Origin of the sequence: Candidatus Magnetaquiglobus chichijimensis, from assembly GCF_045865675.1 — a bacterium.
GTDB lineage: Bacteria > Pseudomonadota > Magnetococcia > Magnetococcales > Magnetaquicoccaceae > Magnetaquiglobus > Magnetaquiglobus chichijimensis.
In genome coordinates this window covers 576,716-634,386 of sequence record NZ_BAAFGK010000005.1, presented here as the reverse complement: position 1 = coordinate 634,386, position 57,671 = coordinate 576,716, and the positions used below count along the sequence as shown (strand labels likewise).

42 protein-coding genes (2 of these 42 running past the window's edge) are annotated in these 57,671 nt (G+C 63.5%); 21 read left to right on the top strand and 21 right to left on the bottom strand.

The annotated features are described in order from the left end of the window. From ACOY6C_RS16465 to ACOY6C_RS16445, 5 genes are all read left to right on the top strand, one after another. Positions 1-195, top strand: the end of a protein-coding gene (locus ACOY6C_RS16465) for a PulJ/GspJ family protein (RefSeq protein WP_420906610.1). Its footprint begins 486 nt before the window's first position; the window shows 195 of its 681 coding nt (coding positions 487-681); its start codon lies beyond the left edge, outside the window; the stop codon is at positions 193-195. A 255-nt stretch (positions 196-450) separates the two neighbouring features. Next, positions 451-651 carry a hypothetical protein gene (locus tag ACOY6C_RS16460; protein ID WP_420906609.1) on the top strand — a complete coding sequence of 67 codons (201 nt, stop codon included), beginning with the start codon at positions 451-453 and terminating at the stop codon, positions 649-651. A gap of 33 nt (positions 652-684) precedes the next feature. After that, positions 685-1,071 (top strand): Hpt domain-containing protein, encoded by a 387-nt coding sequence (locus tag ACOY6C_RS16455; RefSeq protein ID WP_420906608.1) that lies wholly within the window; start codon positions 685-687, stop codon positions 1,069-1,071. 126 nt (positions 1,072-1,197) lie between these two features. Continuing rightward, the gene (locus ACOY6C_RS16450; RefSeq protein ID WP_420906607.1) at positions 1,198-4,992 is read left to right on the top strand and encodes a CHAT domain-containing tetratricopeptide repeat protein; all 3,795 of its coding nucleotides are present in this window, start codon (positions 1,198-1,200) and stop codon (positions 4,990-4,992) included. A 375-nt stretch (positions 4,993-5,367) separates the two neighbouring features. After that, on the top strand, positions 5,368-5,796 hold the full coding sequence (locus ACOY6C_RS16445; protein WP_420906606.1) for a rubredoxin: 429 nt from the start codon (positions 5,368-5,370) through the stop codon (positions 5,794-5,796). A gap of 298 nt (positions 5,797-6,094) precedes the next feature. On the opposite strand, the gene ACOY6C_RS16440 is transcribed toward ACOY6C_RS16445, so the two are convergent. The 4 genes from ACOY6C_RS16440 to cysS form a co-directional block, all read right to left on the bottom strand. Then, complete coding sequence (locus tag ACOY6C_RS16440) at positions 6,095-7,555, bottom strand: radical SAM protein (protein ID WP_420906605.1); 1,461 nt, start codon at positions 7,553-7,555, stop codon at positions 6,095-6,097. A 135-nt stretch (positions 7,556-7,690) separates the two neighbouring features. Continuing rightward, positions 7,691-8,389, bottom strand: a complete 699-nt coding sequence (locus ACOY6C_RS16435) for a protease inhibitor I42 family protein (RefSeq protein WP_420906604.1) — start codon at positions 8,387-8,389, stop codon at positions 7,691-7,693. Positions 8,390-9,154: 765 nt separating this feature from the next. Then, complete coding sequence (gene rlmB, locus ACOY6C_RS16430; RefSeq protein ID WP_420906603.1) at positions 9,155-9,916, bottom strand: 23S rRNA (guanosine(2251)-2'-O)-methyltransferase RlmB; 762 nt, start codon at positions 9,914-9,916, stop codon at positions 9,155-9,157. Beyond that, the gene (gene cysS, locus ACOY6C_RS16425; protein ID WP_420906602.1) at positions 9,913-11,379 is read right to left on the bottom strand and encodes a cysteine--tRNA ligase; all 1,467 of its coding nucleotides are present in this window, start codon (positions 11,377-11,379) and stop codon (positions 9,913-9,915) included. The genes rlmB and cysS overlap by 4 nt, the downstream gene beginning before the upstream one ends. A 99-nt stretch (positions 11,380-11,478) precedes the next feature. Between cysS and ACOY6C_RS16420 the strand changes: the two genes are divergently transcribed. Further along, positions 11,479-12,693 carry a pyridoxal phosphate-dependent aminotransferase gene (locus ACOY6C_RS16420; protein ID WP_420906601.1) on the top strand — a complete coding sequence of 405 codons (1,215 nt, stop codon included), beginning with the start codon at positions 11,479-11,481 and terminating at the stop codon, positions 12,691-12,693. Positions 12,694-12,906: 213 nt separating this feature from the next. On the opposite strand, the gene ACOY6C_RS16415 is transcribed toward ACOY6C_RS16420, so the two are convergent. The 4 genes from ACOY6C_RS16415 to aroB are packed head-to-tail and all read right to left on the bottom strand — an operon-like array spanning position 12,907 to position 20,102. Beyond that, positions 12,907-14,544: a response regulator gene (locus tag ACOY6C_RS16415; protein ID WP_420906600.1), complete on the bottom strand. Its 1,638-nt coding sequence runs from the start codon at positions 14,542-14,544 to the stop codon at positions 12,907-12,909. Further along, positions 14,541-15,410 (bottom strand): CheR family methyltransferase, encoded by an 870-nt coding sequence (locus tag ACOY6C_RS16410; protein ID WP_420906599.1) that lies wholly within the window; start codon positions 15,408-15,410, stop codon positions 14,541-14,543. The genes ACOY6C_RS16415 and ACOY6C_RS16410 overlap by 4 nt, the downstream gene beginning before the upstream one ends. Next, on the bottom strand, positions 15,407-18,952 hold the full coding sequence (locus tag ACOY6C_RS16405) for a response regulator (RefSeq protein ID WP_420906598.1): 3,546 nt from the start codon (positions 18,950-18,952) through the stop codon (positions 15,407-15,409). The genes ACOY6C_RS16410 and ACOY6C_RS16405 overlap by 4 nt, the downstream gene beginning before the upstream one ends. A gap of 40 nt (positions 18,953-18,992) precedes the next feature. Further along, complete coding sequence (aroB, locus tag ACOY6C_RS16400) at positions 18,993-20,102, bottom strand: 3-dehydroquinate synthase (RefSeq protein WP_420906597.1); 1,110 nt, start codon at positions 20,100-20,102, stop codon at positions 18,993-18,995. A 188-nt stretch (positions 20,103-20,290) separates the two neighbouring features. On the opposite strand from aroB, the gene ACOY6C_RS16395 reads away from it, so the two are divergent. Both ACOY6C_RS16395 and ACOY6C_RS16390 read left to right on the top strand, forming a co-directional pair. Next, positions 20,291-23,746 carry a PBP1A family penicillin-binding protein gene (locus ACOY6C_RS16395; RefSeq protein ID WP_420906596.1) on the top strand — a complete coding sequence of 1,152 codons (3,456 nt, stop codon included), beginning with the start codon at positions 20,291-20,293 and terminating at the stop codon, positions 23,744-23,746. A gap of 179 nt (positions 23,747-23,925) precedes the next feature. Beyond that, positions 23,926-24,948 (top strand): DUF4351 domain-containing protein, encoded by a 1,023-nt coding sequence (locus ACOY6C_RS16390; protein WP_420906595.1) that lies wholly within the window; start codon positions 23,926-23,928, stop codon positions 24,946-24,948. Between the two features lie 259 nt (positions 24,949-25,207). Here ACOY6C_RS16390 and ACOY6C_RS16385 read toward each other — a convergent pair whose 3' ends face one another. From ACOY6C_RS16385 to ACOY6C_RS16370, 4 genes are all read right to left on the bottom strand, one after another. Continuing rightward, positions 25,208-25,708: a rubrerythrin family protein gene (locus ACOY6C_RS16385; RefSeq protein WP_420906594.1), complete on the bottom strand. Its 501-nt coding sequence runs from the start codon at positions 25,706-25,708 to the stop codon at positions 25,208-25,210. Positions 25,709-25,775: 67 nt separating this feature from the next. Continuing rightward, complete coding sequence (locus ACOY6C_RS16380) at positions 25,776-26,909, bottom strand: cytochrome-c peroxidase (protein WP_420906593.1); 1,134 nt, start codon at positions 26,907-26,909, stop codon at positions 25,776-25,778. A gap of 113 nt (positions 26,910-27,022) precedes the next feature. Then, entirely contained in the window at positions 27,023-27,973 is a 951-nt protein-coding gene (locus tag ACOY6C_RS16375) for a hydrogen peroxide-inducible genes activator (RefSeq protein ID WP_420906592.1), read from the bottom strand. A 133-nt stretch (positions 27,974-28,106) separates the two neighbouring features. Beyond that, the gene (locus ACOY6C_RS16370) at positions 28,107-28,964 is read right to left on the bottom strand and encodes an RNA polymerase factor sigma-32 (protein WP_420906591.1); all 858 of its coding nucleotides are present in this window, start codon (positions 28,962-28,964) and stop codon (positions 28,107-28,109) included. A gap of 124 nt (positions 28,965-29,088) precedes the next feature. Here ACOY6C_RS16370 and ACOY6C_RS16365 point away from each other — a divergent pair, with 124 nt between their 5' ends. Together ACOY6C_RS16365 and ACOY6C_RS16360 are read left to right on the top strand one after the other, a co-directional pair. Then, entirely contained in the window at positions 29,089-29,841 is a 753-nt protein-coding gene (locus ACOY6C_RS16365; RefSeq protein ID WP_420906590.1) for a lysophospholipid acyltransferase family protein, read from the top strand. Positions 29,842-29,985: 144 nt separating this feature from the next. Then, a complete protein-coding gene (locus ACOY6C_RS16360) occupies positions 29,986-30,507 on the top strand; it encodes a hypothetical protein (protein WP_420906589.1) in 522 nt (173 codons plus the stop codon). A gap of 109 nt (positions 30,508-30,616) precedes the next feature. On the opposite strand, the gene ACOY6C_RS16355 is transcribed toward ACOY6C_RS16360, so the two are convergent. Genes ACOY6C_RS16355 through ACOY6C_RS16335 form a run of 5 tightly spaced genes read right to left on the bottom strand, consistent with a single transcriptional unit; the run spans position 30,617 to position 37,263 of the window. Next, a complete protein-coding gene (locus ACOY6C_RS16355) occupies positions 30,617-31,681 on the bottom strand; it encodes a nucleotidyltransferase family protein (RefSeq protein ID WP_420906588.1) in 1,065 nt (354 codons plus the stop codon). Then, complete coding sequence (locus ACOY6C_RS16350) at positions 31,678-32,334, bottom strand: NeuD/PglB/VioB family sugar acetyltransferase (RefSeq protein ID WP_420906587.1); 657 nt, start codon at positions 32,332-32,334, stop codon at positions 31,678-31,680. Before ACOY6C_RS16350 ends, ACOY6C_RS16355 begins: the two co-directional genes overlap by 4 nt. 59 nt (positions 32,335-32,393) lie before the next feature. After that, complete coding sequence (locus ACOY6C_RS16345) at positions 32,394-33,560, bottom strand: DegT/DnrJ/EryC1/StrS family aminotransferase (protein ID WP_420906586.1); 1,167 nt, start codon at positions 33,558-33,560, stop codon at positions 32,394-32,396. Between the two features lie 17 nt (positions 33,561-33,577). After that, positions 33,578-34,774, bottom strand: a complete 1,197-nt coding sequence (locus tag ACOY6C_RS16340) for a polysaccharide biosynthesis protein (protein ID WP_420906585.1) — start codon at positions 34,772-34,774, stop codon at positions 33,578-33,580. Beyond that, positions 34,771-37,263, bottom strand: a complete 2,493-nt coding sequence (locus ACOY6C_RS16335) for a 6-hydroxymethylpterin diphosphokinase MptE-like protein (RefSeq protein ID WP_420906584.1) — start codon at positions 37,261-37,263, stop codon at positions 34,771-34,773. The genes ACOY6C_RS16340 and ACOY6C_RS16335 overlap by 4 nt, the downstream gene beginning before the upstream one ends. A 528-nt stretch (positions 37,264-37,791) precedes the next feature. On the opposite strand from ACOY6C_RS16335, the gene ACOY6C_RS16330 reads away from it, so the two are divergent. Further along, a complete protein-coding gene (locus tag ACOY6C_RS16330) occupies positions 37,792-39,303 on the top strand; it encodes a tetratricopeptide repeat protein (RefSeq protein WP_420906583.1) in 1,512 nt (503 codons plus the stop codon). Beyond that, complete coding sequence (locus ACOY6C_RS16325; protein WP_420906582.1) at positions 39,276-40,745, top strand: tetratricopeptide repeat protein; 1,470 nt, start codon at positions 39,276-39,278, stop codon at positions 40,743-40,745. The genes ACOY6C_RS16330 and ACOY6C_RS16325 overlap by 28 nt, the downstream gene beginning before the upstream one ends. Positions 40,746-40,755: 10 nt before the next feature. On the opposite strand, the gene ACOY6C_RS16320 is transcribed toward ACOY6C_RS16325, so the two are convergent. Continuing rightward, positions 40,756-41,907: a glycosyltransferase family protein gene (locus ACOY6C_RS16320; protein ID WP_420906581.1), complete on the bottom strand. Its 1,152-nt coding sequence runs from the start codon at positions 41,905-41,907 to the stop codon at positions 40,756-40,758. A 75-nt stretch (positions 41,908-41,982) separates the two neighbouring features. After that, positions 41,983-44,106: an FxsA family protein gene (locus ACOY6C_RS16315; protein WP_420906580.1), complete on the bottom strand. Its 2,124-nt coding sequence runs from the start codon at positions 44,104-44,106 to the stop codon at positions 41,983-41,985. 229 nt (positions 44,107-44,335) lie between these two features. Between ACOY6C_RS16315 and atpH the strand changes: the two genes are divergently transcribed. From atpH to glmS, 7 genes are all read left to right on the top strand, one after another. Then, a complete protein-coding gene (gene atpH / locus ACOY6C_RS16310) occupies positions 44,336-44,875 on the top strand; it encodes an ATP synthase F1 subunit delta (RefSeq protein ID WP_420906579.1) in 540 nt (179 codons plus the stop codon). Positions 44,876-44,881: 6 nt separating this feature from the next. Further along, positions 44,882-46,417, top strand: coding sequence for a F0F1 ATP synthase subunit alpha (atpA, locus tag ACOY6C_RS16305; protein WP_420906578.1), 1,536 nt, complete (start codon positions 44,882-44,884; stop codon positions 46,415-46,417). Between the two features lie 21 nt (positions 46,418-46,438). Continuing rightward, positions 46,439-47,320, top strand: coding sequence for a F0F1 ATP synthase subunit gamma (locus ACOY6C_RS16300; protein ID WP_420906577.1), 882 nt, complete (start codon positions 46,439-46,441; stop codon positions 47,318-47,320). Positions 47,321-47,395: 75 nt separating this feature from the next. Beyond that, the gene (gene atpD, locus ACOY6C_RS16295; protein ID WP_420906576.1) at positions 47,396-48,814 is read left to right on the top strand and encodes a F0F1 ATP synthase subunit beta; all 1,419 of its coding nucleotides are present in this window, start codon (positions 47,396-47,398) and stop codon (positions 48,812-48,814) included. A 15-nt stretch (positions 48,815-48,829) separates the two neighbouring features. Next, positions 48,830-49,252 (top strand): ATP synthase F1 subunit epsilon, encoded by a 423-nt coding sequence (atpC, locus tag ACOY6C_RS16290; protein ID WP_420906575.1) that lies wholly within the window; start codon positions 48,830-48,832, stop codon positions 49,250-49,252. 142 nt (positions 49,253-49,394) lie between these two features. Then, the gene (gene glmU / locus ACOY6C_RS16285; RefSeq protein ID WP_420906574.1) at positions 49,395-50,774 is read left to right on the top strand and encodes a bifunctional UDP-N-acetylglucosamine diphosphorylase/glucosamine-1-phosphate N-acetyltransferase GlmU; all 1,380 of its coding nucleotides are present in this window, start codon (positions 49,395-49,397) and stop codon (positions 50,772-50,774) included. A 516-nt stretch (positions 50,775-51,290) separates the two neighbouring features. Further along, positions 51,291-53,123 (top strand): glutamine--fructose-6-phosphate transaminase (isomerizing), encoded by a 1,833-nt coding sequence (gene glmS / locus ACOY6C_RS16280; protein WP_420906573.1) that lies wholly within the window; start codon positions 51,291-51,293, stop codon positions 53,121-53,123. A gap of 126 nt (positions 53,124-53,249) precedes the next feature. On the opposite strand, the gene lpxK is transcribed toward glmS, so the two are convergent. Both lpxK and ACOY6C_RS16270 read right to left on the bottom strand, forming a co-directional pair. Then, positions 53,250-54,392, bottom strand: coding sequence for a tetraacyldisaccharide 4'-kinase (gene lpxK, locus ACOY6C_RS16275; RefSeq protein ID WP_420906572.1), 1,143 nt, complete (start codon positions 54,390-54,392; stop codon positions 53,250-53,252). Positions 54,393-54,395: 3 nt separating this feature from the next. Further along, on the bottom strand, positions 54,396-55,679 hold the full coding sequence (locus tag ACOY6C_RS16270) for a 3-deoxy-D-manno-octulosonic acid transferase (protein ID WP_420906571.1): 1,284 nt from the start codon (positions 55,677-55,679) through the stop codon (positions 54,396-54,398). 191 nt (positions 55,680-55,870) lie between these two features. On the opposite strand from ACOY6C_RS16270, the gene ACOY6C_RS16265 reads away from it, so the two are divergent. Both ACOY6C_RS16265 and ACOY6C_RS16260 read left to right on the top strand, forming a co-directional pair. Beyond that, the gene (locus ACOY6C_RS16265) at positions 55,871-57,538 is read left to right on the top strand and encodes a GspE/PulE family protein (protein ID WP_420906570.1); all 1,668 of its coding nucleotides are present in this window, start codon (positions 55,871-55,873) and stop codon (positions 57,536-57,538) included. A gap of 9 nt (positions 57,539-57,547) precedes the next feature. Then, on the top strand, positions 57,548-57,671 hold the 5' end (the start) of the coding sequence (locus tag ACOY6C_RS16260) for a type II secretion system F family protein (protein ID WP_420906569.1). It continues 1,097 nt past the right edge of the window; 124 of the gene's 1,221 nt are visible here — the first part of the coding sequence; its start codon is at positions 57,548-57,550; the stop codon falls past the right edge of the window.

Here is a 57,671-nt window from a genome sequence, read left to right as displayed (position 1 = left end):
CTGGAAACGATCCGCGTCACCGGCTACGTGGCCGGGCTCACCACCGACAACAGTCGGACCGTGAACAACAAAACCACCGAGATCCAATTCAATCTCGTGGTTCCGGGCGCCCTGCCGATCCTTGCGACCACCGTCCCGCGCTGGAGCTATCAAACCGGGTTCTGGACCACCCTGTCTCTGGGCGTGGATCCGTAATGGCAGAGGCCCCTTTCAGAGACTGTCAAGCGCGCCTCTGATTTTCATACCCTGGAACTCCCGCCAGGGAGTTCCAAGTCCGGGTTTAGGGCGTTCTCTCCCCATACCACCCCACCACGCACCGCCGACCCGACCAGACGATCGTTGATGCACGAATCACAAATTTTTGTGGCTTTCCCGCCTCCGGTCACGATAAACTTAAACGATCCGGTCAATCCAAATCCCAAACCGTCTCACCCAACCAAGGAATCCGCCATGACCTGCCGTGTCGATGAAATCCTCAACGACTCCCGTGACCTGATCCGGGATACCCTGCTCCGCTTCGCCGAGGATCTGACCACCGATTTCAATCTCGATCCGGCCCGGAGCCAGAACCTCCTCGACAGCGAGGCCGCCAAGACCCTGCGCGGCGCCATGGAGACCTTCGCGGTCTGGTATGTGGGCAAGAAAGGGTGATCCATCACACCCACCAGGGTTCCATACGACACCATGCATGACTTTGAGAATACACCCCTGCTCGACAACGGACTCAAGCTGCGTCTGCTGCATGACGAGGTTGGCGGGCAGGTTCGGGATATCGTCGAGAAATTCCTCGAAATTCTGCCTGAACGGCTGCGTCTGCTGGCCCACTCCCACGCCATGGGGGACACGGTTCACTTCTACATCGAGGCCCACCGGCTCAAGGGGGCCGCAGCCACCCTGGGCGCCGAACGGATGGCCGCCTTGTGCGCCCATCTGGAAGAGCGCGGCAAGGCCGGGATCCTCCCGGAACCCGCCCTGTTGCACACCCTGGACGATCTCTCCGTCCAGGTCCGGGAGATCATGACCCGCACGATCGCGCTCTATGCGGGCGATCCCCCCGTGTTTCTCCCCTGACGATCCCCACCAGACCAAAAAATCCACACCACCACGCGGATTAGAATGAAACGGGGCGCAAAATCGATTACCATGCCTCATTCTTCGACCACTCTTCCCGTGAAATCCCCGTCAAGGAGACGCGCCATGTCCCCATCTCACGGAACATTGCCTGCCCGGATCCGTTTCTTTCGGACTTTTCTGACCCTCTCCACGCTGTGCGGCCTGCTCACGCTCGTCACGCCCGACCTGACCGCTCAGCCCCTCCTGACGGCTCCCGCCATTCCAGTCGATGCCAAGGCCGAGGCGCTGCTGGCCACCGGCAAGCAGCAGCTCGAGGCGGGCAACGCCAACGAGGCGCTTTCGCACCTGCGACAGGCCGCCTCTCTGGCCGCCCGCGCCAAAGATGCCAAAAACGCCGGTCAGGCCAACGAAATCATCTCGCAGCTGGTCAACGCCATGCCCGCCTGGGTGGATGAGGCGTTGGAGAAGGCCGGAAGCATCCCCAAGGAGAAGGCCGGCGCCGCCAAGGCGTGGGCCAAGAGCCGCGAAAACGCACAGTCGCTTGCCGAAAAGGGGGATCTCCCCCAGGCGGTGCGCATGGCCAGACAGGCGTTGGATCTGGCGCGCGAGAATCTGGGGACCAGGCACTCGGCCACCTTCATGAGCGAACGGGAGCTGGGAACCCTGTTGGCCCTGGCCGGCAAGCCCGGCGAGGCCGAACCGCTGCTGCGCCAGGCCGCGACCCACGCCCGCGAGGCCCTGGGAGCCGAACACCCGGAGAGTCTCGCCTGCGACAGGGCGTTGGCGGATCTGCTCGAAAGCCAGGGCAAATCCGCAGACGCCCTCAAGATCCATCAGGCCGCGCGCGCCGCCTGGAAGGCCCGGATTGGCCTCGACCACCCGCTGGCCATCGACACGGAGCTGGCCATGGCCGGGGCGCTCCGGGAGCAGGGACGGCATGAGGAGGCCGCTGTCCTGTTGCGGGAGAGCTGTCCCCGGTCGATGGCCCTGCACGGCTATCACCATCCGGAGACCGCCCGCTGCCTGGAGGGGTTCGCGCGGGTCAACCTGGCCCGTGAGGCCTTCGCCGATGGGCGCGAGGCTCTCGAACAGGCGCTGGAAATCCTGGAGGGGGTGATGGCCGGAGATGATCCGACCCTGCCACCGGTACGGATCGCCGCCGCCGAGGCCAACCGTCGGATGGGGGATCTCAAGCGGGCCGACGAGCTGTTGAAACCGGTTCTTCCCAAGGAGCCGATCCAGGTGAACGATCCCCTGGCCATCGAGGCGCTGTCCGCCCGGCTGCATCTGCTGGCCGACCAGGGGGAGCTGCCCGTCGCCGAAACCCTGGCGCGCAAACTGGTCAAGCAGTTCGCAACCGAGCTGGGCCACGACCATCCCGCCACCCTCTCCATGAACGTGGAGCTGGCCGCGATCCTCGAGAAAATGGGCCGTTATCCGGAGGCGGAGATCGGACTGAAAAAGACCCTGGAGCGGATGACCACAACCCTGGGAGAGGATCATCCCACCACCCTGACCACCCTGAACAATCTGGGTCAACTGCTCGAGGAGGCCGGACTCTACGACGACGCCGAACCCCTGCTGCGTCAGGCGCTGGAGAAGACCCAGAGCAAATTGGGTCCGGATCGTCCCCTCACCCTGACCACCATGAACAATCTCGCCTTGCTGCACGAGAGCCAGGGCAACTTCGACAAGGCCGAACCTCTCTATCTCAATGCCCTCGACGCCTACCGCAAACGGTTCGGCGAGCGGCATGTCGATACCCAGGCCGTGGTGAACAATCTGGCCTATCTGCATCTGCTGAAACGCGATTACGCCAAGGCCAAACCGCTGTTCGACTCGGTGCTCGACACCTGGAACGCCACGCTGGGCGAACAGCATCCACGCACCCTCAAGGCGCTCAACAACTCCGCGCGGGTGCTGCACCAGCTGGGCGAACACGCCGAGGCGCACAAACGGTTCACCCGCGCCCTCGAACTGCGCAAGAAGGGACTCGGCGAACGTCATCCGGATGTGATCCGCTCGATGAACGATCTGGCCCGTCTGCTGCTCGACATGGGCCGCGCCAAAGAGGCCGAGGAGCTGGCCCGTCAGGCCCGCGCCCTGGCCGAGCAGGCCCTGGGACCGCTGCACCCTTACGTGTTCGAGACCATCGAAACCCTGGCGCGAATTCTGGAAAAGGGCAAGCATCCGGATGCCTTCAAGCTGCGCAAGGAGCTGTTCACCCGCCGTTCCGACTTCCTGGACCGCATGCTCTGGGCCACCTCCGACAACGCCCGCGAGGGGTATATCCGTCTCTACGCCCCGGAACTCAACACCCATCTGTCCCTGCTGGCCGGCATGGATCCGGCCATCGCCGGACGCGAAGCCCTCGAAGTCGGTCTGCGGCGCAAGGGTCAGCTGCTCAAGACCACCTCGGAGATCCGCCAGATCGTCCGGCTGGGCAACAACCCCAAGCTCAAGGCGACCAGCGACAAGCTCACCGAAACCCGCAAACAGCTCGCCTCCCTCACCCTCTCCGGACCCACCCCGGAGACCGCCGGCACCCATCTCAAGGTGATCCACGGCCTGGAAACCGAGGTGGAACGGTTGCAACTGGAACTCGGCCAGGCCAGCAAGCGGTTCCAGAAAGGGGTGGTGCCGGTGACCATCGACGATCTGATCAAACATCTGCCGGAAAAATCGGCCCTGGCCGAATTCTTCTTCTACAAGGACGAGGATCGCTCCGGTCTGCTGGCCGCCATCCTGCGCAAGGAGCAGGGCAGACCGCTCTTCGATCTGGTGGTCTACCCGGATCCCGAGGCGATTCAAAAACTGATCATCGACTACCGAGCCGCCATCCAGGACGAAGATGGGGACGAAGAGTCGGTCAAGAAGGTCGGACGTCAGGCCCACGATCGCATCTGGGCGCCGATCCGCCAGCGAATCGGCAAGCGCGAACTGGTCCATGTGGTCCCGGATGGTCTGCTCAACATCCTGCCGTTTCCAGCCATGGTGGATGCGGAGGGCGATTATCTGGCGCGCGGCACGGATCTGCATCTGCTCTCCTCGAGCCGCGATCTGGTGCCTGTCAACCTGCCCGAAGCCAAGGGGAACTATCTGATCCTGGCCGGACCCGACTACGACGCGGACACCCTGGGTGGCGCCGCGCACGCCAAGGCCGCCCTCGAGGATGGAAGCGGCAAACGCTCCAGCGACATGAAACAAAACCTGCGCGCCCTGGCCTCGGGCATGCGTGGCCTGCGCTTCGACACCCTGCCAGGCGCCGAGAAGGAGGGGCGCCTGATCGCGGCGCTGGCCACGGAGAAGAAAAAGAGCAACGACTTCCTGGTCAGACGCGAAGCCCAGGAGGCCACCCTCCTCACCTTGCAGCACGCCCCGGAGATTCTGCACATCGCCACCCACGGCTTCTTCCTGAAACCGGACGAGAATCTGCGCAAGCGACTCCTGAAACTGGTCCGAGGCGGCGAACAACACCTGCCCCCGCCAGGGGACAACCCGCTGCTGCGCGCCGGACTCGCCTTCGCGGGCATCAACGCCAACGCCAAGTTCCTGGGAGAGATGGATACCGACAACGACGGCGTGCTCACCGCGCTCGAGGTGCTCAACCTCGACCTGACCGGCACCCGACTGGCGGTGCTCTCCGCCTGCGAAACCGGACTGGGCGAGCTGCACGAGGGCGAAGGGGTGTATGGTCTGCGCCGCGCCTTCCAGGAGGCGGGAGTCAAATCGGTCATCTCCTCGCTCTGGGAGGTCAACGACGCCGGCACCCAGGCGCTCATGACCAGCCTCTACGCCCGACTCGGCGAGGGGATGAACGCCCACCGCGCCCTGCGGGAGTCGCAACTGGACCTGCTCGAATCCAGCGAATGGCGCCATCCCTACATCTGGGCCGCCTTCATGATGATCGGCGAATGAACGGATGTGCTATGACATCACCCTGAAGGATCTGTTCCAGGCCTGCCGCCAACCCTCTTGATGCCAGGGCCGACGCCCTGGAGAAGCTGGCGATGCTCTCCGGTTTGCGACACCTGGAGTCCCTGATCAAGGAGGCGGCGTTTTTCAGCGATCCCCCGCGCGACCTGAAAGGCGCCCTCTCCGCACCCTCCCTGCCCCTGCCTTCGGGCATCCCGGCCAACATGACTCATGCCATGGCCCGTCTTTTGCTACAACCCCATTTCAACTGGCGATTCACGACGCGCGCACCAGGCTGGTCGCGCCCATGCGCCACGATCCCACGCATCATACCAGAAACGGAACCCTCTCGCCCATTCACCGTGAGCTGCCGTCACCATGACCCCAACTCTCGAACCCCTCGTTGCCCGCGCCATCGAACTCGGGCTGCAATCCTCCCTGGCCACGCCTCGCGCCGCCGCGCTTCTGGCCAGCAAGAGCCACTCCCCGGAAGCCGACGCGATCATCCAGGAGTCGCAACGACTGACCATCGACTACAAGGCCTGTCTCAAGGAGATCGAGGCCGCCGCGCCGCACCAGTACACCGCGTTGCGCAATCAGATCGTCGATCAGGTGCGCAAGGCGATGAAAAAGCAGCCCGGCATGCGCAAATGGCGCTGTCCGGTGTGCAATTTCCTGTTCGATGAACGGATCGGGTTGCCGAGGATGAAAATTCCGGCCTCGACCAGTTTTCAGGATCTGCCGGATGGGTGGGAGTGTCCGGAGTGCGACGGAAGCAAGGAACGGTTCGTGCTCGACCGGGATTGATCGCATTCACGGTCACGCCTTGGCACTCTTGGAAACGGAGGGTGGGAAAGGGGATCCCCTCCCCTCCCCTTTCGTGACGACTGGACGCACCGATCCGGGCCCATCGGAGACCACTGACGCCGGTTCCGTGTCGCGTGGCCAGGTTCGACTGGCCGACGCGACACCCACGGCGTCTGGAGCGCCGCGCGCACGACGCGCCCGCACCGACTGAAACCGACGCGCACGCACCAATGCGCCCGCACCGACTGAAACCGACGCGCACGCACCAATGCGCCCGCACCGACTGAAACCGACGCGATCAGGCGACCTGACGGCTTTCGTGCAACACGACGGTCAGGTCATGCTCCAGATCCCGACGCGCCTCGTGGGCATCGGCGGGAAGCTCGGCCAGAACCTTGCGCAACAGCTCGATCCCCTCCTGGCTGCGTCCCTGTCGATGCAACGCCAATCCCAGCCCCTTGCTGGCGTAGGGGTCGCCGGGTTGCAGACCCAACGCCCGACGATTGGCCGCTTCGCACTCCGGCAGGTTGTTGAGCATGAAGTGGGCGAACCCCAGATATCGCCACCCCTCCAGGTGATCGGCTTCGAGTTCCAAAGCCCGATCCAGGGTCATGGCGCCCACCTGATAGGCCCCCTGTCGCACGAATCCCATCCCGACTTCGAGCAGTTCCGGAACCTGGGTGGACTCCATGAGCCGCTTGCGGGTTCGGGTCAACCGCAAACTGTAGGAACAGTAGGCGTTTCCGGCGTGCAGTCGTCCTTCGACGGTCAGGCGGGTGTTGGGGCACCCTCCCAGGCACTGATCGCCGTACTGGCAGATCCGGCAGTTGCCTTCCAGGTGATGTTTGGCCACATGACGATTCCACTTGAACGCCTGGTCGTCGCGCCAAATTTCCGCCAACGGTCGTTGCAGGATGTTGCCCTCGATGAAATGACGGTCGCGAATCGAGGTACACCCCAGGATATCCCCGTTGTGCAGGATCCCCAGACTGCGACGTCCGGCATTGCAGCCATCCCAGATCGGAAAGGCTTCGGTGCGGTAAACGATGCGCCGGGTTTCCAGCTCCTTGAGATGGTAGTACCCCACGCAATCGGCGGGAAACACCCGGATCCCCCCTTCCAGGGTGGTGTCGTGACAAAAATCGATAACCTCATCCACGCTTTCCGGATCCAGCATCAACTCGGGGGCGGACTGGAAGTTGCCCATCGGCAGACCGATCTGCAACTGCCAGCTTTCCAGATCCAGTTCGGTGAGCAGTCTCTTGAGACCGGGCAGATCGGCCCGGTTGGCCCGGCTGACCGTGGTGATGACGCCGGCGCGTTGTCCTTTTTCCTTCATCAGCCGCAGCCCTTCCACCACCTTCCGGAACGATCCCGGCTGGCGCATGTGGTCGTGATAGGCTTCCAGGCCGTCCAGACTCACCGCCAACACCCCGACCCCGCTTTCGATGGCCTTGTCGATCATGGCCGGGGTCAGATACCAACCGTTGGTGATGATGTTGGGTACCACGCCCGCTTTCCGCAATCTCTGGGCGATCTGCCACCAATCCTTGCGCATCAGCGGTTCGCCCCCGGACAGGGTGATCCAGCGCATGCCGAGTTGACCGATGTCGTCGGCCAGTTTGAGCGCCTGCTCGGTGGTGAGTTCATCGGGCAATGGGGATTCGCATCCGGAACCGCAATGCCGGCAACGCATATTGCAGCCCATGGTGATTTCCCACACGCCGGTAATGGGATGCTCCTCGAAAGAGTTGGCCATGCATGACTCCTGGCTGGGGGTTGACTACGGTGATGGTGGGCTTCGGGTTGGGGTGCGATGGAGACTTTGGGATTGACTCAGCCGTGCGTTCGACCGGACCGCGCACGTCACGGCTGAGGATTCCTCTCAAGCCGGTCAACTGGCCTGCTTGTCCTTATCACCGAGCGGCACGGCATACAACATGGTGCAATGGCCGAGCTGACTGGCCTCACCCCAGGGGGTGCCGTACTTGACCGTGCACTGTTGATGGCTTTGCATCATGGTGGGCGTGCCGGGATTGGCGACTTTCTCGAGGCTCACCTCCATCGGGACCGGGTAGCCGTACTTCAAGAGCGGCGGATAGCCGTATTTCAGGAGCGGCGGGTAGTGGGTCCCATCCATCGGATAGGCGTAGAGCGGACGGACCTGGGCATCGGTCGTCGGGACCGGGTAACCATAGGCCGGCATCGGATCCATCACCGTGGTGTGGGTGAGAGGCGGCAGGAACTGCCCCTTGCCGATGCTCTCCTCGAGGTCGGCGGAGAGTTGAATGGCCGGCTCGACGAACACCTTGACCTTGCGGACATCCATCGGGGCACTGGGCTGCCAGGGGCGGATCAGTTTGAATTCCAACATGCCGTCACCGATCTTGAGACCGATGAACGTGAAGGTTTCGACGAGCATCGCGCCGGGCAGGGGCAGACCCACCGGAGCGGAGCTCACATCCATCAACCCCACGCAGGCCGGCATCGAGGTCAACACCCAGGAGTAACCGGTTCCGCTCGTGCAAAGCAGCTTCATTTCGCCGGAGCCACCCACATGCGTGTGCATCGGCAACTGAATTTCATTTCCCATGTCGATCCCCTATTGTTGAGCAAGTGTGTTGAAGTGACAAACCTTATTCGTTTCGGATCGGTAGAGCATCCGCCGTGGAATCTTTGGGAGGGTTGGTTGTTCGCCCGGCTTTCCTGAGGATGGATCACCTTTCCGCGTCCGGTCGGATGCGTAACCCGATAACAACCGGTGATGTCGTTTTTTTGTTGATAGTAGCTAATTTATCGGCAAACCCCACGAAAGATCCACTTTTATGGATGCTTGCACAGCGAAATCGATTCGTCAAGTTAATATATCCTTTTAAATATTTTTTCTCCGCACCCTTCATGGCCACGTCAGACCGGCGCATCCTGGTTGTTTGTCCTGGTCCACAGCGTGTAGACCGCGCAGAATCGAGCCGAGGAACAGGTGATTCCCGGCAATGGCAACACATACAGTAATATTCTTGATGTTGTCAATCGTGACACACCACGACCGCGCCGGAGAACCGCGTGATTCCACGCTCCGCATCGAACACAAAGATTCGGACAACGCTCCACGGATCGGCTCCGCTGGCGCCTGTCGGATTGACCCTTACAACATCATGGGATTGAACGGGAAGTTGAAACCGCGTAGCAAAAGGGGGGAGCGCGCCGGGAGGAGTCCGGCCAGACCGATGAGGCGCACGCCCGTGGATCGGTTGGGCCGATCCGGCCTGGCGAAGCGATCGATCCGAATAACACGACGACTTTCACACCCGACCCGGCCAGGGGGACCAGCCTGGCCGCGGCCCGAAAAAAACAACCATCACCCATCCCGCGCGGATTCGCCGGCCCGTCGTCTCCGCACCTCATACAGGGCGATTCCGGCGGCGGTCGCGACGTTGAGCGACCCCACCCCGCCGACCATCGGAATCGCCACCACCGTATCGCAGTGCTCGCGGGTCAGGCGTCGCAACCCCCGCCCCTCGCCGCCCAGCACCAGCGCCACCGCTCCGTGCCAGCTCTCGCCAGCCAGCATCGTCCCGGCATCCCCATCCAGGCCGATCACCCGCACGCCATACGCCTTGAGTTCGCGCATGGCGCGCGCCAAATTGGTGACACGGATCACATCGACCCGCTCGGCGGCGCCTGCCGAAGCCTTGACCGCCACCCCGGACAGTGGCGCGCTGCGATCACGGGGCAGAATCACCGCCTCGACCCCGAACGCCTCGGCGGAGCGGATGATCGCGCCCAGGTTGCGCGGATCCTCGATGCCATCGAGCAGCAGAAGCACCGGATCCACCACCCCGTCCAGGCGGGCCAGGAGGTCATCCCAGGTGGGTTGCACCCGCGCCCCGACCCGCAGCGCCACTCCCTGATGGGTGGCCCCGCCGGCGAGACGATCCACCACGACCCGTTCGACGAATTTGGGACGGATCCCCCGTTCGGAGGCCAGACGTTCCACCTCGCGCATGCGGTTGCCGTGGGGTCCGGTGACGATCCACAGCGACTCCACCGGGCGGGCGGGATCCGACAGCACCGCCAGAACCGGATTGAAGCCGAACAGCACCTCGGCGTCGGGGGTCACGCTTCGCGTCTCCAGGTGGTCTGCCCGCGTGCATCCTCCAGGATGATGCCGGCCTCGGCCAACTCGGCGCGGATCCGGTCCGCGGCCTGGAAGTCGCGGTTGCGACGCGCCTCGGCGCGGGCGGCGATGCGCGCCTCGACCTCGGCATCGCTCAATCCTCCGGCGGTATCGGACTCCTCGGCCAGACTCTTGAAATACAGCTCCGGATCCTCGCCGCACACCCCCAGAATGGCGCCCAATCCGAGCAGCAGCGCGGTCTGTTGACGCAGACGGGCCGGATCGACGCCGCCATCCATCTCGGCGACCGAGCGGTTGACCGCCTTGGCCAGATCATAGAGCACGGCGAGCGCGCGCGGGGTGTTGAGATCGTCGTCCATGGCTTCGCGGAAGCGCGACGCGTGGTCGTCGTCCCCCGTCTCGCCCTCCCAGGCGATCGGGGCTGCCTCGGGCAGGCCACCCAGCGCCGCCTTGGCCCCGCGCAGGGCGACATAGAGCCGGTCGAGTCCGGCACGGGCCGCGTCGAGCAGCTCCAGGGAGAAATCCAGAGGAGCCCGGTAGTGGCTGCCGAGCAGGAACAGCCGGATCGCCTCGCCGCGCCAGGCGGTCAGAAGATCGCGGATGGTGCGGAAGTTGTCGAGACTCTTGGACATCTTCTCGCGGTTGCCCTGATCGTCCACCACGTTGACGAAGCCGTTGTGCAGCCAGCAGGTCACCCACGGCTTGCCGGTCGCCCCCTCGGTCTGGGCGATCTCGTTTTCGTGATGGGGAAAGATCAGATCCCGCCCGCCGCCGTGCAGATCGAACGACTCCCCCAGATACTTCACACCCATGGCCGAACACTCGATGTGCCAGCCGGGTCGCCCGTCCCCCCAGGGGGAAGGCCAGTGGGGTTCGCCGGGTTTGGCCCCCTTCCAGAGCACGAAATCCAGCGGATTGGCCTTGCGACCATCCACCTCGACCCGCGCGCCGGACTCCAGATCCTCCAGATGCTTGCCGGAGAGCCTTCCATAGGCCGGGAAGCGGTCCACGGCATAAAAGACATCCCCGCCGCTCTCATAGGCCAACCCCTTGTCGATCAGGGTCTGGATCATGGCGCGCATCTCGGGCAGATGCTCGGTGGCCTTGGGCTCGATATCCGCCGGATTCACCCCGAGGGCCGCCATGTCCTCGTGGAAGGCGGCGATGAAACGGGTGGTCAGGGCATCGATGGCAATCCCCTCCTCGATGGCACGGCGGATGATCTTGTCGTCGATGTCGGTGAAATTGCACACATGGGTCACCTTCAACCCCGAAGCGCGCAGATGGCGCACCAGCACGTCGAACGACACCATCACCCGGGCATGGCCGATGTGACAGTAATCATAGGCGGTGATGCCGCACACATAAATGCCCACCTGACCGGCCACGCGCGGGGTGAAGGGTTCCTTTTTGCGACCCAGGGAGTTGTAGAGGGAAAGCGCCATGATGAACACTGCCTTGTTGACGTTGCACTGCAATAGATGATATTTTTTGCTGGTTATTTGGTCAGAATTCGCTGTATCAACCCAACTGGAAGAAATCCCATGTCTCTTTTATCGCAACGCATCCAGAACGTAAAGCCCTCTCCCACCCTGATGATCACGGCCAAGGCCAAGGCGCTCCAGGCGCAAGGCAAGGATGTGCTCGGTCTCGGCTCCGGCGAACCGGATTTCGACACCCCGTCGCACATCAAAAAAGCCGCGATCCGCGCCCTGCGCGAAGGGTTCACCAAGTATACCGCCGTCGAGGGGATCGACGAGCTGATCCAGGCCATCATCGGTCGCTACGCCAAGGACCACAACATGACCGTCACCCCGGACCAGGTGGTGGTCACCGTGGGGGGCAAGCAGGCCTTCTACAACCTGATCCAGGCGACGATCGATCCGGGTGACGAGGTGATCATCCCCGCCCCCTACTGGGTCTCCTACCCGGATATGGTGCTTTTGGCCGATGGCGTGCCGGTGTGCGTGGCCACCCAAGAGGAGAACGGCTTCAAGCTCACCGCCGAGGAGCTGGAGGCGGCCATTACCCCGAAAAGCCGTTTCCTGGTGATCAACTCCCCCTCCAACCCGACCGGCTCGGCCTACACCGCCGAGGAACTGCTGGCCATCGGCGCCGTGCTCGAGCGTCATCCGCATGTCTGGGTGATCACCGACGACATCTACGAAAAGATCGTCTACAAGCCGTTCAAGTTCGTCACCATCACCGGGGTCATGCCATCGCTGCAAAACCGCACGGTGATCCTGAGCGGCGTCTCCAAGGCCTACTCCATGACCGGCTGGCGCATCGGGTACGCGGTCGGACCCAAGGAGGTGATCAAGGCGATGATCAAGATGCAGTCGCAAAGCACCTCGAACGCTACCTCCATCGCCCAGAAGGGCGCCGCCGCCGCCCTGGCCGGCCCGCAAAAGTGCATCAAGCCCATGGTCAAGGCGTTCCGCGAACGGCGCGATTTCGTCGTGGCCGCCCTGAACGCCATGCCCGGCATCACCTGCCGCACCCCGGAGGGGGCCTTCTACGTCTATCCGAACGTGGCCGGCCTGATGGGCAAGAGCACCGCCGACGGCAAGGTGATCAACGACACCCTGGAGTTCTCGGCCTATCTGCTCGAAGCGGTCGGCGTGGCCGTGGTGCCCGGCTCGGCCTTCGGGTTGGACCCCTACTTCCGCATCTCCTTCGCGACCTCGATGCAGGATCTGGAACAGGCCATGATCCGCATCCGCAAGGTGGCCGAAGAGCTGACCCGTCCGCAAGCCTGACCGGGCGGCTCAAACCCGTGAATGCAAAAAGCCGGATGCTCCCGCATCCGGCTTTTTTGGTCACCCCCTCCACCCGCCGACTGTGATGCACCGGAATCCCCCACCGGATGAACAGCGTCTTTCAGGCCGGGGCCACCAGCCCCTCCACGAACGCCCCCAGCCGCCCCGCCACCCGATCCGCATCCACACACACCACACGCCCAGGCGGTTCGCTCAACCCGCCGCGCAGATCGCCTGCTGAATCGCTTTAAGCAGCTCCTTCTTGCTCACCGGTTTGACCAGATGGTCATCGCAGCCGGCGGCCAGGCTCTCCTTCTGGCGGTCGAGGGTGGCGTGGGCGCTCAGGGCCAGGATCACCATGGGCATGGCATTGCGTTTCTGTTCCCACTGCCGGATCAGACGGGTCGCGGTCAGCCCATCCATCACCGGCATCTCCACATCCATCAACACCAGGTCGAACAACTCCTGGCGGATCCGCTCCACCGCCTCCTGACCGTTCTTCACGGTCACAACCCGTTCATGGGATTTTTCCAGATAAACCTGAAACAGAATCTGATTCTCCGGACAGTCCTCGGCCAGAAGGATTTTCAACCGGCGCGCCTCGCCGGATGAGTCGGCCACATTCGACACAACCGGAAGCAACGAATCCACCGCCCGGATCGGCAGGGAGAAGTGGAAGGTGCTGCCGGCATTCGGACGGCTCTCCACCCAGATGTGACCGTTCATCATCTCCAACAGCCGACGCGAGATGGTCAATCCCAGACCCGTGCCCCCGAAGCGCCGGGTGATGCCGGTGTCGGCCTGGGAGAACTGCTCGAAGATGCGTGTCTGGAACTCCGGGGCGATGCCGATGCCGGTGTCCGCGACCGAAAACAAAAGCGCCTCGGGATCCTCGGGATGGCGTTCAAGCGTAACCCGGATGCGTCCCCGTTCCGTGAACTTGATGGCATTGCCGATCAGGTTGATCAGAATCTGCCGCACCCGGCCATCATCCCCGAGCATGGCCCTGGGCAGATCCGGAGCGATCCGGACCGCCAGTTTGAGCCCTTTCTGCTCCACGGAGAGACGCATCAGATTGCAGATCTCCTCCACCAGGGCGCTCGGAGAAAAAGGCGCCTCGCTTAAACTGAACCGCCCGGACTCGATGCGCGAGAAGTCGAGAATATCGTTGATGATGGTCAACAGCGCCCCTCCGGAGCGGTGCATCATCTCCACGAAATGGCGCTGCTCGGGGGTCAGGTCGCTCTCCAACAGCACACCGCTCATCCCCAGCACGATGTTCATCGGCGTGCGGATCTCGTGGCTCATCGCGGCCAGAAAATCGCTCTTGGCCTTCACCGAACGCTCTGCCCGCTCCTTGGCCTCGCGCAGTTGTTGTTCGAACTGTTCCCGAGCCTCGATCTCCTTTTTCAGGGCGTCGTTGGCCGTGGCCAGTTCGGCCAGGAGATGATCCGTGGTGATGCGGCGGTGATAAAGCTCCAGAAACACCCGGATCTTGGAGAGCAGGGTGTAGTCATCGATGGGCTTTTCGATGTAGTCCACGGCGCCCACGCCGTAGGCATGGATGCGGTGCGACAGATCCTTGTAGGCGGCGGTGACGAAGATGATCGGATAGTCCCTGGTACGCTCCTCGCCGCGCAGCAGGGTGGCCACCTCGTAGCCGTCCATGTCCGGCATCTGCACGTCCAGCAGAACCAGGGCGAATTCGTGTTCCAGGCAGAGATTCAACGCCTGGTTGCCGGATGCCGCCTCCAGGATTTCGGCGCGCACCTGGCGCAACAGTTTGCGCAGGGCCAGGCGATTGGCCGGCACGTCATCGACGACCAGCAATTTGGGCAACAATTCGCTCATCCGGTGAACCTCGACGCGCGTCCAGGTGACGGGTGTGGATGGACATAACGGGAGCGGTAGACCCGACTCAACGAATCCACCGCGGCGAACGCGTCATCCACCACGCTGCCCGTGAGACTCTCCTGGGAGCCGAGGCACAGGAAACCACCCTGCACCAGACTGTCGCGGAACATGCCGAGCACCCGATTTTTCAAATGCGTTTTAAAATAGATCAGCACATTCGCGCAATAGATCAGCTGGGTTTCGGCGAACACGCCATCCGTGACCAGATTGTGGTGGGCAAAGACGATGTGCTGACGAATCGGTGCGATGACCCGGGCATGCTCTTGATCCAACTCGAAATAGTCCAGGATCGATCCATGACCTCCAGAGCGCTGGTAATGGCGCGCGAATCCGCTCACGCGCGCGCGGGGATAGACTCCCTCCTCGCCGACGGCCATGGCCTGATCGTTGATGTCGGTGGCGAACAGGGTGGTCACGGAGAGCAGACCCATCTCATGGAGCAGGATCGCCAGGGAGAATGCCTCCTCACCGCTGGCGCACCCTGGAATCCACACCTGCAGGCGCGGATAGGTGGCGAGATAGGGAACCACCTGGTCACGCAGGGTCAGATGCAGGGCAGGATCCCGGAACATCTCGGTGACCGGCACGGAGAGATCCCCGATCACCGTGCCGACGAAGCGCTCCTCGTGGAGCAGGCGGGGCAGCAACTCAAGCAGGGAGGCGCAGCCGTGGCGGGTGCGGAGGGTCTCCAGGCGCCGGCGCAGCGAGGCCGGGGAGTAGCCCCCGAAGTCATAACCATGACGGAGTTTCAGGGCCTCCAGGAAGAGGCGGGTTTCGATCTCCGGGATGGACGGGATGGTCATGACGCGGACGCGAGCCATCGGTGCATCATGGCCAGAAGCCGGTCGAGATCCACCGGTTTGGCCAGGTAGTCGCTCGCGCCGGCTTCGAGACACTTCTCGCGTTCACCGCTCATCGCCCTGGCGGTCAGGGCGATGATGGGCAACCCGCGCCAATCCGGATTGCTGCGGATGGCGCGCATGGCGGCATAGCCATCCATCTCCGGCATCATGATGTCCATGATCACCAGATCGATGGCGCTGTTCTCCCGCAACTGATTCAGGGCGCGCAGGCCATCCTGGGCCATGAGCACCTGGAGACCGCGCGCGCGCAGCGCCTTGGACAACGCAAAGATGTTGCGCATGTCGTCATCGACGATCAGCACGCACTTGCCGGAGAGGACCGGATCGTGGTCGATGGCGGATTTGACCGGTTGGGCCGGGGGCAGGCTCTTTTCGCCGCCGCAAAAGACCTCGTGCAGGAACAGGGAGACCTCGCTCTGCAACCGTTCCGCCGACCGTTCCCCCTTGATGATGATGTGATCGGTGAACTCACGCAAGTGCAAAGTTTCCCGATCGGTCAGCTCGCGACCGGAGTGGATGATCACCGGCGGGAGATCCATTCCGTCGGTCTGGGCCCGCTCCAGCAGATCGAAACCGCTGACGCCCCCCAGGTTCAGATCCAGCACCATGCAGCAGAAACGCTCCTGTTTAAGCCGCTCGAGCGCCTCTTCGGCGCGACCCACGAGGGTGGCTTTGACCTCCCTGGTTTCGAGCAGTTTGGCGATCGCCTTGCGGGTGCGCGGATCATCCTCGATCACCAGCACATGGCGGGGTTGCAACAGGCCTCCCTGACTCCTGGCGATGCGACCCAGCACGGTTTCGATCTGCGCCTGACTGACCGGTTTGATCCAGAAGGCCTCGGCCCCCTCGTCGAGTCCGTGTCGCCGTTCGTCGCGCCCGGAGATGACATGCACCGGGATGTCACGGGTGGCGGCATCCTCCTTGAGACGTTTGAGCACCGCCCAGCCATCCATGCCGGGCAGACCGATATCCAGGATCACCCCGTCCGGGCGCAGACGGGCCACGGCGTCCACCCCCTCCTCGCCGCTGGCGACGACACGGGTGGCAAACCCCTTCTCCCTGGCCAGGTTGGCCAGGATATTGGCGAATACCGCGTCATCGTCGATGATCAGAACCTTTTTTTCATCCCCGCGCACCGGAGGCGGTGCGGAGACGCCGGGCGGTTCGACCGGCGCGACCGGTTCCTCGCCCGTCACCACCGCCTCGCGCAGGGGCAGGGTGAGGGTGAAGGTACTGCCCACCGCCTCGCTGCTCTCGACCTGAATTTCGCCACCCAACAACCGCGCCAGCTCGCGGGCGATGGAAAGTCCCAGTCCGGTGCCGCCGTGACGACGACTGGTCGAACCATCCACCTGTTGAAACGCCTGGAAAATCCGCTCCTCCATCCCCGTAGGAATGCCGATACCGGTATCCCGCACCACCATCACGATCCGCTGGTCCGCCTCCCGCGCTCCCGGCTGAACGGCACTGGAAATGGTGAGGGAAACCCGCCCGGTCTCGGTGAACTTGATGGCATTGGCCAGGAGGTTGATCAGGATCCGCTCGAGCTTGTTCGAATCGGTGAGCAGGGCGACAGGCACGCCAGGAAGGATGTGCATGCCGAGTTCCAGGCGCTTCTCCTGGGCCAGGGGCTGGAAACGACGCTCCAGACGCGCCACCAGCTGGGTCGGGAAAAGGGGCTCCTCCACGATCTCGATCGTGCCGGACTCCACCTTGGAGAGATCCAGGATGTCGTTGATCAAACGCAACAGATCCGTGCCGCTGTCGTGGATGATCTGGGCCGATTCGCGCTGATCCTCGTTCATGTTCCCTTCCGGGTTGGAAGCGAGCGAGCGGGCCAGGATCAGCAGGCTGTTCAGGGGGGTGCGCAGCTCGTGGGACATGTTGGCCAGGAACTCGGACTTGTAGCGCGACGCCTTTTCCACCTCCCGGGCGTTGAGTTCCGCCAGCTCGCGGGCGGCGTGCAACTCGCGGGCGTGGCGTTCCAGCTCGTTGTGCTTGCCACGCAACTCCTCGTTGGCCGAAAGCAGCTCCTCGCCCTGCACGCGCATCTCCTCCTCGGAGTGACGCAGTTCCATGGCCTGCCGTTCCAGATCGTCGCTCTTGACGCGCAGCTCCTCGTTGATGACGCGCAACTCCTCTTCGGATTGCCGGAGCAACGCCTGTTGGTGGCGTGACTCCTCGAGCAGTTCCGTGGTGCGCCGGTGGCGGTTGAGGCTCTCCAGGTTGATGGCGATCACCGGCAAAAGAGTCTCCAGAAGCGCGTGATGCCTGGAAGTGAACGCCAGAAACGAGGCCACCTCCACCACGCCGAGGATGCGATCCTGGAAGACCAGGGGGGCGAGCAGCAGACCACGGGGCGTGGCATCCCCGAGTCCCGAGCCGATCTTCACATACCCCTCGGGCAGCTCGGTGAGGGTCAACACCTGCCGTTTCTGGGCGCACAGACCGACGAGATTCTCGCCGATCCGGATCGTGGTGCGCGTCAGGGTCGCCTCGTCCAGACCATATCCACCCTTCAACTCCAAAACCCGACGCCCCTCGTCGAACAGATAGCAGGCGCCGTGACGCCCCTCCAGAAGCGGGGTCAACCGATGCGCCAACTGTCCGGCGAACGACTCGGTGTCGGTGCGCTGCTGAAGATGGGTGGAGAGGGCATTGACCTCGCTCTTGATCCAGGTCTCCTCGTCGGTGCGGCGCGCCATCTCCTGCAACACCCCGATCGATCGGGCCAGGGCGCCGAATTCGTCCTGCCGCTCCGTACCCGGCACGGCGGTCGAAAACCGTTTCTCGGCCAGGTTGGTGACCGCCTGATTCAAGGCGCGCAACGGTCGGGTGATGGCACGGGTGGCCTGGATCGCCACGAACAACCCCAGCGCCACGATGAACAGAAAAAATCCGATCACCACCCGCCTGGCCGCGGCCACGGACTGTTCGTACTCCTGGGAAAAGAGAAACGCCTTATTGTACGAGAACTCCGTGATATAATGAATATTCTCTTCGATACGCGCCAGTCTGCGCCGATACGCCTCTTCCTCGTGCAACGCCGCCGCTTCGCGACTCCTGCCCTCGAGCAGCAACTCGATCTCGCGATGCAACAACATATGCCACCAGCTCTCCAACAACCCCCTGGTTTCACGCACCCGTTCCATATCCCCGAGAAAACGGGCCTCGATGATCCCCAATTGACCCTGGAGATTGTTCCAGGTGGCCTGCAAGCGGGTCTCGGTCCGTTGAATCTCTTCTTTGTTCTGGAACGTCAGCAACAGAACGCTGGCGTATCGGATCTCCCGTACCTCCTTGTCCAACTTCTGCACCGCGCCGTTGACCTTGAACGGGTGCTCCACCATGCGCTGCTGGATCTCCTGCAACTGGCGGTTTTGATGGTCGAACAGGGCGAACTGGACGAACAGGAGCGCGATCAGCACCGAAAATCCGGCGGCGATGCGCTGGGCCATGGTGAGATGGTGCAAGGAAGGCATGCCATTCAATCCCTACTCAAGGGTCGAACGAACCGACCATTCAAGCCATGCATGCCGCGAGGGTGGCACGCACCGCGTCGAGATCGACATCGGCGCGCACCAGCGTTCGACCGATCCGCTCGGGCAGCACGAAGCGGATCCGACCTGCCTCCACCTTCTTGTCGTGGCCCATGGCCTCGACATACGCCTCGACCGGATGGACCGGAAGCCGCACCGGCAGACCGGCCCGCCCGATCAAAGCGGTCATGCGCCGCTCCTCGTCCGGCGGACAGAGACCGATCCGCACCGCCAGCCGCGCGGCCACCACCATGCCCATGGCCACAGCCTCGCCGTGCAACCACTGGTCATAGCCGGTCAGCGCCTCGACCGCATGCCCGAAGGTGTGGCCAAGATTCAACAAGGCCCGCACCCCCTGTTCCCGTTCGTCCTGGGCCACGATTTCCGCCTTGATCGCGCAACTGCGATGGAGAATCTCGATCATCAGGCCCGGATCACCGGACAGAACCGCCTCCAGGTGGGTTTCGATCGTCTCGAAAAAGGCCCGGTCCCACAGCACGCCGTATTTGATCACCTCGGCCAGGCCGGCCAGAAGCTCCCGTTTGGGCAGCGTGGCGAGGGTATCGATGTCCATGAGCACCAGGCACGGTTGATGGAAAGCGCCGATGAGGTTCTTGCCCAGGGCGTGGTTGATGCCGGTCTTGCCGCCCACCGAGGAGTCAACCTGGGCCAGAAGCGTGGTCGGCACCTGCAGGAAGGGGACTCCGCGCAGATGACAGGCGGCGGCGAAACCGGTCATGTCGCCGACCACCCCACCCCCAAGAGCCACCAACCCATCGCCGCGTTCGAAACGGTTGGCGATCAGACCATCGAAGATCGATTGCAGGGTGACCCAGTTCTTGTGGGTCTCGCCGTCCGGCAGAACGATCCCGATCACCTGGTAGCCGGCCTCGACGAGCGCTCGACGGGTGGCATCCAGGAACAACGGGGCCACCGTGGCGTTGGTGACCACGGCCAGGCGTCGTCCCCGAAAGCGGATGCGCGCCTCGTCGCCCAAGCGGGAGAGGATCCCGGCTCCGATCAGAATGTCGTAGGAGCGTGGTCCGAGATCCACGGTCAGGGTCCGCGCTGTGGCGGAAAGGGAGTCAGCCATATTTTTTTCGTTACCAACTCTGGACGGATGAAGATGAATCGTCTAAAAAAACAGGGTTGACTTTACCGGAAGCGGCGCGCCGTGGCAACACATACTTACCATCATCATGCTAAGTTACAACGCCGCCCGCCTGCCCCTCTCCGGTCGTAAGCCGTTCATTGTCCACGCACAAGGTTTGAGAATCGCCCATGGGCACGGTCAGCAGACGCGGCGACAAGAGCAAAAAGGCGATCGAACCGGATCTTTTCGCGCCGGTCGCCGTGGATACCCGCGAACCCGATCTGTACATCGAACCGAACGACCGTCCGGGCGCCATCCCCACGACCCGACCCCCATCAGGCGCCCGTTTGGGCGATGAACCGTTCATCGAACCCAACGACCGTCCGGGCGCCATCCCCGCGACCCGACCCCCCTCAGGCGCCCGTTTGAGCGATGAACCGTTCATCGAACCCAACGACCGTCCGGGCGCCATCCCCTCGACCCGACCCCCCTCAGGCGCCCGTTTGGGCGATGAACCGTTCATCGGACCCAACGACCGTCCGGGCGCCATCCCCGAGCCACCGCCCCCACCCACAACGGCTCCGTCCAAGGGAAGACCGACTTCCGGCAAACCCGCTTCCAAAACTCCACCGCCCAAAAAATCCGGCGGCTTTCTGTGGCGCTGGACCAAACGGTTGTTCCTGCTCGGCCTGTTGGGGATCGTGCTGGGCATCGGCGCGGTCTGGGCGATCTATCTGCACTACTCCGAGGGGTTGCCGACCTTGAACGGTCTGGCCGATTATCGCCCCAATCTCCTTACGCGCGTCTATGCACGCGATTACCAGTTGATGGGCGAGTTCTACATCCAACGCCGGCTGTTCATCCCGCGCGCGGATATGCCACAACGCCTGGTCGATGCGGTGCTGGCCATCGAGGACTCGCGCTTCTATCAACACCCCGGCATCGACATGACCGGCATCGCCCGCGCCATGGTCGCCAATCTCAAGGCCGGTGGCCGCCGGCAAGGGGCCTCGACCATCACCCAACAGGTGGCCCGCACCTTCCTGCTCACGTCGATCAAAAGCTTCGAACGCAAGGTCAAGGAGATCCTCCTCTCCCTGCAGATCGAAAAACGCTTTTCCAAGGACGAGATCCTCGAACTCTACCTCAACCAGATCTACATGGGCGCCGGTGCCTACGGCATGGGCGCCGCAGCCCACGCCTACTTCGGTCGCGACGTGTCGGAACTCTCCCTCGGCCAGATGGCCATGCTCGCCGGCCTGCCCAAGGCGCCCAGCTACTACAGCCCGTGGCGCGATCCCGAAAAAGCCAAAGCGCGCCAGAAACTGGTCCTCAACCGCATGATGGAGCTGGGCCTGGCCACCGCCGAGGAGGTCAACGAGGCGATCGAGGCGCCGCTCAACCTGGTGCGCCCCAAGGAGTCCCTGGAACAGGTGGCCCCGCACTATCTCGAGCATGTGCGCCGCACCATCCTGGACGAATGGGGCAGCGACCAGCTGTTCAACGGCGGACTGGAAGTGCATACCGCCCTGGATCCACGTCTGCAGCGGGCGGCCCAGCACGCGGTCCACAAGGGACTCACCGACTACGACCGCCGCCACGGCTATCGCGGTCCGTTGACCCATCTGGCCGATCACGGCCCGCATGGACGGCAGGGGTGGCTCAAAAGCCACGAGAAAAGCCGACCCACCACCGCCGGATATGTACATGCCCTGATCCTGGAAATCCCCAAGCAGGGCCCGGCCCTGGCCATGCTCACCAACGGCAAGGAGATCCAGCTCCCCTTCGAAGGGATGAAGTGGGCCCGCCCGAAACGCAAGGATGCCAAGGACAGCCGCGACGGCAAGGATCTCGGTCCCACGCCCAAAAAGATCGCCGACGTGCTCGCTCCGGGCGATGTGGTGCTGGTCGATCCGCCGGAAGGCAAACGCACCCACTACGCCCTCGCCCAGGAACCGATCGCCGAGGCGGCCCTGGTGAGCATGGATCCGCACACCGGTCAGGTGTGGGCGATGGTGGGCGGCTACGACTTCGCGCGCAGCGAGTTCAACCGCGCCATCCAGAGTCAGCGTCAACCGGGCTCCTCGTTCAAACCATTCATCTACACCGCGGCCATGGAGAAAGGGTTCTCCCCGGTCGATCGCATCGATGACAGTCCCCTGCCGATCACCTACCGCGATCCGAACACCGGCGAGTCGAAGGTGTGGCAGCCGGAAAACTACGAACGCAAATACTACGGTCCCACCACCCTGCGCGTGGCCCTGACCCACTCGCGCAACCTGGTGACCGTGCGCATCGCCAAAAGCATCGGCATCCCGCAAATCGCCGTCTACCTGAAAAACTTCGGCCTGGAAATCCCGGCGGAACGGCAGGATCTCTCCCTGTCGCTCGGCTCCATGGGCTTCTCCCCGCTCAAGATGACCGCAGCCTACACCGCCTTCGCCAACGGCGGCAAGCGGGTCGAACCGGTCTACATCACCCGCGTGCAGGACCGCTTCGGACGCACCGTGTTCCGCCACTCCGGCGGCGACTGCCAACTCTGCCACCAGGAGCCGGAACGGATCATCCCGCAGGCGGGCGAGTCCCCGAGCACCCCGAAATTCGGCAAGCCGGCCCTCAATCCGGCCAGCGTCTACCAGGTGGTCAACCTGATGAAGGGGGTGGTACGCTACGGCACGGCACGCAAGGCCCTGGTGCTCAACCGTCCCATCGCCGGCAAGACCGGCACCACCAACGACTACCGCGATGCCTGGTTCATCGGCCTGGCCCCGTCGCTGGTGGCCGGGGTGTGGGTGGGCATGGATGACTTCTCGATTCTGGGCGAAACCGGCGGCACCGCCGCCTTGCCCATCTGGATCGACTACATGCAGGAGGCCTTGAAGGACCAGCCGGTCACCGACTTCACCGTGCCCCCCGGCATCTCGCTGGAGGAGATCGACGGCGAAACGGGTGAACTGCCCTCGGCGCAAACCACGCAACGGGTATTCGAGGCCTTCAAGGCGGGTCAGATGCCTCTGACCGCTGCGGCCACCCAGGAGAGCGGCGGTTCGGGCTGGCATGCGCCGGAAAGCTCCGAAGAGGAGGTGCTCACCTCGGATCCATCCGCGGACGGGGCGACCGGTCAACCGACCAACGTTCCCTCCTCCTGGGGCAACGCCCCGGCAGGTGGCAAGCCGACCCCGGCCCCGACGGGCGGCCTCCCCTCTTCCTCCTGGGGTAACGCCCCGGCAGGTGGCAAGCCGTCTCCAACGCCAACCGCGACCAAACCGACACCCGCGCCGGCGACCGGCACCAAACAACCGACCCCAACCCCGGCCACCCCTCCGGCGGAGAGCGTCCCCTCCTCGTCCTGGACCATCCTGCCTCTGGATGATGCGCCCGCCGCTCCATCAGCCCCCGCGGTTCCCTCCTCTTCCTGGAACAGCGCCCCGGCGGCCACGGCTCCCTCCTCTTCCTGGAACAGCGCCCCGGCGACGAACAAACCGGCTCAGGCAACCAAACCGGCCCCGGCTCAGGCGACCAAACCGGCTCCGGTTCAAGCGACCAGGCCGGCCCAGACCGCTCCCCCCCCCACGAGCGGTCGCCCCCAGCCTCCGGCCACGGGTCGCCAGGGCCAGGGCGACATGGACGGCGGATTGTACTGACCTCATCCCGAGGCCCGCGCGGATTGCCCTGTCCGCGCGGGCCGGATTTCCGGTTGTCCTCTCCGGATTTCCCGACTCCCCACCGACTCCACAAGCCCACACATTTCTCTTGCCCAACGGCACGTCTTGACGGATGATACCCGGAAACGGTTCTCAAAGACGGCAGAAGGATAACCTGGGTGGGCAACACCGACTGGCACAATCTGGTTGGGGCGACCCTCAAGGAGCTGTTGGAACCGGTTGGGATCGAGGTCCGCATGGAAGTGCCGGTCACCGCCGCGCCTCCCAGGGCGGATCTGATTCTGATCCGGCGTCAACAGGAAAGCTGGACCGAAGCCCAACGCCTGTTGCTGGCGGACGGATTGGTGGATCTGGCAGCCGATCATATTCTGGTGGAGTTGAAGATCACCGAGAGCCTGACGGAGGATGCGCTCTCCCGGCTGTCGATGTATGACACCTTGTTCCTGGAGAGCGCGGGGCTGCAAAGGGGGCAGTTGCAGAGTGTTTTGATCGCGGCCATCACGCCACGGCCAGAGTTCCTGGAGCGATTCGCCTTTCTCCCGTTCGGACCCGGCGGCGTCTACGCGAGCCAACCGCTCTGGGGCGGAACGATCCGTCTGATTCTGTTGAACGAACTGTCGGACGAAAAACGAAACGCACCGCTGAAGTGCTTTGCCAGCCGCCAGGCGGAGAGAAAAAAAGCGTTTGAGACCATCAAACAGACCGGCCTGTTTCGGATTTCGGTGACGTTTGGTCAAACTGTGATCGGCTTATGGAGGTTGCTCATGCAAGGTTCGTTGAACAGCCCGGAGATGGAAGGGATCAGCCCGGAGCAGGTGGCGCTGCTCGGCAGGGAGTGGTTCGATTTCCTGCTGGACGTCATGCCCGAAGAGGAGCTGATCGCCATCCCGAAACTGGAGCAGCTGGTTCTGCAAGGCCGCCAGGAAGGGATCCGGATTGGGGAACTGCGGGGCGAGCTGCGGGGCGAGCTGCGGGGCGAGCTGCGGGGCGAGCTGCGGGGCGAGCTGAAAGGTCGTCTGGAGGGCGAGGCCAGACTCCTGACCAACCAATTGAAACGCCGCTTCGGTCCACTCCCAGACTGGATCCAGGAGCGCATCGCCAAGGCGGACTCCTCCCTGCTCGAGGCGTGGAGTCTCCGCTTCGTGGATGCGCAATCCCTGGAAGAGCTCTTCTCGGATTAGCTTTTCCGCGAAACATCGCTCATGGTATTGGCCGCGCTGGCTTCGTATCGGCTGGCGGATCAAACGCCAATCCGGATCCCATCGACCCCCGGAAGGGTACAGACCCATGCTCGGCTGCTGAATTCCGGATCCAGGGACACCTCCCGGACTCCCATTGAACGATCATGGCGCTACCCAGGAAATCCGGCAGGTTCCAAACGATGCGGGCGTCCCCTGTTCAAGAGGACGCCCGCTCGTTATGGCCGATCGATGGGAGCGTTCACCGCACCAGAATATACGACGACCCCTTGGCATTGCAGACCGGGCAGCGCTCCGGAGGCGGACCGAACTCGGTGTGGCCGCAAACCGGGCAGATGTGGAAGCTGTCCGCCGCCAGATCCTTGCCGCCGCGCAACGCGGCGATCGCCTGTTCGAAGAGCTGCCCGTGGATCTTCTCCACCTCCATGGCATACCGCATCCCCTGGGCGGCGCGGGTCTCCCCCTCGGCCTCGGCGGTGGCCACCATGCCGGGATACATCTGGTTGACCTCATAATTCTCGCCGGCCACCGCCTCCGTGAGGTTGGTCAGGGTGTCACCCACCCCGCCCAGATTGCGCAGATGGGTGTGGGCATGGATCGTCTCCGCCTCGGCCACCGCCCGGAACAGCCCGGCGATCACCGGATACCCCTCTCTCTCCGCCTGTTGGGCAAAGGCGAGATATTTGCGGTTGGCCTGACTTTCGCCGGCAAAGGCGGTCTTGAGATTCTGTTTGGTTTCCATGGTGTTGCAAAAGCTCCTGTTTGTCTGTGAATGATGCGTGCCCGGCATGCGACGCCTGTCGGTGCCGTCACTTCGCCTCGGAGGTCATGGTGACCGGTTTGGGGGTGCTCCCGGTGCTGGCAGGCAGGATGGGATACTCAACCTTGGGTTGATCACCCGTCAACGTGGTCAGAAAGGCCGTGATCGATTTCACCTCGGGGTCGGTGAGCTTCTGGCCCAGCTGGCTCTGACCCATGATCGCCACCGCCTGCTCCAGGCTCCACACCTTGCCGGAGTGGAAATAGGGTCCGGTGAGGGCGATGTTGCGCAACGGCGCGGCGCGGAACACATACGAGTCGTTCGCGGTCTTGGTCACCGCGAAGCGACCCTGATCGCCGGGGGGCAGGATCTCGGCGCCCGGCTTCTCCACCACGCCGAAGGGGTAATAATCCTGTCCGCCCATATTCACCCCGTTGTGGCAGCTCGAACACCCCTTTTCCATGAACAGGGCCAGACCTTTCTGCTCCTCGTCGGTCAACGCCTCGCGCTTGCCGCCCAGAAACTGATCGAATCGGGCATTCGGAGTGATCAGGGTCGCCTCGAACACCTCGATCGCCTTGGCCATGTTGTCGAAACTCACCGGCTCCTTCTCCCCCGGAAACGCCTTGCCGAACTGGGCCACATACTCTGGAATCGAACGCAGGCTCTTCTCCACCTGCTCGGGTTTGTTGTTCATTTCCACCCCGGCCTGCACCGGTCCCTTGGCCTGGGCCTTGAGATCCTCGGCCCGGCCATCCCAGAACTGCGCCACGTTGAACACCGCGTTGAACGCCGTCGGCGCGTTGCGCGGTCCCTTGGCCCAGCCGTGACCCACCGAGGTTTCCAGATTGTCATCCCCTCCCATGCCGACGTTGTGACAGGTGTTGCAGCTGATCAGATGGCTGGCCGAAAGGCGCGGATCGAAAAAGAGCATCTTGCCCAGGGTCACCTTGTCCGGATTCGAGGGGTTGTTCTTGATCTCCGGGGCCGAGGTGGGAATCGGCTTGAACTGCTGGCGGGCCTGCTCGAGGAGATCCGCTCCAGCCACCCCCTCCCCGATCCCGATCAGGCTCAACAGGGTGGCCAGGGTCAGGATGCGGACAGGATTGACAAAACGAGAGCCCGCGTCGGACAGATGCGACGCGGACACGACGTGGGGGATTGCGGAGGCAGATTGGATCATGTTCGAGGCTCCCAGGGTGGAGGTTTTGTGGATGGTCTGGGAGAAGGGTAGGTATTAACTATCGATCAGTCCAATACTATTTCGATATATTATCGATAGTCGTCTTCTATCGTTCAAGTCACCGCGATTGTTCCAGGAGGCAGGGAGCGGCGTGCGGCCAAGGCGAGGGCCTCGATGGCCTCGCGGTTGGGAAAGCTGCTCCGCCAGGCCAGGGCCACACGCCGGCTCGGCACCGGGGGAGCGAAGGGCACGTAGCGGACCAGATGGTCTTCACGGACCGGACAGGCATTCATGTTGCACAACAGGCTGTTCAATGAGGATTGGGGCAGCACCGACACCCCGGCGCCGGTGGCCACCATATGCCGGACCGTCTCCAGGGAGGTTCCCTCGATGATGTTGCGGGCACCGCCGGAGCTGCTATCCAGGCGCATGCACTCCGGGCAGATGTCCAACACCTGATCGCGAAAGCAGTGCCCCTTGCCGAGCAGGATCAACTGGGTGAGGGCCAGATCATCCCCATTCAGGTCATCGCGGCGCTCCCAGGGGTGTCCGGCGGGCACGGCGGCCACGAAGGACTCGTCATAAAGGGGGAACACCTCCAACCCGTGTTCCTGAAACGGAAACGAGATGAAGATGGCATCCAGATCGCCACGTTTGAGCCGTTCGGTGAGGATGGCGGTGAAATTCTCCTCGATGAGCAGTTTCATGCGCGGTGCCACGGCATGGAAGGCTGCGGCGAGTCCGGGGAAAAGATAGGGGCCGACGGTGAGGATGGCGCCGATACGCAGGGAGCCGGCCAGGGGATCGGCGCACTCCTGGGCGACGCGCCGGATCCGCTCTACCGACTCCAGGGCGGCACGCATCGCCTCCAGCACGAGTTGGCCGTGACGGGTGACCTTGATTTCGTTGCGGGAGCGTTCGAACAGCGGGACGCCAAGCTCCTCCTCCAGGGACTTGACCGCCACGCTCAGGGAGGGCTGACTGACATGGCACAGATCCGCCGCGCGGTTGAAGTTGCGTGCCCGCGCCACGGCCAGGGCATATTCGATCTGTCGAAGGTTCATGCCAGGAGGAGGTTCATGCCGAAAGGGTCGGGCCGGCAGTGGGCCGGTGCGTTGATGCCGAAGGGGTCGGGCCGGTGCGTTGATGCCGAAGGGGTCGGGCCGGCAGTGGGCCGATGCGTTGATGCCGAAGGGATCAGGCCGGCGCTTCCACCGGAATCGGCAGGATGGCCTGACGCATCTTGACCAGGGCGCGTTGTTCCAGTTGGCGCACCCGCTCCCGCGACACCCCGAGCTTGCGTCCGATCTCCTCGAGGGTGAGGGGCGAGTCGTCGAGGATTCGCCAGGTGATGATGGCCCGTTCCCGATCGTTGAGGGCGCGCAGCGCCTCGATGGCGGCACGGCGGTTCAGGTTGGCGCTTTCGGCGGCCAGCAGCATCACCTCCTGATTGCCGCGCGCGTCGGGAATCAGGTTTTGCAGCTCCTCCCCATCCTCCAGGGTCTGGCGATTGAGGGAGTCGTCCCGGTTGGCCAACCGGCCATCCATTTCCAGGATATCCCGGGTGCGGGCGCCGAGTTTCTCGCCCAGCAGGCGGGCCTCTTCGTGATTCAACCGTTCGATAGAGCGTTTGTTTCGCCGCAGGCTGAAAAAGAGTTTGCGCTGCATGGCCGTGGTGCCGATCTTGACCAGGCTCCACGAGCGCAGGACGAACTCCTGGATCGAGGCCCGGATCCACCACATGGCGTAGGTGGCCAGGCGGAATCCTTTGTAAGGATTGAATTTTTTCACTGCCTGCATGAGCCCCAACGATCCTTCCTGCACCAGATCCATCAGCCGGAAGCCGTAATCCACATACTCCCTGGCGATCTTGACCACATAGCGCAGATAGGACGACACCAGCCGATGGGCGGCCTCCAGATCGGCGTGATCGTGGAAGCGCGCCGCCAACGCGAACTCCTCTTCCGGGGTCAACAGGGGGAATTGGTTGATCTCGCCCAGATATCGGACCAGATCGCCCTGATCGGCCACCGGAACCAAGGATGTTGTCGTCATGGGTTTCATGCCACCTCGTGAACGTGCTAGACTGCGCGGGTCGAGCGGGAGATGGGGGGAGGCTCCGCGCTCGCGGGATGAGACGGCTCTTGCGAACGATCCTTATTATGCAATGGAGTATTGTATGTCAGCAGGTGCCCTGGTCAAGGGATGGTTGCGTTCCGCACTTTTTTTCACCTTTTTTGTCGCTGGAATCACGTTCTTCGGTCTTGCGATCACGTTGGCCTGGCCAATCACCAACATCGCGCAACGTCGCCGGCTTGCCAGTCGCTGGTCCGCCTTCACGCGCCGCATCCTGGCCATCACCTGCGATCTGCACGAGAACATCGAAGGGATGGAGAATCTACCCCCGCCCCCTTACGTGATCCTGGCCAAGCATCAATCCGCCTGGGAGACCGCAGCCTTCGTCTCCCTGTTTTATCCGTGCGTCCAGGTGCTCAAGCAGAGCCTCACCTGGATCCCGGTCTTCGGCTGGGCGCTCAAGGCCACCCACCAGATCGCCATCGATCGCAGTCGCGGCGTGGCCGCCCTGCACCGTCTCCACGAACAGGGGAGCAAACAGCTCTCCGAACACGTCGCGGTGCTGATCTTTCCGGAGGGCACCCGCTCCGCGCCTGGCACCACCGGCAAATATCATCCGGGCGGGGTCTCCCTGGCCCTGGCGGCGGGCGCCCCGATCGTGCCCGTGGCCCACAACGCCGGTCTGTTCTGGCCGCGCCACTCCTTTCTCAAAAAACCCGGCACCATCCGGGTGCGCATCGGTCCGCCCATCCCCACCGAGGGATTGAGCCGCGCCGATCGCAAGGGGTTGGTCCAGAAGGTCGAGGAGACCATCGAATCCATGACGCGCCACCTGGAGTCCATGCCTTCGGAGTGACCCCACCCGCGACGTCTCGCGCGGACCCTGGTCTGGATCCCCGTTTTTTTTCGATTTACTCCCGTCGCGTAGCTGCTACAATGGACGGATGAATTTCGCGGTCTGAATGACAAGTCGAGAATGACGGACAAGGGAGAGCCAAGCATGGATGTCGCCGGCAAGAAATTGCAGGAAAAAGATGTGTTCGAAAACACGGTGTCGCTGGTCAAGGAGCTGTACGGCAAGGAGAGCTTCTGCAACCGGATCAAGTCCGATCAGGCGGTCATCGACGTGGACGTGGAACAGGGCTGCACCAAGAGCGTCATGCTCGAATACGGAAAATTCATCGTCTCCCGCGACGCCAAGGATGTCAACGGCAACTACGTCAAACACGACATCCTCAAAGATCCGCAATCCTTCGAACAGTTCGTGTTCGTGGAGAAGTTCTACGAGTATATCGACTGCAAAATCAACGACCTGACCGAATACGAAATCTCCCTGCGCGAATACGAAAGCCTGCTCAAATTCTCCCAGATCACCGCCAATCTCAACTACAAGATGTTCCCCGCCCTGATGGAGTTCTTCAAGAAGGATTGCATCAACACCTTCAAATCCGTGTTTTCCAAGGATCAGGCCAAAATCCTCAACATGCGCCTCGGCGAAATGCTGATGGATCACATGCCCTGAAAACGGAACCGATCCCCGTCTGGCGATCCCGCGCCCCCCTGCAATCGGATGCGGGCGATCCCGCGCGCAAGCGGATGGAGGACTCGCGCGGCCCGTCACCAGGCCGCGTTCACGCCGCGAACACCTCCGGATAGTCGCGGCAGGCCTGACGGAAATCCCCCATGCGTCCGATGTCCATCCAGTAGTCCAGAAACGGGAAGGCCGCCGTGGTTTCGCCCTGCTTGATGATCGCCTGGAACAGGGTCGGCATGTCGAAATATTGATTCGGGGGGATCAGCGGCAACACCTCGGGGTCCAACAGATAGATCCCGGCATTCACGAAATACTCCTGAACCGGCTTCTCCTCGATGGTCACCAGCCGGTGGGCGTCCAGACGCACCACCCCATAGGGAACCGTCTGCTCCACCTTGCGCACGCACAGCGTGGCGCGGGACTGATGCTCGAGATGAAAATTGAGCACATGGTTGAAGTTGATCCGGGTGAGCAGATCGCCGTTCATGACGAAAAAGGGTTGGGTGGGCTTTTCGGGAAAGAGCGACAGCGAACCCGCGGTCCCCAGCCGCCCGTTCTCCTCCAGGTAGACGATCTCCACCCCCCAGGCCGAGCCATCGCCGAAGTACTCCTTGATCATCTCCCTGCGATAGTTCACCGACAGGAAAAAGCGGTGAAAGCCGTGGGAGATGAAGCTCTCCAGGATCACCTCCAGGATCGGTTTCGACCCGACCTTGAGCAGCGGTTTCGGGATCACGTCGGTCAGCGGCGCCAGGCGCGAACCCAGACCGCCGGCCATCAGCACCACCCAGTTGTCGCGGGGGGCCGGCACCGACAGGTTGTGCATGGTTTCGAGCCCCATCATCCGCCCCTCGTCATCGACGATCGGCACATGCTCGATCCGTTTGGCATGCATCATTGCCAGGATGCGCTCCCGCGAATCGGCGGGTCTGGCAAAGGTGGGGGAGATATTCATGATGGTCATCACCGGCTCCTTCATATCCACGCGCTTCAACAAGGCACGCCTTACATCCCCGTCGGTCACGACACCCAGCAGATGTTCCGCCGCGTCGGTCACCAGCGCCAGACGCAACGCCCCCTTGTCGATCACCCGCACCGCCTCCAGGATCGACTGATCCGGACGGACGAGAATCATTCTCCACCGCTCCTGTTCGCGACTCATCGCACCCTCTCCCCGGCTGGACACCCCATCACCACCGCCCCATCCCGCACGTTCCTGACCACCACCGCGCCGGCACCGATCACCGCGCCCGCGCCGATCCCGATCCCCTGACGCACCACCGCGCCCGCGCCAACGTGGGCCCCTTCGCCCACGCACACCCCGCCACACAACACCGCACCGCTGGCCACATGCACATGCGCGCCCAACCGGCAATCATGCTCGACGATGGCCCCGCTGTTGATCAGCACGTTCTCGCCGACCGCAACCCCGCTCTGCACCAGGGCTTTCGCCATCAACTGGCTCCCGGCGCCGGGTTCCACATCCCCGGCGAGCCAGGCGCTGGGATGGATCAGGGTCGCAAAACCAAACCCCATCCCCCGGCACCGTTCATACAGCTCCCGACGCCGGATGGTCGCGCCCACCGAACCGACCGCGTTGATCAGCTCGATCCCCGTGCCTGCCCACGACTCCAGAACCGCGTCCGCTCCCAGATACGGGAGTCCCAGGGCGACCCGTTCCGCCTCGCTCATCGACAAGGCCACCACCCCGCGCACCCGCGCGAGCCATCCCAACGCCCGCAAGGTATCGCGCACCACCCGGGCGTGTCCGCCGCCACCCAGGATGATTTGACCGTTTTGCAATTCATGGACCATCTCGCATCACAGACCCGATTCGTCTTGAACCATCCAACATTCAATAAGTTACCTTAACATCAACCGTCGGTCAGAAGCGCACGGACGGCAAGAATGACCCGTTGCTGATCCGCCTCCGGCAAGGCTGTCGCGCACGGCAGGGTCACCACCCGCCACCAGAGCCCCTCGCACACCGGTTGCGGGGTACGCGGGGCCTCCCGATAGGGGGGCTGGAGATGGATCGGTTTCCAGAACGGACGGGCATCGATGCCCGCCGCCTTCAGTCTGGCGCGCAGGCCGGCCACCCCATCGGGATCGGCGCGCCGGTCCACGAAGCCGGAAAACCAGCAGGCCCCCGCGTTCCCTGCCGGCTCCGGAAAGGGGGCCACCCGGTCGGAGAGCGCCGCGAAAGCGGCATCGTATGCCGCGCGAATGCGCCGCTTGGCGGCGACGAACCGTTCCAACCGCTCCATCTGGGCGCAGCCCACCGCGGCCTGAAGGTTGGTCATGCGGTAGTTGAAGCCGACCCGATCGTGGTCATAGTCCGCGCCAACCCGCGCCGTGGTGGTCAGATGGCGCACGAGGGCCAACAACCTGGGGTCATCCCCGACGATCGCCCCGCCCCCGCCGCAGGTGACGGTTTTGTTCCCGTTGAACGAAAACACCGACAGATCGGCCCCCAACGCCCCGACCGGTCGCCCGTGCTGACGCGCCCCGAGGGCGGCGGCGGCATCGGCGATCACCGGCAGCCCGCGCGCTTTCGCCGCGGCGACGATCGGAGCCATCTCCGCGGCCAGCCCCAAGGTGTGGACCGGCAGGATCGCCGCCACCCGGCGTCCGCTCTCCCGATGAATCACCCGGCCATCGGCGTGCATGGTCGTTTCGGTGGCCAGACACGTTTCCACCAGCGCCGGATCGAGATTCCAGCTGAGCGGATCCACATCCAGGATCCACGGGGTGGCGCCGCAATGGGCCACCGCATTGGCGCTGGCGATGAAGGTGAGCGACGGGAGAATCACCAGATCCCCGGCCCTCACCCCCACGGCGGTCAGGGCGGCATGCAGTCCGCAGGTGCCGGAGCTGACCGCCACCGCGCCCGTGGCGCCACTCGCCTCGGCCACCATGGACTCGAACCGCTCCACGAACGGCCCCACCGACGAGACAAAGGTGCTCTCGACGCACTCGGCCAGATAACGGGCCTCGTTGCCGGTCAGATCCGGCTCGGCCAGGGGAATGCGGTGTGGCATCACAGGCTCCATGGGACTCACATCTTGCCGTCCAGATCCCGCCCGGTGGACAAATGGCGCAAGGAAGGCACCGCCTGTTCGATGATCCAGGCCAGCTCGCCCATCTCCCACGACGGCTCGCCGCGCACCCGCCTTGCCGCCTCGAGAAACTGCCGCAACCGCTCCGGATCAGCCTCCGCGCCACCAATCACGCCGATGCGCCGATAACGATCCCCATCGACCGACTCGTCACTCCCCACGAACTCCTCCTCGTCCTTCTCGCCGCTCGTGTCGCTCATCGTGAAGCAGCACGGCCACTCCCCGCCGCTCGGAGACATGCTGGCCGCGAAACGGCGCGCCTCGGCATCGTCCGAGAAGATGCGCGGCGTGTAGCCATGCTCCTGCAGAAAAATCACCGCGATCTCGGCAAAGGTGGAGAGATCCTCACCGGCATCCAGGCGCGGAATGAAGATCTCGCGCGTGCCGCCGGTCACGCTCGCCAGAAGACAGAGCTGTCCCGCCTCCTCGTGGGAGATGAAATAGCGTTTCACATCCAGCGGTGCGGCCAGGGGCTGACGTTTCTCCATGCGCCGGGTAAAGCCGTGCAGCAGGCTCCCGTCGGAGAAGGCGACGTTGGCGAACCGGGAGGTGACGGTCATCAACTGCTCGGACCAGGACCACATCACCTGTTCCATCAACGCCTTGCTGGCCCCCATCAGATTGGCCGGGTTGACCGCCTTGTCGGAGGAGACCGAAAAGAAGCGCGCCGCCGGACCACGGGCCAGCTCGCCCAGAAGCTCATCCAGGGCCAGCACGTTGACATGCAGCATGCGCATCAGGGTGAAGGGATCCCGCTCGGCGCGCACATGCTTCAAGGCCGCGAAATTGAGCACGAAATCGAACGGATCCTGGGCATCGAGAAAGTGATTGAACTCGGTGGTGCCCATGGCGATGGCACTGGTGGCGAAGTCATCGGGTGGGGTCAGATCCGAGGCGCGCAGATCGCGCACCAGCTCCACCAGATTGTTCTCGCTCGGATCCACCAGCCGCAGCGCATCCACCGGCCAGTGCACCGCCTCGCGCACGAAGGCCGAACCGATCGATCCCGCCGCACCGATCACCAGCATGCGCGATCCCTTGAGGGCATCGCGAATCTCCTGGCGACGCGCTTCGAGATCCGACTGGAACAACGATTGCTCGCGTCGCAAAATGCGCCGCATGATCACCGGATTCATGCCTCACCTTCCACGCCCAGGCGCTCCAGATCGGTCAGCAGGGTCCGTACCGCCTGATTGTCCGGATCCTCGGCCAGAATGCGTTCCAATGTGGCCTTTGCCTGTTCCTTGCGTCCCAGCTCCAGATAGGTCCGCGCCAGCTTCACCATGGAGACGAAATCCTTGCGCACCACCTTGAGATACTCTTCGTAGATCGCCGCCGCGTATTCGGCCTGACCGTTGATCCGCAACAGCTCGGCATGGTGGGGCACATGCAGGAAAGAGAGATCCGAGAGCCGTTGCGATACCGCCACGGCGGTCAGCATATCCCCCTGCCGCAAGGCGATGGTGAACATCTGACGCAGGGCATCCGGCAGCAGCACCGCGTGGGTCACCTGGCGCAGGGCGCGCATCGCCCCGTCCATATCCCCATCGAGTTCCGCCAGATAGCCGCGCAGCAGATGGTCGTAATCGATCCGCTCCTCCAGGGTGCTTTGTTCCAGACCCGCCGCGAACTGGACCAACCGCTCCCGTTCGCGCCCCCGGAACAACGCCTGGGCCTTGGCGCGCACCTCCTGGGGCGAACTCTGCATGGCCAGGATGTAGCGTTTGTAGTCGTGATCGGTTTTATCCAGCAGGGACTCATACTCGCCGATCAACTGCCGAAACGGCGCGCGGACCGACTCCGGCAGATCCTCGACGCTCCAGCCGCGCCGATCGAGAAAGACCAACGCCCGACCCGGCTGGCCATCCTCGCGCCACTGCTTGACCATCTGCTTGAAATCGGGACGGTTGCGCTCCTCCTCCATGCGCATGCGGATGCGCTGGCGCACCACGTCGAGCTGCTTGATCAGGGAGGTGGCGTTGTCGCGGTAGATCTCGTAATAAAGGCGACCGGTGCGCTCCACCTCCTCGTCGCTCCAGGCGCGCTCCTTGTCCGGACGGCTCAGGCGCAACATCGCCCCGAGTCCCCACTTCTTCACCAGCCGGCTCGCCTCCCGGTAGGTCTCGTCCAGGGTGACCTCGATTTCGTCCATGCGCTTCTTGAACTTGAAGTTGGGCTTCTTGCCGCGCCGTCCGAACAGGCCGTCGTTGCAATCGATCCCCTCGACGGCCAACTCCTTGACCTTCACCACCACCCCGCGCACCGAGGCCAACTCCTGTTCGATGGCCCGGTAGTGATCCACGCGACTGGTCGAGGTCTCCTCGGGCAGGAATTGCCGCAAACGGTCGCGGGCTGTGTCGCTGGTCGGCTGGGGGATCAGACTCTCCCAGGGGAGGTGCGCGATCCCCTCGATGCGCGCCGAGCCCGGCGACGGGTTGATCACCCGGCAGTTGCGCGTGGCGGCATACCGGGCCAGGGCGGCCAGACTCGGAATGGCGTTCAGGAAGTCGTGACGGGTTTCGGCCATCCAGCCGCCGTTGGTCTCCACCATCAGATCGCCGCGGGCGATGTAGGGACCGATACCCTGCTCCACGCTGCCGGCGGCATGGGTGAACCCCTCGCGGCTGAAACAGAGGTCGAAGCCGGCCATGACGATGGTCTCGAAACCCATGTCCACCGCCATGCCCAGGGCCTGATGGCCCACGGTGATGCCGGGATAGCTCACGTTGACCGGGTTGCAGGGGCACTCCCAGGGAAACAGCGTGCCCATGAAGGCCCCTCGTCCGCGCCACTGACCCAGCAGGGTGGGGTTGAGGTGGTACATGTTGATGAGCACCGACTCGCGCCAGAAGGCGAGCATCCCCTTGGACTGATGGAAGATCACGTCGTGCGGGTCGATGGCGAAGAAGAGATCCGGGATGATCCCCGCCCCCTTGAGCTGATCGGCCACCCGCGCCACGGCCAGCACGGTCAGATGGTCGCGATGGGCGCGGATCCAGGGAAAGCTCTCCGGCAGGGAGGGTCCGCCCGCCAGCAGAATGGCGCTTCGACCCTGGAAGGTCTGGTGCAGGTCTCCGGCGGGAAAGCGGTTTTCGGCAAGATTTTCCAGTCCCTTGAGCATGAAGACCCGGTTGCCGATCTCCTGCCCCACTTGCAGCCGGTATTGTCCGAAGGTGCGTTCCACCTCGTTGAGCAACCCGGCATAGCCGTCGTGGACGCCATCGATCACGGCCAGGGATTTGGCCAGAAAGACCGCATCCAGATAGAAATAGTCGCGCAGGGAGAACGCCTCAGCCTCGGCGAGCCAGGTTTCGGCAGTCGTGACGATCAGCTCCGGGGGGAGTTTCCCGGGCAGGAGCCGGTGTGTTTCCAGAACCTGTCTGGTCTCAGGCAACTCGATGAAAACAAAGCGCGATCCCTCGGGACGCCTGCGTTTGCAAAGCCACTGGATCAGCAATCCGGAATCGGCCCCGACGATCAGATAGAGGGCGTTTTCGCGGGTGAAAAAATCGCCGTACTGCTGTTGAAAGAGGTTTTCGGATCCGACCCGGGAGAAGGCCTCCTGGTTGATGGAGGGCAGATAGCGCTCTCCGAACCGGTTCATAAGAATCGGACCCAGTGACATATCGCGCGTCGTATCCTGCATGGTCTGCTCTTTTTCGCCTGTTTTTCCGTGGAAATTCCGTCAGGGATCTCCTCGGGTGGAGGGGTGAGCGGATTCTCCCCCCTCATGAAAACGGGATGGAACCGCCCTTTCGCTGGCTGTCGATGAAGAAATCTTGCAATTTTCCGGCCAGTCTCATAGCCTGCTGATCATGGCTGTGAATTTGCATGGTTCGCGCTTGAGTGGCGTATGCGGTGGCCAACGGGAGGGCTTGAGATTAAGCTATCGACGCGTTGGAGTTCTTCGAGGATTGCGCGCGGCTGGAAATTGCATCCCACGCACTTCGGGCCATTCAATCTTTATGGTGGGTCCGTCCGGGTCCGGGAAGATGCGTGTGTGATCGTGAAAAACGCGCGAAAAGCAAAGTCATAATGGCCGACTCCCAGGGCTTTGCCCTTGGATCCCACCAGGGGCCATGGGGCCCCTGACCCCATCCGTAAAGACCGCCCAATTTCCGATACGCATGACCATCTTGATCGGTTGACGCCCATGCCCGACTCCACCCTCTCCACCTCCCCCGCCACCGCCGCGCTGCGCGTCGGGCTGGCCGAACTGGCCAACCTCATCGACGCCAAAGCCTGGCCTGAGGCCCTGGAAAAAGGAGCCACCCTCTCCCGCGCCCACCCGGGCCACCCCCTCGTCCTCCACCTGCTCGGCGTGGCCAAACGCGAATCCGGCGACCTGCGCGGCGCCCTCGACCCCTTGAGCCGCGCCGTGGCCATTCAACCGGACAACAGCCTGTTTCAACTCGATCTGGGGATCCTGCTCAAAAAACGCGGCGCCCGCGCCCCGGCCATGGAACGGTTCAACGAGGCGATCCGTCTCGATCCGAAAACCGCCATCGCCCGATTTCATCTCGGGGATCTCCATATGGATCAGGGGAACATCCCCGAGGCCATCGACTGCTTCACCAGCGCCACCCGCCTCAAACCGGATCTGGTGGAAGGGTGGATCAACCTCGGGCTGTGTCAAAAATCCCGGAACCAACCCGGTGAGGCTCTCAAAAGCTTTGACGAGGCCCTGGCCCGACAACCGGACCATGCCGAGGCCCATGTCAACCGCGCCATGGCCCTGCTGATGCTCGAAGCGTATCCCGCCGGCTGGCAGGCCTTCGAATGGCGCTTCAAACTCGACCGACCCAGCCTGTTCGCCCCACCGCCCCCGGTGCCGCGCTGGCACGGAGACCCCCTGGAAAACAAAACCATTCTGCTGCTGGGGGAACAGGGGTTCGGCGACATGATCCAGTTCATCCGCTTCGCCAAACCCCTGGCCGACCAGGGAGCGCGGGTGCTGGCCCTGGTCCCGGCGCCGCTGACGCGGCTGTTTGCACAGGCCCCCGGTCTGGCCCGCGTCCAGGCCCATCCGGACTTCCAGGAACCCATCGACTACCAGATCCCGCTTCTTTCGGTGCCCGGCCCGCTCGACACCCGCATCTCCACCATCCCCGGCGCCGAAGGGTATCTCACCGCGCCCCGCGATCCGGATCCGGCCTGGGCGCCGCTGCTTGCCGGAGAGGGGCTGAAGGTGGGGCTCGTCTGGGAAGGCAAACCCCTGCACGCCAACGATCCGTTGCGACGCCGCTCCTGCACCCTGGCCGATCTGGCGCCTTTGGCCCGCGTGCCCGGCATTCGACTCTTCAGCCTGCAAAAAACCGATCCCGAACGCCCTCAACCGCCGGTTCCGGAGGGGCTGCCGATCACCCCGCTCGACCGCTTCCTGACCGACTTCGCGGCCACCGCCACCCTGATGACCCATCTGGATCGGATCATCACCATCGATACCGCCACCGCCCATCTGGCCGGCGCGCTGGGACGACCGGTCTGGACGCTCCTGCCACGCGCACCCGACTGGCGCTGGGGGTGCGAACGCGACACCACGCCATGGTATCGCTCCATGCGTCTCGTCCGACAGTCGAACGCCGACTCCTGGAGCGATCCTGTCCGACAACTCCTCGCCGAACTGGAACACTCGACATGTCAGGCATCGCCATCCCCGATCTGATCGCCCGCGCCACCCAGTCCCTGGCCAAACAGGAGCATGTGCAGGTCAACACCCTCCTGCGTCAGGTGCTCGAAAGCGATCCCACCCACGCCGATGCCTGGTATCTGCTCGGCGTGAACGCCAATGCCATGAACCACCCGGAACTGGGACGCCAACTGCTCGCCAGGGCGATCGCCTTTCAGGCGGATCGACCGCTCTACCATTTCCATCTCGGCTCCTGCCTGCACACCCTCGGACAGCTCAACGAAGCCGAACGGGCCTTCGCGACCGCCATCGCCCTCAACCCCATGCTGGCCGAGTTCCACATCAATCTCGGCAACGTGCGCCTGAACCAGGGCGACACCCCTGCCGCGATCGCCTGCTACGAGGAGGCCCTGCGGCTCAACCCGGATCACAAGGATGCCCATCACAACCTGGGAGTCATCCTCCAGTCCATGAACGCCCACGCGGCGGCCCTCGAGCGGTTTCGCGCCGCGTTGCGCACCCATCCGGACAACGCCACCTCCCACATGGGCATCGCCGCCTCGCTGCTCAAGACCGGACGGTTCCTGGAGGCGTGGCCGGAGTATGAATGGCGCTTCCGGCTCGCCAACCACTCGGCGCGCATCTGTCCGGCGCCGCGCTGGGACGGCTCCGACCCCGCCGGCAAGCGGATCTATGTCTACACGGAGCAGGGATTCGGCGATGCCTTGATGTTCGCCCGTTTCACGCAGGAGCTGAACCGACTGGGCGCCACGGTGCGCCTGGAGTGCCGCCCGGAACTGCTGTCGCTGTTCGCCGCCTCGGCGTTGGCCGAACGGGTGACGGCACGCGACACCGAGGACAAGAATCCACCACCGTTCGACTACGACCTGCACATCCCGCTCATGAGCCTGCCGTTGCGCTTCAACACCACCCTCGACACCCTGCCGGCCCGCGTCCCCTATCTGCACCCACCCCAAGAACGGATCGCCGCCTGGACGAAACGACTCGGACCCCGGCAAGGTCTGCGCGTGGGCCTCTCCTGGTCCGGCAACCCGAACGCCTCGGTCAACCGGGAGCGGGCCTGCACCCTGGAGATGTTTCTTCCGCTGACCCAGGTGCCGGGTATCACCTTCTACGCGCTGCAAAAGGGGCCGCCCGCGACGCAACTCACCCCGGAGATCCAGGCCCGGCACGGGATCATCCCCCTGGAAGCGGAGTTGACCGATTTCACCGAAACCGCGGCCCTGATGCGCAATCTGGATCTGGTGATCTCCACGGATACCGCGGTGGTGCATCTGGCCGGGGGATTGGGTGTGCCGGTCTGGACCCTGTTGCACACCGCCTGCGAATGGCGCTGGCTGGAGACGCGCCCGGACTCCCCCTGGTATCCGACCATGCGTCTGTTCCGTCAGGCCACCCCCGGCGACTGGGCCGGGGTGATCGATGCGGCCCGACGGGCGCTTGCCGAGTTGACCTGATTCAGGGGCATCACCCCAGATAGCGCTCCAGCAGGATCCGGGCGCCGACCTCGGCGCCGTCGATGGCCGGTCGGGGTGGGGCGGGACGGGCCAGCAGCTCATGCAGCTTCTCCGCGAACCGACCCGCTTCGAACGCCTCCCGGTCGATCTCCGCGATGCGGTTGTGTCGGTCGCACCAGGAGAGGATCGGTTCTTCGTCCGGAAAGATGCCACGGCGCACATACGCGAACGGCAGACCGTGGGCCGCCGCCGTGATCGCCATGCCGTAACCCGGCTTGCTGACGATCAGATCCACGGAAGCCGACAGATCGGCGAACGGCCACCGTTTGACCGACTGAACCGGATGGAGGTGACAGGCATGATCACCGTGGTCGAACTTTCGATCGATCAGCCAATGAAAATCCCGTCGAGCCCGCAACGCCGCCACCGGCAGACGCTCCGCCGGAATCCCCCCGAAAGAGACCATCACCAGCGGTCGGGTATCGCTCCGGTCGATCTGCAACTGCCAGCGCAGCTCCGCGCGCCGGTTGACCCCAAACGTGCTGACCGGCGGGATCTCCACCGCCTCGGGAAAAGGATGGTCCGGCAGGGCCGGCGTGGCGCGCAGGGCCAGGGAGGCGCGACCATACGCCTGGCGCATGGTGTCGCACCAGGCGTTGATCTCCGCATCCCCGGCAGGAAAATAGGCCGCCATCACCCGATCCCAGGTCAGCGAGGTCAACGCCACGCTCGGAATGCCGAGTTCCGCCCCGGCCTGGATGGAGAGATAGGGAACGTTGCCGAGGATCAGGTCCGCGCCCCAGTCGGCCATGCGTTGCCGCTCGTCGGCCACCTTGCCGGACCAATCCTGATGAAGCGCGCGCAAGGAGTCACGGGTGGCGGAAAGATCCACCACCAGGGGATCGGATTGAACCAATCCCACGTCGCGGTTGACCGGATCGTGGGTGAAGGGGTGGCCAAGCATGTCGGCGATCACCTGGGAAGGGAGCGCGCCGGTGACGTGGATGGCCAGATCCGGCAGATGGCGGATCAACTGCCGCAGCAAGGGGGCCATCTGCCCCCAATGGCCAAAGCCATGACCCGACAGCGCACACCAGATTTTCTTGCCAGAGGCGGCTTGAACCGCAAAGGGTTGCACGGACATGTTCGTTTCAGCCGTCATGATGCCTACGTACCAAGACCATGGACAGGGTGCCGCGTCGGGATCCGGCCAGGGAACGACCGCGCAAGCGCGCCTCTACTCGTCATCCTCGTCCGAGGCGCATCTGGAGGCGATCTTGTCCGGAGCCGGGACCGGCTCGCAAGAGCCGCACTCCCTGGGAAAGAGCGACTTGTCGCGAATCTCGCAGGCCGGTTTGCCGCTTCTGACCGGATATTCGCACACCTCGGCGCTCTTCAGATCCCCCCACTTGGGGCCCTTGAGATTCTCGAACGCCAGACTGGTGAGCTTCCACCCCTTGATCCCGTCCTTTTTCGGATTCGGTTCGACCTGGGCGAGCACGAAGCCGAAGCGGCTCATGGTGGCCACATCCGCGCGGAATCTCTTCACGTCCGCCGTGCCGTCGTATTTCAGGCAGCCGCGATAGGTCTTGGCATTCAGGACAACCCCCCCGTGTCCCACCCCGAGTTGCAGCATGCGCCGGCGCTCGTCGTTGGGATTGACCTCGAAGCGTCCGTACATGTGTTTGTGACCCGCCACGACCAGTTTGAAATTCTCCGGCAGGGCGTGTTGTTCCAACCCTTCCAGGGCGGCCTGCGGGGTGGCATTGCTGAATGAAACCTTGTCGCAGCCTCCCGCAACCCCCCAGATCGGTTTATGGGTGATGAGCCAGGCCGTGGATCTCTCCTTTTTGAACTGCCGGGCCATCTCCTGATACCAGGCGATGAGCTTTTGCTTTTCCACCTCGCACACCTCCTTGGTCTCGCTCAGGCCGGCGGTGTCGGTGACCACCAGGCTCAGACCGTGGGCAAAATCGAGCCGGTACGGACGGGTCATGCCATCGGCCACGCCGCGACAGGTGTGGGCCTCGACCAGTTCGGGAGGATCGCCGGCCACCACCGAGGTGGGATCAAGCAGAAAAAACCAGCCGTTGCCGTTGTTGCCCATGGCATCGCACAGCTCGTGATTGCCGCGCGCCACCACCCACGGCGCCATGGCGAACAGGTTGGATCGCTCCCCGTCCCCGAACATGGGCTGGAAGAAATCGGCCTTCCAGTTGCTCCATTTGATGCCGGTGCCGTCGTTGTCACCGCTCGCCTTGGGTTTGTTCTTGCCGCGATACTTGAAGTCTCCGACATGAATCAGAAGCGCGGGTTTGGCCTGTTTGGCGAGCGTCTCGATCATCTTCCTGGCCATGCCCGAGGGAAACGGCCAATCATCGCCGCAGGTCTGGGCCTTGTTCTCCCGACAGCCGGTATCGCCGAGGATCAGGGCCACCTCCGGGCTCATGCCGACCGTGGGCAGTCGCACCTGGAATTTCTGTCCGTTGCCGGCCCGCACCTCCCAGCTCTCCCCCTCGGACAGGAACCGATCCGACACGGGCAGTGCCGCCTCGCAGATGGTGAGCGGCAGGTTGCGGGTGTCCGGATTGGGACGCACGGTCAGGCGCACGGTCGTGCCGCGCTCGTTGTGCATGGTCATGCCGTCGCAGGTGGCATCGTTGAACCCCTGGGCATGCTCGAGAATCAGACGCGCCACGGGCACGGTCTCGCCGCGCAGGGCGTGGCCCTTCTCCCCGAGCACCACATAGCCCATCAGACGCGAGGATTCGCGAGGTCTGAGCTTCTCCTTGTCCTTCTCCTTGTCCTTGGCCAGCGCCGCGCCCGAAGTCGTCAGCAGGCAGAGCGCCGAGAAGAGCGCGACCAGGGGTTTGATCAGCCCGGTACCGGAACGGGAAGTCTGGTCGGACGTCCGTTCCGTGCCGCGCTGGTCGGGTTGGGTCGGGCCATTCGCGGCGGAATCCTGGGTGAACTCCCCTTCCAGGATGGTCTCCGAGGGCGGCGGATCGTGGGCGAAACGGCTCGACAGGAACCGCATCACCCAGCCGCGCGTGAGCGGGAAAAGCAGGACCGCAGCCGTCAGATCGGTAAGAAATCCCGGCACGATCAGCAAGATGCCACCCAGGATGCGCAAGGCCCCCGCGAGCAGTGCCGCACCGGGTTGCTCATGGCGTTCGAGCTGCCCCTGCACTTCGAGCAGGGTTTTGATGCCCGCGCGCCGGATCACCTGAAAGCCGAGAAACGCGGCGAGGAGCTGCGTCAAAAGCACGTTCACCCCGCCGATTTCATGGCCAACCAGGATCAACAACCAGATTTCGACAAACGGGACGATCACGAACAGAAGCGACAACGTGCGCGCCATGGTCCACCGGTGCTCCTCAAAAAAATTGATCCCGATTGGATTATACCATGGCGTCTGGACGACACCATGGAAAGCGACGGAGTTATTGCAGCGCGAAAAAAATTCTCGATCGGGGTATCACGAACCGTTGAACCGCTCCTCAAGGTATGGTATTTCAATGCCATTCGAAAATTCTGCAGCAAAAAAAAATTCCACACCAAAATCATTCACAAAAGGTCGAGGAACCATCGTGTTGAATCCTGCCCTGGCCAAACGTTACGCAACCGCGTTGGCGGACCTGGCATCGGAAGAGAAGAAGCTCGACGCCGTGGCCGAAGATCTCACCCGCTTCGTGGACGTGGTGAACACCACCCCAGGACTGCGTTTGCTCCTGACCAGTCCCACGGCTCCGGCCCAAGCCAAACACGCGGCGATCGATGCCTTCATCGCCCATGCCGCTCCAACGAAGCTCCTCGGCAATTTTCTGAAGCTGCTCATCGACAAGCGGCGCATGGAGTACGTCGAGGCGATCATCAACGCCTATCAGCGGGAGACCGAGGCCCGAAGCGGACGCATCGCCGTGGAGCTTCAAACGCCCGTCTCCCTGGATAAACGTGTCGAGGAGGATCTCAAGTCCGCCCTTTCCCGGATCACCGGCAAGGAGGTCCGTCTGGACAGCCGCGTGGAACCAGCCCTCCTGGGTGGCATTGTCGTGCGAATCGGAAGCCTGATGATGGATTACTCCGTGAGCAATCATTTGAACCGGCTTAAAGCACAGATGAGAGGATAACAGCCGATGCAAATCAGCGTCGCCGAAATCAGCGAAATTCTGAAAAAACAGATCGCCAACTACGGCATCGAAGCCGAAATCTCCGAGGTGGGTCAAGTCATCGCCGTCGGCGACGGCATCGCCCGCGTGCATGGTCTCGACAAGGTGATGGCCAGCGAGATGGTCCTGTTCCAGGATGGCACCCAGGGCATGGCCCTGAACCTGGAAGAGGACAACGTGGGCGTCGTGATCTTCGGCGATGACCGCAACATCAAGGAAGGGAGCACGGTCAAGCGCACCCAGCGCATCGTCGATGTGCCGGTGGGCAAGGCGCTGCTCGGTCGCGTGGTCGATGCCCTCGGCGCGCCGATCGACGGCAAGGGCGCCATCGACACCCCGCACCGCTCCCTGGTCGAGGTGGTGGCGCCGGGCATCATTCCCCGCAAATCGGTTCACGAACCGCTCTACACCGGCTTGAAGGCCCTCGATGCCCTGGTGCCGATCGGACGCGGCCAGCGCGAACTGATCATCGGCGACCGCCAGACCGGCAAGACCGCCGTGGCCATCGACGCCATCATCAACCAGGCGCGCACCCATCAAACCGACAAACCGGTCTATTGTGTCTATGTCGCCGTCGGACAGAAGCGTTCCACCGTGGCCAAGGTGGTCAAAACCCTGGAGAAGCACGGCGCCATGGCCTACACCACCGTGGTTGCGGCCACGGCCTCGGATCCGGCGCCCATGCAGTTCCTGGCCCCCTACTCCGGCTGCGCCATGGGCGAGTACTTCCGCGACAACGGCATGCACGCCCTGATCGTCTACGATGACCTCTCCAAGCAGGCGGTGGCCTATCGTCAGATGTCCCTGATCCTGCGTCGTCCTCCGGGACGCGAAGCCTATCCGGGCGACGTCTTCTATCTCCATTCGCGTCTGCTGGAGCGCGCCTGCAAGTACAACGACGCCAATGGCGGCGGCTCGCTCACCGCGTTGCCGATCATCGAGACCCAGGGCGGCGACGTGTCGGCCTACATCCCGACCAACGTGATCTCGATCACCGACGGGCAGATCTTCCTGGAATCCGAACTCTTCTACTCCGGCATGCGTCCCGCCATCTCGGTGGGTCTGTCGGTCTCCCGCGTGGGTGGTTCGGCCCAGGTCAAGGCGACCAAGCAGGTGGCCGGTTCGCTGCGTCTCGATCTGGCCCAGTTCCGCGAAATGGCGGCCTTTGCCCAGTTCGGTTCGGATCTCGACGCCTCCACCCAAAGACTCATCCATCGCGGCGAGCGTCTGATGGAGCTGCTGAAGCAGCCCCAATACCAGCCGATGTCCATGGCCGAGCAGGCGGTGGTGCTGTTCGCCGGAACCCGTGGTCTCCTGGACGATGTGCCGGTGAAGCAGGTTCCCGCAGTGGAGCGCGGCATCGTCGAGCACATGAACACCCAGCAAAAACTCATCCTGGAGACGATCACCAAGGAAGAGAAGCTGACCAAGGAGATGGAGGAGAACCTGACCTCGGTCCTGACCCGCTTCATCGCCGGGTTCATGGAACGGTCGCAGGCCTGACACTAACGAAGGGACCGGCGCATGGCCAATCTCAAGAGTCTCCGCAACCGGATTCGTTCGGTCAACAACACCCGGCAGATCACCAAGGCCATGAAGATGGTCTCGGCGGCAAAGCTGCGTCGTTCCCAGGAGAAGGCCCTGGCGACGCGGCCCTACAGCGTACGCATCCGGGGCATGATCCAGCGTCTGGCCGCCCTGACCTCCTCGGACAACGCCCTGCCCCTGCTTGCCCGGCCACCCGAGGGGGCCAGAAAGATCCATCTGGTGGTCTACACCGCGGATCGCGGCCTGTGTGGCAGCTTCAACTCGAGCATCATCCGCTCGGTGCGTTCTCACATCGCGCAGTTGACGAAAGAGGGGCATTCGGTCACCGTCACCTTCGTGGGCCGCAAGGGTCACGATGTGCTCAAAAGGCAGTACGGCGCCATCACCCGCGATGTGCATGTGGGCATGACCCGGCATCTGAATTTCGAGCATGCCGAACGGATCATCGCCAACAAGCTGTTGATCGATTTCGACGCCGGGTTCTTCGACGAGTGCCATCTGGTCTACAACGCCTTCAAATCGGCCATGACCCAGGAGCTGACCTGGCGGCAGCTGATTCCGGCGCCGGTCGAGGCCATCGTCGATGACGAGAAAAAGGCCAGCCCGATCTTCGAACCGGACGAAGAGAGCGTGTTGGCGGCGCTTCTGCCGCGCAACATCGCGGTACAGGTGTTCCAGGCGCTCACGGAGTCCAATGCCGCCGAGCATGCCGCCCGCATGACCGCCATGGACAACGCGGTCCGCAACGCGGGTCAGATGTTGAAAAAGCTGAACATTACCTATAACAGAACGCGCCAGGCCGCCATCACCACCGAGCTGATGGAAATCATCGGCGGGTCTGAATCTTTGAAGGGATGATGATCTGGTAATCTCCCCCGCGCCGACGGATGGCGCGGGTATGGCGATCCATTCATGCGCAAGACGGAGCGATCAATGAGCAAAAATGTTGGACGGGTGATTCAGGTGGTTGGACCTGTGGTGGATGTGCGCTTTGACGGCGAACTGCCGGCCATTCTCAATGCGCTGCACATCAACCGCGGCGAGAACGACCGTCTGGTGCTGGAAGTTTCCCAACATCTGGGTGAAAAACAGGTTCGTACCATCTCGATGCACTCCACCGATGGTCTGGTGCGCGGTCAGGAGGTGATCGACACCGGCGCCTCGATCCAGATCCCGGTCGGCGACCAGACGTTGGGCCGCATCATGAACGTGGTGGGCGATCCGCAGGACATGCTCGGCCCGATCAAGACCGAGCAGAAGTTCTCCATGCACCGTTCGGCTCCGCCCTTCGCGGATCAGTCCACCGAGGCGGAGATCCTGGAGACCGGCATCAAGGTCGTGGATCTTCTGGCCCCGTATGCCAAGGGTGGCAAGATCGGTCTGTTCGGTGGCGCGGGCGTGGGCAAGACGGTGTTGATCATGGAGTTGATCAACAACGTGGCCATGGGGCACGGCGGTTATTCGGTCTTCGCCGGCGTGGGCGAGCGTACCCGCGAGGGGAACGACCTCTACCATGAAATGATCGCCTCCAAGGTCATCGATCCGCACGACTACAAGAACTCCAAGGCCGCGCTGGTCTACGGCCAGATGAACGAGCCGCCGGGAGCCCGCGCCCGCGTCGCCCTGACCGGTCTGACGGTCGCCGAGTACTTCCGCGACGTGGCCAAGCAGGACGTGCTCCTGTTCATCGACAACATCTTCCGTTTCACCCAGGCCGGTTCCGAAGTGTCGGCGCTGTTGGGCCGCATCCCCTCCGCCGTGGGCTATCAACCCACCCTGGCCACGGACATGGGCGCCCTGCAAGAGCGCATCACCTCGACCACCAGCGGATCGATCACCTCGGTGCAGGCCATCTACGTGCCCGCCGACGACCTGACCGACCCGGCCCCGGCCACCGCCTTCTCCCATCTGGACGCCACCACGGTGTTGTCGCGTCAGATCGCGGAGATCGGCATCTATCCGGCGGTGGATCCCCTGGACTCCACCTCGCGCATGCTCGATCCGCAGGTGGTGGGCCTGGAGCACTATCAGGTCGCCCGCGAGGTGCAGCGCATTCTCCAGACCTACAAATCGCTTCAGGACATCATCGCCATCCTCGGCATGGACGAACTTTCCGAAGATGACAAGCTGACCGTGTTCCGGGCGCGCAAGATTCAGCGTTTCCTGTCCCAATCCTTCCATGTGGCCGAGGCGTTCACCGGTCAGAAGGGGGTTTATGTCCCCTTGAAGGAGACGATCCGCGGCTTCAAGGAGATCGTCGAGGGCAAGCATGACAGCCTGCCGGAGGCGGCCTTCTACATGGTGGGGGACATCGACAGCGCCATCGAGAAGGCTCGTCGTTTGGCCAAGTAGCGCGGGAGAGCGTCCATGGGCATTGTCATTCAAACCGAACTCGTCACACCGGAGGCGTTGCTGCTCTCCGAGGAGTTCATGCTGGTCACGGCACCCGGTGTCGATGGCTATTTCGGGGTGATGTCCGGTCACACCCCGTTCGTCACGCTTCTCAAGGCGGGGGTTCTCTCCGCGGGAGCCGGAGACGAGGATGCCAGGCAGTATGTGATCGCCGGCGGCTTTGCCGAGGTGAGGCCGGACAAGGTGACGATTCTGACCGAACGCGCCCTGCCCCGCGAGCAGATCACCAAGCAACTGGTGGCCGACGAAAAGCACGAGGCCGAGACCAAGCTGGCGCAGGCCGAGGGGGATCAGGAGACCACATTGATCGCCTATTGGAAGGCGCGCATGGATTTTGTTAAAGTTTGTCAGGAGTTGCTCAAGAAAGAGCAGGGTTGATCGCTTCGCCCTGACACAGTGATGTTTTCGGACAGCGGGGTCAAGGCTGAAAGATGCCTTTGGACCCCGTTGTCGTGCATGCTCTCCGCGATTGTCCGAATGCCGACAGGCGGGGAGTCTGACGGAAGGGAACGGTTGCCTCATGAAGCGTTGTTCGGTGCTGGTGTTGGCCGCGGGTCAGGGAAGCCGGATGCGGTCCAATCTTCCCAAGGTGATGCATGCCCTGGCCGGGCGTCCCTTGTTGTGGCACATCCTGCGCGCGGTGCGTGGTCTGGAGCCGGAGCGGTTGGTGGTGGTGACCGGATTTGGCGCCGAGCAGGTGGAGCGGGAGATGTCCGCCCCGGACATCCATTGGGTTCGGCAGGAGGAGCGGCTTGGCACCGGGCATGCGGTGCGGTGCGCGCTGCCGGTCTTGCGGGGGTGTTCGGGTGATCTGTTGATCCTCAACGGCGATCATCCGTTGATCACGACCGACATTCTTGCTGGTCTGCTCGCCTCTCATCGAGAGAACGGGCAGGCGGCGACCCTGCTCGCCACGGAACTCGACAATCCGCACGGCTATGGACGGGTGGTGCGTGATGCGGAGGGCGGTTTGGCGCGGGTGGTCGAGGAGAAGGATGCCAGCGAGGCGGAGCGTGCCATTCGTGAGGTCAACACCGGGTTCTATTGTGTGTCCCTTGAACATTTGCCAGGTTGGATCGCGCGCATTGGCAACGAGAATGCCCAGAAGGAGTATTATCTGCCCGATATTCTGCCCATGGCCGTGGCGGAAGGGGGTGCGGCGGCCTGGTGTCTGAACGATCCCGTGGCCTTGTCCGGGGTGAACGATCGGACGCAGCTTGCCGAGTTGGAACGGGCGTTTCGCGATCGGCGCGTCGCGGAATGGATGGCGCGCGGGGTTTCGTTCGTGGATCCGGATTCGTGTTGGGTGGCGGCGGATGTCGAGATCGGCATCGACACGGTGATCGAACCGAACGTGGTGCTGGGACCGGGCAGTTGGATTGGCGAGCGGTGTCGGATCGGTCCGTTCTGTCACATCGCGGAGAGCATGGTTGCGGCAGACAGTGTGATTTTGCCATTCAGCCATCTGGAAGGTGCGGAGATCGAATCCGAGTGTGTCATCGGACCCCATGCCCGGCTGCGACCTGGCGCGCGTTTGGCGCCCAAGGTGAAGGTGGGAAATTTCTGTGAAATCAAGAAATCATCGATTGGCGCGGGATCCAAGGTCAACCATTTGAGTTATGTGGGCGATGCGCAGATTGGCAGTGGGGTGAATATCGGCGCAGGCACCATTACGTGCAATTACGATGGGCTCCACAAGCATCGGACGGTGATCGGCGATCAGGTGTTCGTGGGTTCGGACGTGCAGTTCGTGGCCCCGGTGCAGATTGGCGCGCGCGCCACGATCGGCGCCGGCACCACGGTGACCAAGGATGTGCCGCCGGATTCGCTGGCCATTTCAAGAGCCCATCAGACCCATGTGATGGGTTGGTCGGAGCGGCGCGGCAAGCATCGGTCGTGACAGGGCTGCAACTGGCGGGGTCCAGGCAAGGTCTGCAACTGGCGGGGTCCAGGGGCCACTGGCCCCTGGTGGGGTTCGGGGCGAAGCCCTGAGGTTTTGATTTGTGTTCTTTATGACTTTTTCCTTTCGCGCGCTTTTCACGATAAGCGATTTCTCGCGTTTCTTGCGAAAAATCGCGCCAGCGCGCGGTCTCATGTGCCCCCTCCGTTGCCCGTCAGGGCAATGGAGGGGGCGAATTGCACGCGGCAGATAGCCGCGCCTTCGGCGGCCTGTTTGGGGCAAGGCAAGCACCCATCGTTTGCCAAAGGCGCAAACGATGGGTGCTTGCAAGGCAGCGCGCAGGCGTTTTTTCGCAAAAGGCGCGAAAAAACGCCTTTTTGTAGAGCGCGCCAAAGTCAGAAGATCAAAGTCAAGTTCAAAAACAACACCTCGGAGGCTCTGCCTCCGAACCTCCGCCGGGGACCTTCGGTCCCCGGACCCCTGCGACAGTGGAGACTTGAAGGGAGAGTCACCATCATGTGCGGCATCATCGGCGTCATCGGCGAACGCAACGCCACCCCCATCCTGGTCGAGGGTCTCAAACGGCTCGAATACCGCGGCTACGACTCCGCCGGCATCGCGGTCATCACCCGCGATGGATCCATCGGGATCACCCGTTCCAAAGGCAAGCTGGTCAACCTGGAGAACCGCCTGGCCGAAAGCCCGTGCACCGGACTGGTCGGCATCGGCCATACCCGCTGGGCCACCCACGGTCCTCCGACGGAAAAAAACGCCCATCCCCATCAGTCACGCCGCTGCGCGGTGGTGCATAACGGCATCATCGAGAACTACCAGGAGTTGCGCCGCGAGTTGACCGGGCAGGGGGTGACCTTTGCCTCGGACACGGATACCGAGGTGATTCCCTACCTGATCGATCGGGAACTGGATCGCGGCGCGGAGCCCGCCGAGGCGGTTCGTGCCGCGATCCGACTTCTGCAAGGGGCGTATGCCCTCGGCATCCTGATCCAGGGCGCGGATCTGCTGATCGCGGTGCGACGCGGCAGTCCACTGATTCTCGGCATCGGCGAGGGGGAGAATTTCATCGCCTCCGACGCCACCCCGCTGGTGCCCTACACCCGGCGCATGGTCTATCTGAACGACGACGACCTGGCGGTTTTGACCCGCACCAACGTTCGCATCACCGATCTGCGCGGTCACGCCGTGGAAAGGGCGGTCAAGATCTCCCAGGTGAGCGCGGATCTGACCGACAAGTGGCCCTATCGGCACTTCATGCAGAAAGAGATCCACGAACAGCCCACCGCGCTCGGCGAGACCCTGAAAGGTCTGATCCGCGCCTCGGATCTGAGCGTGGATCTGCACGACCTTCAGGGAGAGGTGGATTTCTCCCAGGTGAAGGCGGTCAACATCATCGCCTGCGGCACCTCCTATCACGCCGGCATGGTGGGCAGCTACTGGATCGAACAACTCGCCCGCCTGCCGGTAAGCGTGAACATCGCCTCGGAGTTCCGTTATCGCGAACCCCCGTCGCTGCCGGATGCCTTGACCGTGGTGATCTCCCAGAGTGGCGAGACCGCCGACACCCTGGCCGCGCTGCGTTTTTGTCGCGCGCAGGGGCAGAAGGTGCTGGGGATCGTCAACGTGCCGGAATCGACCATTGCCCGTGAGGCAGACGGGGTGTTGCACACCCAGGCCGGACCGGAGATCGGCGTGGCCTCGACCAAGGCGTTCACCACCCAGTTGATGGTCTTGGCCTGTCTGTCGCTGGCTCTGGCGCGAGCCCATGGCCGTCTGACCCGCGAGGTGGAGCGGGCCAGCGTGGAGGAACTGATGCGCGTGCCGGCCCGTCTGGAGCAGGTGTTGTTGCAGGACGGCGTGTTGCAGCGCATCGCCGGAAGGTTCATGAACGCGCGCGGGTTTTTGTTCATGGGGCGCGGCACCTGTTTTCCGATCGCGTTGGAGGGGGCCTTGAAGCTCAAGGAGATCTCCTACATCCATGCCGAAGGGTATGCCGCCGGCGAAATGAAGCATGGTCCGATCGCGTTGATCGACGAGCAGTTGCCGGTGGTGGCCGTGGCCCCGCGTGATCCGTTGTTCGACAAGGTGGTGAGCAATCTGGAAGAGGCGCGGGCGCGGGGTGGTCGGTTGGTGGTGATCACTTCAGGCGGACATGGGGAGGAGAAGCTCCCCTTCGCGGCGGATCATGTGATCGCCATGCCGGCGTGTGGGATGTTCGCGGCGCCGATACTGTATGTGGTGCCGTTGCAGTTGTTGGCCTATCACATCGCGGTGTTGAAGGGTACGGATGTGGATCAGCCGCGCAATCTGGCCAAGAGCGTGACGGTGGAGTGAGCGCCCCCGCTGTTGCGGGGGACCGGGGACCGAAGCTCCCCGACGGAGGTTCGGAGGCCGCGACTTCCATGCCTTGTGCTGTGAAAAGCGCACGAAAATCAACGTCACAAAGAAAAAATCACAACCTCAGAGCTTCGCCCCGAACCCCACCAGGGGCCCCTGGCCCCTGGACCCCGCCAGTTTTCCCAGCCACGCCTCCAGCCACGCTTCGCCATTCTCCAGCATCGCCATCTCCACCCGCAACGCCAGAACCGGCAACTCCACCATCCCCACCACCCGATCCAACTTGACCAGATCCTTCTCCGTGCAGACCAACACACCGGCACCCAACCGCCGCGCCTGATCGACCAACCCCCTCACCTCGCCCAAGGTGAACGCGTGATGATCGGGAAACGGATGAAACCCCGCCACCCGCACCCCCAACCTCTCCAAGGTCCGACGGAATCCCTCGGGCGCGGCCAAGCCGCAAAAGGCCAGAACCGAACCCGTCAACCCCGCCAACGGCGCCACCGCACCCGGTTGCCGCGCGTCGATCCAACCGGTCGGTCGATGGGTGGCGGCAAGAATCCGCCCCTTGAAAAAACGCTCTCGCAACATCTCCCGCGCCCCCCGCGCAACCTCCGCATCCTCGGCCCGGGTGAGAATCACCCCGTCGCAACGCTCCAAGGCCTCGGGAGACTCACGCAAGATCCCACCCGGCAACAAAAAACCATTGCCAAAGGGCCGACGGGCATCCAGCAACACCAGATCCAGATCCCGCACCACGTCCAGCCGGTGAAACCCGTCGTCCATCAGGATCCAGTCGCTCCCCAAACGCTGCGTGGCATGACGGATCAGGGCGGCCCGGTCCGAACCGGTCAACACCGCCACCCCCGGCAGAGTGCGCGCCAGCAACGCCGCCTCGTCGGCGGCCTCGGGCGGGGCGAGCCGCACCCGCTCGTGATCGGAGACCACGGTAACCTTGGCGCGGGACTTTTGCCGATACCCGCGACTCACCACCGCCACCCGCCCCCCGGAGGCCTGAATCCAGCGGGCGAGCCGGATCACCATCGGCGTCTTGCCGGTGCCCCCCACGGTGAGATTGCCCACGCTGATCACCGGACAGGGGGCGCGATAGCCCCGCTTCGCACCGCGCCGGTAACGCCCCACGCGCCATCTCTGGTAACGGGCGAGGATGGCTCCCAATCCACCCAGCACACGCAGCAACCCGCGCCCCATCCTGGAATCCGGAACCAGCTCGCCGCGCAACCAGGGGAGCAGGGTCTGCATGGCTCAGAGGTTCCGCACCAGCGGTCCGAGGGCGTCCAGGGTGCGTTCCAGGGCGCCGGCGTTGGCGGGAATGACGGCGCGGGCCGCCTCGCCCATCGTCCGACAGGTTTCCGGACTCTCCAACAAGGCGTTCAACCGGGTGTGCAGATCGGCGGGCGATGCCACCTGGATGGCGCCACCGGCCTGGATCAGTTGCGCGGCGATGTCGCGAAAGTTGAAGACATGCGGCCCGAACAGCACCGGCACCCCCCAGGAGGCGGGCTCGAGCATGTTCTGACCCCCGCGCGGCACCAGGGAGCCGCCGATGTAGACCACCCTGGCCAGACGGTAGAGCCCGGCCAGCCAGCCGATCTCATCGACGAGCAGCAACGGCGTGTTCCAGTCGCCCTGAAGCTGGGAGAAGCGTTGACAGATCAACCCCTGTTTGCCGATGCGTTCCAGGATCTCCGCGCACCGTTCCGGATGACGCGGCACCAGGATCAGGCGTGGCGCCAACGGATGGGCGAGCAGGGCGCGATGGATGGGCAGAAGCAGCTCCTCCTCGCCCGGATGGGTGCTGGCCGCGATCCAGACCGGCGCGACCGGCGCGGGCAGACGCGCCTCCAGGCGACGCAGCAGCGCGGCATCCGGGGGGTTCATCGCCTGATCGTACTTGAGGTTGCCGGTGACCTGGACCCGTTCTCGTGGAGCGCCCATGGCGATGAGGCGTTCGGCGTCGGCTGGGGATTGCATGAGATAGAGGCGACCATCGGCCAGCAGCCGGCGGGTGAGCCGGCGGATGGCGTGGTAGCGCTTGAAGGAGCGCGGTGAGATGCGCCCGTTGACCACGCAGATCGGGATGCCGCGTCGGGCCAGAACACGAAAGAGACCGGGCCAGAGTTCGGTCTCCATGATGATGAGCACCGCGGGTTGGATCGCATCGACGAGCGGTTGGACGCAGACCGGCAGATCCAGGGTGAGGAAGTGGTGGGCGCACGCCTCGGGGATCTTGTCGCGCACCACCTGTTGACCGGTGCGGGTGACGGTGGTGATCACCAGGTCGTGGTCCGGAAAGGCCGCGGTGATGCGGCTGGCCAACGCGCGGGCGGCCATGGCTTCGCCCACCGAGACCGCGTGCAGCCAGATGCGCGGACGCCCCCGATCGGGGGCCCGTTCGGCCACCGGAATCCACCCCAGCCGACGCAGGAGGGTGCCGCGATACTTGGGGGTGGTGAAATAGCGCCAGATCCAGATCGGCAGGGTGATCAGGACCAGCAGCGACAAGGTGACATAATAGAGAAGATGCATGCGGCCACGAACCGTCTGGACTGGAATCGGGATCGCCGGACCCCACGAAACACCATATACCATGCCGAATCCCGATGCATCGAGTGATTTTGCGGCGGAGGGTTTAAAAAGGGGTCGCGATTGGTTATGCTCTTGATCAACGGTGGTCGCGACGCGGCCCGGGGATGACGCCATGGGGTGAGGTGGGAACGATGTCCGAAACGGAAAAGGTCACCAAACAGATCGGTGAACTCCTCAAGGAGCGTGGTCTGATCAACGCCGACCACATCGATCTGGCCTTGCAGGACCAGAAGGTGACGCGGGAGCGGGTCGGCGAGATCCTCGAACGGTTGGGATTCATCTCCCAATACGACATCGCCATGGCCATCGCCGATCAGGATGGCCGCAAATACGTGGACATCGACCAGAAACGTCCCTCCCCCGAAAGTCTGCGGCTGTTCAACATGCAGGCCTGTCTCACCCACAAGTTCCTCCCCTACCACACCGACGCCGGCGAGGTGATCGTCGCAACCTGGTCGGATGATGTGGAGGGACTCGAAAAGTTCATCACCCGCTCCACCGGACTCAAACCGCGCATCCGCCAGGGCGAAAAGAGCAAGATCATCAACGCGGTGCAGTATTACTACCACTTTCTGGAAAACCCGGTCGAAACCCTGATCCAAAAGGAGATCCAGCAGCTCGCCACGGATCGGGACGGGGTGCGCTCCCTGGACACCTTCGTCTTGCATCTCATGCAACTGGCGGTCAAGTCGCGCGCCTCGGACATCCACATCCGCCCCATGGACCGGTCGATTTCGATCGCCTTCCGCGTCGATGGGGTGATGCGCGCCCAGTTCGCCCTGCCTCCGACCTTCAAGCGGCTGGTCGCCACCCTGAAAATGAAGGCCGGCATGGACATCGCCGAACAGCGCCTGCCCCAGGACGGCAGTTTCTCCGAATCGATCCTCAACACCCCATACGACTTCCGCGTCTCCTCGACCGTCTGCCCCTACGGCGAAAACCTGGTGCTGCGCCTGCTCCCGGCCAAGGGGGATTTCATGAGCATGCGCCAGCTCGGCATCTTCGACGAGGATCTGGAGATGCTGAACCAGATCTTCAACGAACCCTTCGGCATCGTGCTCCTCACCGGTCCCACCGGCTCGGGCAAGACCACCACCCTCTATGCCGCCGTACGCCAGCTCAACCTCACCGAAAAAAACATCCTCACGGTCGAAAACCCGATCGAATACCGCATCCCCCTGATCCGTCAGACCCAGATCAACCTCAAGGCCGGCTACACCTTTGCCAGCGCGGTGCGCCACTTCCTGCGCCACGACCCGGACGTGATCCTGGTGGGCGAAATCCGCGACACCGAAACCGCCCAGACCGCGGTCTCCGCCTCCGAAACCGGTCACCTGGTGCTCTCGACCCTGCACACCAACACCGCCCTGGGCGCCATCCCCCGTCTGCGCTCCCTGGGCATCCCCAACTTCATGCTCGCCGACTCCCTGCGCGGGGTGGTCAGCCAGCGCCTGGTGCGCAAGATCTGTCCCGGCTGCCGCGAAAGCTACACCCCGGACGAATCGGAACGGGCCTACCTGGGGGATCCCACCCTCGAAACCCTCTGGCGCGGACGCGGCTGCGCGGATTGCCATCAAAGCGGTTACATGGGCCGAACCCTGATCTACGAAATCCTGCGCACCAACCGCGACCTGGCCGGCATGATCGGTCGGGATGTGGATGTGGATACCCTGGAAAAGCTCGCATTGCAGGCCGGGCACCGCACCATCTTCCAGAACGCGGTCAGCAAGGTGAAACTCGGTCATACCACCGTCCAGGAGGTGATCCGGGTGCTGGGTCACGGCGCGGAGGCGCATTGAGGGATAGCCATGGCCTACTTCCATTACAAACTCGTGGCCCGCGAGGGCCAGGTTCGGGGCGGGGTGATCCATCTGCCCTTCGACAACCCCCTCTCCGCCATCGCCTACCTGGAACGCCAGGGGGGGACGGTGA

What these genes read in the sequence shown, in the direction of transcription:
- ACOY6C_RS16460 (WP_420906609.1), top strand. Translation starts at nt 451, where the DNA reads ATGACCTGCCGTGTCGATGAAATCCTCAACGACTCCCGTGACCTGATC.
- ACOY6C_RS16455 (WP_420906608.1), top strand. Translation starts at nt 685, where the DNA reads ATGCATGACTTTGAGAATACACCCCTGCTCGACAACGGACTCAAGCTG.
- ACOY6C_RS16450 (WP_420906607.1), top strand. Translation starts at nt 1,198, where the DNA reads ATGTCCCCATCTCACGGAACATTGCCTGCCCGGATCCGTTTCTTTCGG.
- ACOY6C_RS16445 (WP_420906606.1), top strand. Translation starts at nt 5,368, where the DNA reads ATGACCCCAACTCTCGAACCCCTCGTTGCCCGCGCCATCGAACTCGGG.
- ACOY6C_RS16440 (WP_420906605.1), bottom strand. Translation starts at nt 7,555, where the DNA reads ATGGCCAACTCTTTCGAGGAGCATCCCATTACCGGCGTGTGGGAAATC.
- ACOY6C_RS16435 (WP_420906604.1), bottom strand. Translation starts at nt 8,389, where the DNA reads ATGGGAAATGAAATTCAGTTGCCGATGCACACGCATGTGGGTGGCTCC.
- cysS (WP_420906602.1), bottom strand. Translation starts at nt 11,379, where the DNA reads ATGGCGCTTTCCCTCTACAACTCCCTGGGTCGCAAAAAGGAACCCTTC.
- ACOY6C_RS16420 (WP_420906601.1), top strand. Translation starts at nt 11,479, where the DNA reads ATGTCTCTTTTATCGCAACGCATCCAGAACGTAAAGCCCTCTCCCACC.
- ACOY6C_RS16415 (WP_420906600.1), bottom strand. Translation starts at nt 14,544, where the DNA reads ATGAGCGAATTGTTGCCCAAATTGCTGGTCGTCGATGACGTGCCGGCC.
- ACOY6C_RS16410 (WP_420906599.1), bottom strand. Translation starts at nt 15,410, where the DNA reads ATGACCATCCCGTCCATCCCGGAGATCGAAACCCGCCTCTTCCTGGAG.
- ACOY6C_RS16405 (WP_420906598.1), bottom strand. Translation starts at nt 18,952, where the DNA reads ATGCCTTCCTTGCACCATCTCACCATGGCCCAGCGCATCGCCGCCGGA.
- aroB (WP_420906597.1), bottom strand. Translation starts at nt 20,102, where the DNA reads ATGGCTGACTCCCTTTCCGCCACAGCGCGGACCCTGACCGTGGATCTC.
- ACOY6C_RS16395 (WP_420906596.1), top strand. Translation starts at nt 20,291, where the DNA reads ATGGGCACGGTCAGCAGACGCGGCGACAAGAGCAAAAAGGCGATCGAA.
- ACOY6C_RS16385 (WP_420906594.1), bottom strand. Translation starts at nt 25,708, where the DNA reads ATGGAAACCAAACAGAATCTCAAGACCGCCTTTGCCGGCGAAAGTCAG.
- ACOY6C_RS16380 (WP_420906593.1), bottom strand. Translation starts at nt 26,909, where the DNA reads ATGATCCAATCTGCCTCCGCAATCCCCCACGTCGTGTCCGCGTCGCAT.
- ACOY6C_RS16375 (WP_420906592.1), bottom strand. Translation starts at nt 27,973, where the DNA reads ATGAACCTTCGACAGATCGAATATGCCCTGGCCGTGGCGCGGGCACGC.
- ACOY6C_RS16370 (WP_420906591.1), bottom strand. Translation starts at nt 28,964, where the DNA reads ATGACGACAACATCCTTGGTTCCGGTGGCCGATCAGGGCGATCTGGTC.
- ACOY6C_RS16365 (WP_420906590.1), top strand. Translation starts at nt 29,089, where the DNA reads ATGTCAGCAGGTGCCCTGGTCAAGGGATGGTTGCGTTCCGCACTTTTT.
- ACOY6C_RS16360 (WP_420906589.1), top strand. Translation starts at nt 29,986, where the DNA reads ATGGATGTCGCCGGCAAGAAATTGCAGGAAAAAGATGTGTTCGAAAAC.
- ACOY6C_RS16355 (WP_420906588.1), bottom strand. Translation starts at nt 31,681, where the DNA reads ATGAGTCGCGAACAGGAGCGGTGGAGAATGATTCTCGTCCGTCCGGAT.
- ACOY6C_RS16350 (WP_420906587.1), bottom strand. Translation starts at nt 32,334, where the DNA reads ATGGTCCATGAATTGCAAAACGGTCAAATCATCCTGGGTGGCGGCGGA.
- ACOY6C_RS16345 (WP_420906586.1), bottom strand. Translation starts at nt 33,560, where the DNA reads ATGCCACACCGCATTCCCCTGGCCGAGCCGGATCTGACCGGCAACGAG.
- ACOY6C_RS16340 (WP_420906585.1), bottom strand. Translation starts at nt 34,774, where the DNA reads ATGAATCCGGTGATCATGCGGCGCATTTTGCGACGCGAGCAATCGTTG.
- ACOY6C_RS16335 (WP_420906584.1), bottom strand. Translation starts at nt 37,263, where the DNA reads ATGTCACTGGGTCCGATTCTTATGAACCGGTTCGGAGAGCGCTATCTG.
- ACOY6C_RS16330 (WP_420906583.1), top strand. Translation starts at nt 37,792, where the DNA reads ATGCCCGACTCCACCCTCTCCACCTCCCCCGCCACCGCCGCGCTGCGC.
- ACOY6C_RS16325 (WP_420906582.1), top strand. Translation starts at nt 39,276, where the DNA reads ATGTCAGGCATCGCCATCCCCGATCTGATCGCCCGCGCCACCCAGTCC.
- ACOY6C_RS16320 (WP_420906581.1), bottom strand. Translation starts at nt 41,907, where the DNA reads ATGACGGCTGAAACGAACATGTCCGTGCAACCCTTTGCGGTTCAAGCC.
- ACOY6C_RS16315 (WP_420906580.1), bottom strand. Translation starts at nt 44,106, where the DNA reads ATGGCGCGCACGTTGTCGCTTCTGTTCGTGATCGTCCCGTTTGTCGAA.
- atpA (WP_420906578.1), top strand. Translation starts at nt 44,882, where the DNA reads ATGCAAATCAGCGTCGCCGAAATCAGCGAAATTCTGAAAAAACAGATC.
- ACOY6C_RS16300 (WP_420906577.1), top strand. Translation starts at nt 46,439, where the DNA reads ATGGCCAATCTCAAGAGTCTCCGCAACCGGATTCGTTCGGTCAACAAC.
- atpD (WP_420906576.1), top strand. Translation starts at nt 47,396, where the DNA reads ATGAGCAAAAATGTTGGACGGGTGATTCAGGTGGTTGGACCTGTGGTG.
- atpC (WP_420906575.1), top strand. Translation starts at nt 48,830, where the DNA reads ATGGGCATTGTCATTCAAACCGAACTCGTCACACCGGAGGCGTTGCTG.
- glmU (WP_420906574.1), top strand. Translation starts at nt 49,395, where the DNA reads ATGAAGCGTTGTTCGGTGCTGGTGTTGGCCGCGGGTCAGGGAAGCCGG.
- glmS (WP_420906573.1), top strand. Translation starts at nt 51,291, where the DNA reads ATGTGCGGCATCATCGGCGTCATCGGCGAACGCAACGCCACCCCCATC.
- lpxK (WP_420906572.1), bottom strand. Translation starts at nt 54,392, where the DNA reads ATGCAGACCCTGCTCCCCTGGTTGCGCGGCGAGCTGGTTCCGGATTCC.
- ACOY6C_RS16270 (WP_420906571.1), bottom strand. Translation starts at nt 55,679, where the DNA reads ATGCATCTTCTCTATTATGTCACCTTGTCGCTGCTGGTCCTGATCACC.
- ACOY6C_RS16265 (WP_420906570.1), top strand. Translation starts at nt 55,871, where the DNA reads ATGTCCGAAACGGAAAAGGTCACCAAACAGATCGGTGAACTCCTCAAG.